This window comes from Leisingera sp. ANG-DT, from assembly GCF_000813785.1.
Taxonomy (GTDB): Bacteria; Pseudomonadota; Alphaproteobacteria; order Rhodobacterales; family Rhodobacteraceae; genus Leisingera.
Window position 1 is genome coordinate 279,570 of the sequence record NZ_JWLE01000011.1, and the last position, 54,753, is coordinate 334,322.

Annotated in this window: 60 protein-coding genes and 1 riboswitch (1 of these 61 cut by a window edge); of the genes, 19 read left to right on the plus strand and 41 right to left on the minus strand. The window is 62.2% G+C overall.

Translation table 11 applies throughout. From position 1 onward, the window contains the following. Positions 1-39 precede the first annotated feature (39 nt). Positions 40-909, plus strand: a complete 870-nt coding sequence (locus RA21_RS13215; RefSeq protein ID WP_039149562.1) for an EamA family transporter — start codon at positions 40-42, stop codon at positions 907-909. A 6-nt stretch (positions 910-915) separates the two neighbouring features. Here the strand turns inward: RA21_RS13215 and RA21_RS13220 are convergent, their stop codons facing one another. Both RA21_RS13220 and RA21_RS13225 read right to left on the minus strand, forming a co-directional pair. After that, positions 916-1,431, minus strand: coding sequence for a hypothetical protein (locus tag RA21_RS13220; RefSeq protein WP_237754587.1), 516 nt, complete (start codon positions 1,429-1,431; stop codon positions 916-918). A 7-nt stretch (positions 1,432-1,438) separates the two neighbouring features. After that, positions 1,439-1,921: an RNA pyrophosphohydrolase gene (locus tag RA21_RS13225; protein WP_019297275.1), complete on the minus strand. Its 483-nt coding sequence runs from the start codon at positions 1,919-1,921 to the stop codon at positions 1,439-1,441. A gap of 138 nt (positions 1,922-2,059) precedes the next feature. Here RA21_RS13225 and RA21_RS13230 point away from each other — a divergent pair, with 138 nt between their 5' ends. Further along, a complete protein-coding gene (locus RA21_RS13230) occupies positions 2,060-4,087 on the plus strand; it encodes an NADPH-dependent 2,4-dienoyl-CoA reductase (RefSeq protein WP_039149563.1) in 2,028 nt (675 codons plus the stop codon). Between the two features lie 112 nt (positions 4,088-4,199). Here RA21_RS13230 and RA21_RS13235 read toward each other — a convergent pair whose 3' ends face one another. The 3 genes from RA21_RS13235 to RA21_RS13245 form a co-directional block, all read right to left on the minus strand. Beyond that, positions 4,200-4,568: an antibiotic biosynthesis monooxygenase family protein gene (locus RA21_RS13235; RefSeq protein WP_039149565.1), complete on the minus strand. Its 369-nt coding sequence runs from the start codon at positions 4,566-4,568 to the stop codon at positions 4,200-4,202. Next, positions 4,565-4,900, minus strand: a complete 336-nt coding sequence (locus RA21_RS13240) for an NIPSNAP family protein (RefSeq protein WP_039149566.1) — start codon at positions 4,898-4,900, stop codon at positions 4,565-4,567. The genes RA21_RS13235 and RA21_RS13240 overlap by 4 nt, the downstream gene beginning before the upstream one ends. 76 nt (positions 4,901-4,976) lie before the next feature. After that, positions 4,977-5,420 (minus strand): DUF4399 domain-containing protein, encoded by a 444-nt coding sequence (locus tag RA21_RS13245; protein WP_039149569.1) that lies wholly within the window; start codon positions 5,418-5,420, stop codon positions 4,977-4,979. A 196-nt stretch (positions 5,421-5,616) separates the two neighbouring features. On the opposite strand from RA21_RS13245, the gene RA21_RS13250 reads away from it, so the two are divergent. Continuing rightward, positions 5,617-6,528: an AEC family transporter gene (locus RA21_RS13250; protein WP_241483504.1), complete on the plus strand. Its 912-nt coding sequence runs from the start codon at positions 5,617-5,619 to the stop codon at positions 6,526-6,528. Between the two features lie 163 nt (positions 6,529-6,691). After that, positions 6,692-7,603: a LysR family transcriptional regulator gene (locus RA21_RS13255; RefSeq protein WP_019297281.1), complete on the plus strand. Its 912-nt coding sequence runs from the start codon at positions 6,692-6,694 to the stop codon at positions 7,601-7,603. A 286-nt stretch (positions 7,604-7,889) separates the two neighbouring features. On the opposite strand, the gene RA21_RS13260 is transcribed toward RA21_RS13255, so the two are convergent. Then, entirely contained in the window at positions 7,890-8,681 is a 792-nt protein-coding gene (locus tag RA21_RS13260; RefSeq protein WP_039149573.1) for a class II aldolase/adducin family protein, read from the minus strand. A 95-nt stretch (positions 8,682-8,776) separates the two neighbouring features. Here RA21_RS13260 and RA21_RS13265 point away from each other — a divergent pair, with 95 nt between their 5' ends. Then, positions 8,777-9,700, plus strand: a complete 924-nt coding sequence (locus RA21_RS13265) for a GlxA family transcriptional regulator (RefSeq protein ID WP_039149576.1) — start codon at positions 8,777-8,779, stop codon at positions 9,698-9,700. Between the two features lie 147 nt (positions 9,701-9,847). On the opposite strand, the gene RA21_RS13270 is transcribed toward RA21_RS13265, so the two are convergent. The 5 genes from RA21_RS13270 to RA21_RS13290 all read right to left on the minus strand — a co-directional run bounded on the left by RA21_RS13270 (position 9,848) and on the right by RA21_RS13290 (position 13,394). Next, positions 9,848-10,720, minus strand: a complete 873-nt coding sequence (locus RA21_RS13270) for an OmpA family protein (protein ID WP_052257650.1) — start codon at positions 10,718-10,720, stop codon at positions 9,848-9,850. 41 nt (positions 10,721-10,761) lie between these two features. Beyond that, positions 10,762-11,334 (minus strand): peroxidase-related enzyme, encoded by a 573-nt coding sequence (locus RA21_RS13275; RefSeq protein WP_039149580.1) that lies wholly within the window; start codon positions 11,332-11,334, stop codon positions 10,762-10,764. A gap of 5 nt (positions 11,335-11,339) precedes the next feature. Next, the gene (locus RA21_RS13280; RefSeq protein ID WP_039149583.1) at positions 11,340-12,065 is read right to left on the minus strand and encodes a GNAT family N-acetyltransferase; all 726 of its coding nucleotides are present in this window, start codon (positions 12,063-12,065) and stop codon (positions 11,340-11,342) included. After that, positions 12,062-12,793, minus strand: a complete 732-nt coding sequence (locus tag RA21_RS13285) for a competence/damage-inducible protein A (RefSeq protein WP_039149695.1) — start codon at positions 12,791-12,793, stop codon at positions 12,062-12,064. Before RA21_RS13285 ends, RA21_RS13280 begins: the two co-directional genes overlap by 4 nt. 64 nt (positions 12,794-12,857) lie before the next feature. Then, the gene (locus tag RA21_RS13290) at positions 12,858-13,394 is read right to left on the minus strand and encodes a TetR/AcrR family transcriptional regulator (protein ID WP_039149699.1); all 537 of its coding nucleotides are present in this window, start codon (positions 13,392-13,394) and stop codon (positions 12,858-12,860) included. Positions 13,395-13,491: 97 nt separating this feature from the next. On the opposite strand from RA21_RS13290, the gene RA21_RS13295 reads away from it, so the two are divergent. Then, on the plus strand, positions 13,492-14,247 hold the full coding sequence (locus tag RA21_RS13295) for an SDR family NAD(P)-dependent oxidoreductase (RefSeq protein ID WP_039149584.1): 756 nt from the start codon (positions 13,492-13,494) through the stop codon (positions 14,245-14,247). A gap of 38 nt (positions 14,248-14,285) precedes the next feature. Then, positions 14,286-14,987, plus strand: a complete 702-nt coding sequence (gene sfsA / locus RA21_RS13300) for a DNA/RNA nuclease SfsA (RefSeq protein WP_039149585.1) — start codon at positions 14,286-14,288, stop codon at positions 14,985-14,987. Between the two features lie 21 nt (positions 14,988-15,008). Here sfsA and RA21_RS13305 read toward each other — a convergent pair whose 3' ends face one another. Continuing rightward, entirely contained in the window at positions 15,009-15,905 is an 897-nt protein-coding gene (locus RA21_RS13305; protein WP_039149587.1) for a mechanosensitive ion channel family protein, read from the minus strand. A 144-nt stretch (positions 15,906-16,049) separates the two neighbouring features. On the opposite strand from RA21_RS13305, the gene map reads away from it, so the two are divergent. Beyond that, on the plus strand, positions 16,050-16,859 hold the full coding sequence (gene map / locus RA21_RS13310; protein WP_029204923.1) for a type I methionyl aminopeptidase: 810 nt from the start codon (positions 16,050-16,052) through the stop codon (positions 16,857-16,859). Between the two features lie 71 nt (positions 16,860-16,930). Here map and RA21_RS23030 read toward each other — a convergent pair whose 3' ends face one another. From RA21_RS23030 to RA21_RS13335, 5 genes are all read right to left on the minus strand, one after another. Next, positions 16,931-17,122 (minus strand): hypothetical protein, encoded by a 192-nt coding sequence (locus tag RA21_RS23030; protein WP_039149590.1) that lies wholly within the window; start codon positions 17,120-17,122, stop codon positions 16,931-16,933. Between the two features lie 24 nt (positions 17,123-17,146). After that, on the minus strand, positions 17,147-17,809 hold the full coding sequence (locus RA21_RS13320; RefSeq protein WP_039149595.1) for an HAD family hydrolase: 663 nt from the start codon (positions 17,807-17,809) through the stop codon (positions 17,147-17,149). Between the two features lie 154 nt (positions 17,810-17,963). After that, positions 17,964-18,290: a hypothetical protein gene (locus tag RA21_RS13325; RefSeq protein ID WP_019297295.1), complete on the minus strand. Its 327-nt coding sequence runs from the start codon at positions 18,288-18,290 to the stop codon at positions 17,964-17,966. 117 nt (positions 18,291-18,407) lie between these two features. Beyond that, entirely contained in the window at positions 18,408-18,974 is a 567-nt protein-coding gene (rsmD, locus tag RA21_RS13330) for a 16S rRNA (guanine(966)-N(2))-methyltransferase RsmD (RefSeq protein ID WP_039149597.1), read from the minus strand. Further along, positions 18,971-20,182: an NAD(P)/FAD-dependent oxidoreductase gene (locus RA21_RS13335; RefSeq protein ID WP_019297297.1), complete on the minus strand. Its 1,212-nt coding sequence runs from the start codon at positions 20,180-20,182 to the stop codon at positions 18,971-18,973. Before RA21_RS13335 ends, rsmD begins: the two co-directional genes overlap by 4 nt. A 95-nt stretch (positions 20,183-20,277) precedes the next feature. Between RA21_RS13335 and RA21_RS13340 the strand changes: the two genes are divergently transcribed. Further along, positions 20,278-20,766, plus strand: a complete 489-nt coding sequence (locus tag RA21_RS13340) for a peroxiredoxin (RefSeq protein WP_019297298.1) — start codon at positions 20,278-20,280, stop codon at positions 20,764-20,766. A gap of 474 nt (positions 20,767-21,240) precedes the next feature. Here RA21_RS13340 and RA21_RS13345 read toward each other — a convergent pair whose 3' ends face one another. From RA21_RS13345 to RA21_RS13370, 6 genes are all read right to left on the minus strand, one after another. Next, positions 21,241-21,549, minus strand: coding sequence for a 4a-hydroxytetrahydrobiopterin dehydratase (locus tag RA21_RS13345; RefSeq protein WP_019297299.1), 309 nt, complete (start codon positions 21,547-21,549; stop codon positions 21,241-21,243). Continuing rightward, entirely contained in the window at positions 21,546-22,733 is a 1,188-nt protein-coding gene (locus RA21_RS13350; RefSeq protein ID WP_039149600.1) for a GNAT family N-acetyltransferase, read from the minus strand. The genes RA21_RS13345 and RA21_RS13350 overlap by 4 nt, the downstream gene beginning before the upstream one ends. A 48-nt stretch (positions 22,734-22,781) precedes the next feature. Further along, positions 22,782-23,564, minus strand: a complete 783-nt coding sequence (locus RA21_RS13355; protein ID WP_039149603.1) for a glycerophosphodiester phosphodiesterase family protein — start codon at positions 23,562-23,564, stop codon at positions 22,782-22,784. Next, entirely contained in the window at positions 23,561-24,019 is a 459-nt protein-coding gene (locus tag RA21_RS13360) for a RidA family protein (RefSeq protein ID WP_039149606.1), read from the minus strand. The genes RA21_RS13355 and RA21_RS13360 overlap by 4 nt, the downstream gene beginning before the upstream one ends. Before the next feature lie 103 nt (positions 24,020-24,122). Beyond that, positions 24,123-25,427, minus strand: coding sequence for an HlyD family type I secretion periplasmic adaptor subunit (locus tag RA21_RS13365; RefSeq protein WP_039149608.1), 1,305 nt, complete (start codon positions 25,425-25,427; stop codon positions 24,123-24,125). Then, positions 25,424-27,157 (minus strand): type I secretion system permease/ATPase, encoded by a 1,734-nt coding sequence (locus RA21_RS13370; protein WP_039149611.1) that lies wholly within the window; start codon positions 27,155-27,157, stop codon positions 25,424-25,426. Before RA21_RS13370 ends, RA21_RS13365 begins: the two co-directional genes overlap by 4 nt. Before the next feature lie 171 nt (positions 27,158-27,328). On the opposite strand from RA21_RS13370, the gene RA21_RS13375 reads away from it, so the two are divergent. Together RA21_RS13375 and RA21_RS13380 are read left to right on the plus strand one after the other, a co-directional pair. After that, positions 27,329-28,081 carry an MlaA family lipoprotein gene (locus tag RA21_RS13375; RefSeq protein ID WP_019297305.1) on the plus strand — a complete coding sequence of 251 codons (753 nt, stop codon included), beginning with the start codon at positions 27,329-27,331 and terminating at the stop codon, positions 28,079-28,081. Positions 28,082-28,083: 2 nt separating this feature from the next. Beyond that, positions 28,084-28,680, plus strand: coding sequence for an MlaC/ttg2D family ABC transporter substrate-binding protein (locus tag RA21_RS13380; RefSeq protein WP_019297306.1), 597 nt, complete (start codon positions 28,084-28,086; stop codon positions 28,678-28,680). A 259-nt stretch (positions 28,681-28,939) separates the two neighbouring features. Here RA21_RS13380 and RA21_RS13385 read toward each other — a convergent pair whose 3' ends face one another. Beyond that, a complete protein-coding gene (locus tag RA21_RS13385; protein ID WP_019297307.1) occupies positions 28,940-31,150 on the minus strand; it encodes a transglycosylase domain-containing protein in 2,211 nt (736 codons plus the stop codon). Positions 31,151-31,420: 270 nt separating this feature from the next. Here RA21_RS13385 and RA21_RS13390 point away from each other — a divergent pair, with 270 nt between their 5' ends. Further along, positions 31,421-31,759, plus strand: a complete 339-nt coding sequence (locus RA21_RS13390; protein WP_029204925.1) for a P-II family nitrogen regulator — start codon at positions 31,421-31,423, stop codon at positions 31,757-31,759. Between the two features lie 26 nt (positions 31,760-31,785). Beyond that, positions 31,786-33,120 (plus strand): ammonium transporter, encoded by a 1,335-nt coding sequence (locus tag RA21_RS13395; protein WP_019297309.1) that lies wholly within the window; start codon positions 31,786-31,788, stop codon positions 33,118-33,120. A gap of 145 nt (positions 33,121-33,265) precedes the next feature. Here RA21_RS13395 and RA21_RS13400 read toward each other — a convergent pair whose 3' ends face one another. The 3 genes from RA21_RS13400 to sseA all read right to left on the minus strand — a co-directional run bounded on the left by RA21_RS13400 (position 33,266) and on the right by sseA (position 35,796). Beyond that, on the minus strand, positions 33,266-33,523 hold the full coding sequence (locus RA21_RS13400; RefSeq protein ID WP_019297310.1) for a hypothetical protein: 258 nt from the start codon (positions 33,521-33,523) through the stop codon (positions 33,266-33,268). 230 nt (positions 33,524-33,753) lie between these two features. Then, on the minus strand, positions 33,754-34,938 hold the full coding sequence (locus tag RA21_RS13405) for an amino acid aminotransferase (protein ID WP_039149614.1): 1,185 nt from the start codon (positions 34,936-34,938) through the stop codon (positions 33,754-33,756). A gap of 3 nt (positions 34,939-34,941) precedes the next feature. Then, entirely contained in the window at positions 34,942-35,796 is an 855-nt protein-coding gene (gene sseA / locus RA21_RS13410) for a 3-mercaptopyruvate sulfurtransferase (protein ID WP_039149617.1), read from the minus strand. A 100-nt stretch (positions 35,797-35,896) separates the two neighbouring features. Here sseA and RA21_RS13415 point away from each other — a divergent pair, with 100 nt between their 5' ends. Continuing rightward, on the plus strand, positions 35,897-37,180 hold the full coding sequence (locus RA21_RS13415) for a leucine-rich repeat domain-containing protein (RefSeq protein WP_241483505.1): 1,284 nt from the start codon (positions 35,897-35,899) through the stop codon (positions 37,178-37,180). An 11-nt stretch (positions 37,181-37,191) separates the two neighbouring features. Here RA21_RS13415 and smpB read toward each other — a convergent pair whose 3' ends face one another. From smpB to RA21_RS13430, 3 genes are all read right to left on the minus strand, one after another. Continuing rightward, positions 37,192-37,674: an SsrA-binding protein SmpB gene (smpB, locus tag RA21_RS13420; protein ID WP_019297314.1), complete on the minus strand. Its 483-nt coding sequence runs from the start codon at positions 37,672-37,674 to the stop codon at positions 37,192-37,194. Between the two features lie 44 nt (positions 37,675-37,718). Beyond that, entirely contained in the window at positions 37,719-38,573 is an 855-nt protein-coding gene (locus tag RA21_RS13425) for a DMT family transporter (protein WP_039149623.1), read from the minus strand. Positions 38,574-38,651: 78 nt separating this feature from the next. After that, on the minus strand, positions 38,652-39,212 hold the full coding sequence (locus RA21_RS13430) for a helix-turn-helix domain-containing protein (RefSeq protein WP_039149625.1): 561 nt from the start codon (positions 39,210-39,212) through the stop codon (positions 38,652-38,654). 104 nt (positions 39,213-39,316) lie between these two features. On the opposite strand from RA21_RS13430, the gene RA21_RS13435 reads away from it, so the two are divergent. Together RA21_RS13435 and ilvD are read left to right on the plus strand one after the other, a co-directional pair. Next, the gene (locus tag RA21_RS13435; protein WP_039149628.1) at positions 39,317-40,495 is read left to right on the plus strand and encodes a benzoate/H(+) symporter BenE family transporter; all 1,179 of its coding nucleotides are present in this window, start codon (positions 39,317-39,319) and stop codon (positions 40,493-40,495) included. A 133-nt stretch (positions 40,496-40,628) separates the two neighbouring features. Further along, the gene (ilvD, locus tag RA21_RS13440; RefSeq protein ID WP_019297318.1) at positions 40,629-42,473 is read left to right on the plus strand and encodes a dihydroxy-acid dehydratase; all 1,845 of its coding nucleotides are present in this window, start codon (positions 40,629-40,631) and stop codon (positions 42,471-42,473) included. A gap of 457 nt (positions 42,474-42,930) precedes the next feature. Here ilvD and RA21_RS13445 read toward each other — a convergent pair whose 3' ends face one another. Further along, positions 42,931-43,278 carry a DUF6678 family protein gene (locus tag RA21_RS13445; RefSeq protein WP_152610544.1) on the minus strand — a complete coding sequence of 116 codons (348 nt, stop codon included), beginning with the start codon at positions 43,276-43,278 and terminating at the stop codon, positions 42,931-42,933. A 2-nt stretch (positions 43,279-43,280) separates the two neighbouring features. After that, positions 43,281-44,099: a sulfotransferase family protein gene (locus RA21_RS13450; RefSeq protein WP_019297320.1), complete on the minus strand. Its 819-nt coding sequence runs from the start codon at positions 44,097-44,099 to the stop codon at positions 43,281-43,283. Positions 44,100-44,241: 142 nt separating this feature from the next. Between RA21_RS13450 and RA21_RS13455 the strand changes: the two genes are divergently transcribed. Next, positions 44,242-45,819 carry a DUF5928 domain-containing protein gene (locus tag RA21_RS13455; protein ID WP_039149634.1) on the plus strand — a complete coding sequence of 526 codons (1,578 nt, stop codon included), beginning with the start codon at positions 44,242-44,244 and terminating at the stop codon, positions 45,817-45,819. A gap of 41 nt (positions 45,820-45,860) precedes the next feature. Here RA21_RS13455 and rpiB read toward each other — a convergent pair whose 3' ends face one another. From rpiB to RA21_RS13470, 3 genes are all read right to left on the minus strand, one after another. After that, positions 45,861-46,310, minus strand: coding sequence for a ribose 5-phosphate isomerase B (gene rpiB, locus RA21_RS13460; protein ID WP_019297322.1), 450 nt, complete (start codon positions 46,308-46,310; stop codon positions 45,861-45,863). A 140-nt stretch (positions 46,311-46,450) separates the two neighbouring features. Beyond that, entirely contained in the window at positions 46,451-47,536 is a 1,086-nt protein-coding gene (locus tag RA21_RS13465) for a hybrid-cluster NAD(P)-dependent oxidoreductase (RefSeq protein ID WP_039149637.1), read from the minus strand. A gap of 4 nt (positions 47,537-47,540) precedes the next feature. Then, positions 47,541-48,776, minus strand: a complete 1,236-nt coding sequence (locus RA21_RS13470; RefSeq protein WP_039149703.1) for an aromatic ring-hydroxylating oxygenase subunit alpha — start codon at positions 48,774-48,776, stop codon at positions 47,541-47,543. Between the two features lie 107 nt (positions 48,777-48,883). Further along, positions 48,884-49,082, minus strand: a riboswitch (cobalamin riboswitch). Between the two features lie 271 nt (positions 49,083-49,353). Here RA21_RS13470 and RA21_RS13475 point away from each other — a divergent pair. Both RA21_RS13475 and RA21_RS13480 read left to right on the plus strand, forming a co-directional pair. Further along, a complete protein-coding gene (locus RA21_RS13475; RefSeq protein ID WP_039149707.1) occupies positions 49,354-49,890 on the plus strand; it encodes a dihydrofolate reductase family protein in 537 nt (178 codons plus the stop codon). Between the two features lie 3 nt (positions 49,891-49,893). After that, entirely contained in the window at positions 49,894-50,445 is a 552-nt protein-coding gene (locus RA21_RS13480; protein WP_082008944.1) for a TetR/AcrR family transcriptional regulator, read from the plus strand. 73 nt (positions 50,446-50,518) lie between these two features. Here the strand turns inward: RA21_RS13480 and RA21_RS13485 are convergent, their stop codons facing one another. From RA21_RS13485 to RA21_RS13510, 6 genes are all read right to left on the minus strand, one after another. Beyond that, complete coding sequence (locus RA21_RS13485; protein WP_019297328.1) at positions 50,519-51,163, minus strand: DUF1523 family protein; 645 nt, start codon at positions 51,161-51,163, stop codon at positions 50,519-50,521. 11 nt (positions 51,164-51,174) lie between these two features. Next, positions 51,175-51,441, minus strand: a complete 267-nt coding sequence (locus tag RA21_RS13490; protein ID WP_019297329.1) for a hypothetical protein — start codon at positions 51,439-51,441, stop codon at positions 51,175-51,177. A gap of 174 nt (positions 51,442-51,615) precedes the next feature. After that, positions 51,616-52,977, minus strand: coding sequence for a DUF6638 family protein (locus RA21_RS13495; RefSeq protein WP_039149640.1), 1,362 nt, complete (start codon positions 52,975-52,977; stop codon positions 51,616-51,618). Then, positions 52,974-53,813, minus strand: coding sequence for a hypothetical protein (locus RA21_RS13500; RefSeq protein WP_152610545.1), 840 nt, complete (start codon positions 53,811-53,813; stop codon positions 52,974-52,976). The genes RA21_RS13495 and RA21_RS13500 overlap by 4 nt, the downstream gene beginning before the upstream one ends. 136 nt (positions 53,814-53,949) lie before the next feature. After that, on the minus strand, positions 53,950-54,309 hold the full coding sequence (locus RA21_RS13505; RefSeq protein WP_019297332.1) for a hypothetical protein: 360 nt from the start codon (positions 54,307-54,309) through the stop codon (positions 53,950-53,952). A gap of 3 nt (positions 54,310-54,312) precedes the next feature. Then, positions 54,313-54,753 carry part of the coding region annotated (locus RA21_RS13510; RefSeq protein ID WP_039149710.1) for an AAA family ATPase on the minus strand (this coding region is incomplete at its 5' end). 1,174 nt of the annotated region lie beyond the right edge of the window, so 441 of the 1,615 annotated nt are shown.

The window sequence follows — 54,753 nt, forward strand, 5'->3', positions numbered from 1 at the left end:
TAAAATCCATTATCTCGATATCAAGATAAGGAGAAACACATGCCGATCCGGACCCTTCTGCTGACAGCGCTGGCCCCTGCCATCTGGGGCAGCAGCTACATTGTGACGACAACTTTTCTGCCCGGCCACTCACCGCTGGTGGTGGCGCTTCTCAGGGCGCTGCCCGCGGGCCTGCTGCTGCTGCTGCTGGTGCGCCAGTTGCCACCGCTCAGCTGGCTGCCGCGGCTGATGGTGCTTGGAGCGCTGAATTTCTCGCTGTTCTGGGTGCTGTTGTTCCTCTCCGCCTACCGTCTGCCCGGCGGGGTCGCCGCGACGCTGGGCGCCGTGCAGCCGCTGATCGTGGTGTTCCTGTCCGCCTTGCTGCTGCAGACGCAGATCCGCCCTGCTGCCGTTGCCGCCGCGCTTCTAAGCATGGCAGGTGTTGCCTTGCTGGTGCTGACCCCGGCCGCCAAGCTGGACACGCTGGGTGTCCTGGCCGGTCTCGGCGGCGCCTTGTCGATGGCCGCCGGCGTTGTTCTGACCCGGAAGTGGCAGCCGCCGGTGCCGCCGCTCACCTTCACCGCCTGGCAGCTGACCGCGGGCGGGCTGCTGCTGGTGCCTCTTGCGCTGTGGATGGTGCCGGAGATGCCGGTCTTCACGGCTGTCAATATCATGGGCCTTGCCTACATGAGCCTCATCGGCGGTGCGCTGACTTATATCCTGTGGTTCCGCGGCCTCGCCCGGATCGACCCGTCGCAAGTCTCGCTGCTCGGCGTCCTGAGCCCGCTGTCTGCCGTGATCCTGGGCTGGCTTCTGCTGGGGGAAACCCTGACGCCCAACCAGATGCTGGGCGCCACACTGGCCCTGTTCAGCCTCTGGCTCGGCCAGGTGCGGCTGCGGTCCCGGCCCTCCGCAACGGCAGCTGAATAACCAGTATCACCGCGGCACGGCCGGTTCACAGGCCTTGCCGCGGTGGCAACCCAGAACCTGCCGCCGCACGTTGGAGGTGTCGTCAAACGCAAACCCGCCGCAGGCGTTGGCCCGGACCACCAGCTCCTGCCCGCGCTGCTCGGCAAAGACTACATAGCCTGCACCGGACTTCATGCCGCCGCACCAGGGTCCGAGGCACTCCACCTCAATAACCGCAGGCACACTAACCCGGGTTGAGAAATACTTTCCGTCCAGCAGCTTGCCTGAGAGCTGTGCCGGGATGCGGGTCAGCGGCGGGGTGTCATTGGGATTGCCCGAATGGGACTTAGGCAGCTGGCTTTCGTCAAACCGCAGTTCACCCGCAATGACATTAAAGACGCTGTCCGAATTCGCGGCATGCAAATAGGCGTCCGCAGGGCCCCAGGGCAGGCAGCTGAGGGCAGCAGCGGGGCCGACGGCAACAGCCAGAATACACGCGGTCAGGGCAGCACCGGTTCCGGCAGGTCGAAAACAGGCTCGCATATCCATCTCACAGATACTCCCGGAACTCTGCCACCACCCGCGCATAGACCTCGCGCTTGAACGGCACGATCTTCTCCACAAGGCTCTCCACCGGCTGCCAGCACCAGGCCGAGAACTCCGGATCATCCGTCTCGATATTGACCTGATCATCCGTGCCGAGAAATCGCATCAGATACCATTTCTGCTCCTGCCCGCGGTATTTACCGCCCCAGAAGCTGGGCACCACATCATGCGGCAGGTCATAGGGCAGCCAGCCGTTGCTTTCGGCGATGATCTCTACCAGATCAGGCGCCACACCGGTTTCTTCCTCCAGCTCGCGCAGCGCCGCAATCCGCGGGTCCTCGCCCGCGTCAATCCCGCCCTGCGGCATCTGCCAGGCATCCTTGTAGCGGTCCTTGCGCTGGCCGACGAACACCGCGCCCTCGGCATTGATCAGCATCACTCCGACGTTGGGGCGGTAGGGCAGCTTGGCAATCTCTTCCGGCGTCATCAGGCTCTCCTCAACATGGGTTTTCTCAACCTTAGACCGCTTGCCGCCGGGGCACGCAAGGGGGTGACGCGGCGTTTGGCCGTGACAAGGCGGCCCGCGCCCTTGATCCTAGGGCCAATTGCCAGGGAGAGTTTCAAGATGACTGCGTACCCCAACCTGCTTGCCCCGCTGGATCTGGGCTTTACCACGCTGAAGAACCGGGTGCTGATGGGCTCGATGCACACGGGGCTGGAGGAAACCGGCGACTGGAACCGCGTTGCTGAATTCTATGCCGCGCGCGCCCGCGGCGGCGTGGCGCTGATGGTGACTGGCGGGATCGGCCCGAACCTGGAGGGCTCAGTGCTGCCGGGCGCCTCGATGATGACCTCACCCAAAGACGTCGAAAACCACCGCGTGGTGACCGACCGTGTGCATGAGGCCGGCGGCCGGATCGCCATGCAGATCCTGCACGCAGGGCGCTATGCCTACGGCCCCAAATGCGTGGCCCCCAGCCCGGTGAAATCGCCGATCTCCCCCTTCCCCCCGCATGAACTGGAAGAGGACGGCATCGAAAAGCAGATTGCCGACATCGTGAACGCCGCCCGGCTGGCACAGGAGGCAGGCTATGACGGCGTCGAGATCATGGGCAGCGAGGGTTACTTCCTCAACCAGTTCCTAGTCACCCACACCAACAAGCGCTCCGACCGCTGGGGCGGTTCCTATGAAAACCGGATGCGGCTGCCGATTGAGGTGGTGCGCCGCACGCGCGAGGCCGTGGGCCGCGATTTCATCATCATCTACCGCCTGTCGATGATCGACCTGGTGCCCAATGGCTCCACCCACGAGGAGGTGGTGCAGCTGGCGCAGGAGATAGAGAAGGCCGGCGCCACAATTCTCAACACCGGCATCGGCTGGCACGAGGCACGCATTCCCACCATCGCTACCTCGGTTCCCCGCGCGGCTTTTGCTTGGGTGACCAAGAAGCTGATGGGCAAGGTCGGCATCCCGGTGATCACCTCCAACCGTATCAACACGCCTGAAGTGGCCGAGCAGGTGCTCTCCGACGGCTGCGCCGACATGGTGTCGATGGCCCGGCCGATGCTGGCAGACGCGGATTTCGTCGCCAAGGCCGAAGCAGGACAGGCGGACCAAATTGCCCCCTGCATCGCCTGCAACCAGGCTTGTCTCGACCATACCTTCAGCGGCAAGCTCACCACCTGTCTGGTCAACCCGCGCGCCTGCCACGAAACCGAACTGGTGATCGAACCTGCCTCAACTTCCAAGACTGTCGCCATCGTCGGCGCCGGTCCGGCGGGCCTTGCCACTGCCCTCACGGCTGCCCAGCGTGGCCACCAAGTGACGCTGTTTGACCGTGCCGATGAAATTGGCGGCCAGCTCAACATGGCCAAACAGGTGCCGGGCAAAGAGGAATTCTGGGGGCTGGTCGACTGGTACAGGACCATGGTTGCAGACGCCGGTGTAACCCTGGAGCTGGGTCGCGAAGTTGCAGCAGAGGATTTGACCGCCTTCGACGAGGTGGTGATTGCCACCGGCGTCACCCCGCGCGATCCCGCCATTCCCGGCCAGGACCAGGACAATGTGCTCAGCTACATCGACGTGCTGCGCCACAAGAAACCGGTGGGTCAGCGGGTCGCCGTGGTCGGTGCCGGCGGCATCGGCTTTGACGTCTCCGAATACCTGCTGGAAGAGGGCCACAGCCCCACCACCGATCTGCCCGCCTGGATGAAGGAATGGGGCGTCGCCGACCCGGCAGAGCACCGCGCGGGCCTTGCCCCCGAAGGCCCGCAGCCCGCCGCCCCTGCCCGGCAGGTTACCCTGCTGCAGCGCAAGGCCGAACGCCACGGCAAGCGGCTGGGCAAGACCACCGGCTGGATCCACCGGGCAACGCTCAAGATGAAGGAGGTGGAATTCGTCGGTGGCGTCAATTACGAGTGCATCGACGCGGAAGGCCTGCATGTGAGCTTTGGTGAGGCCCGCGAAAACCCGCGGTTGATCCCGGCGGACACCATCGTGCTCTGCGCGGGCCAGGTCTCTGAGCGGTCGCTGGCAGATCAGCTTGCGGAACGCGGTATCACCGCCCATGTGATCGGCGGTGCAGATGTGGCCGCGGAACTGGATGCCAAGCGTGCCATCAATCAGGGCACCCGGCTGGCCGCCAGCCTTTGAGAAGACATAGGCCTCCCGCCTGCGGCAGCCGGACTAGTCAGGCCCAGCCCGCTGTTGGACCCGGCGCACTTTCAAGGCGCCGAAGCCGGGCTGCAGTGTCCCCGCGCGCCCTTCAGGCGCCGGGCCCGCAAAGCGCTCGGCCGTGGGCCGCAATACTGTCTGCCGGGGCCTCATGCCGCGCCATCATGCCATAATCCCGGATCACCCCAGCAACCCTCAGCCTGTAGTCGGCAAAGATTCCTGCCCGGCCCTTACCTTGTGCCACGCGGTGCTCCGCCAGATGACGCCAGCGCTGCACCGCCGCCTCATCCTGCCAAAAGGACAACGACAACAGCTTGTCCGGTGCGCTCAGGCTTTGAAACCGCTCAACGGAGATAAACCCCTCCATCTCCTCAAGCAGCCCCCGCAGCTCCGCTGCAATTTCCAGATAGGCATCCTTCCGCCCTGCGGCGATCTCCACCTCAAAAATAACGGCAATCATCTGCGCTCCCCTCCTCCGTTCCCATGCGGCGACGAAGCCAGCTTGAGCCATGTCCGGTCCTCGCGCAGCAGGAACCGCTCCTTCTGGGCGAACTCGTAATTTTCGCGCCCCAAGGGGTCTGCCGCCAGCCGCGTCCGGTAGGCCTCATACGCCGCCAGGCTGTCCACGTTGTAGATTCCGTAGGCCAGGGTCGAGGAGCCTTCATGCGGCGCATAGTAGCCGATCAGTTCAGCCCCGCAACGTGGGATCGCCTGGCCCCAATTGCGGGCGTATTGTTCGAACTGCGCCTTTTTGGCGGGATCAATGTGATAACGGATAATGCAGGTCAGCATGAGAGGCCCTTCGTTGGTTCAAGGCCTCCTGCCTAGCTTGCGCCAGCCAGCAAATGCTTCGCCGCAGACCGAACTGTCACTCGACGTTGATGGTGATTACTTCAGACACCACAGGCGATTCGTGCGGCACATGGCTGGCGTCGCCCAGCACCAGCTGAAGGGTGTGGCGGCCCGGAGGCAGCTCAATTGATGTCTCGGTTTGCCCGCCGCCAAAATGCACATGGTGCTCATCCGCAGGCAATCCGTACAGCAGCTCATCCGCGCCGTCTTCACCCTCGCCGATTGCTGGGCGGTCAATCAGCAGATGGTGATGGCCGGTGTGCTCCTTCTCCGTACCCGCCGGGGCAACCCCCATCGCCGAAAGGCCAAAGACCACAGTCACCGGAGACGTGACAGTATCGCCATCCTTCAGGTTGACAAAATAGACCTTGGCATCCGGGTGCGACGGCGTGCGCTCCTGAGCCCCAAGCGGAGCAGCCAGGCACAGGGCGGCGGCAGTGGCGGCAAGCAAAACTTTCATAGCGGGTCCTCCAGCAATTTGTTCAACAAACAAAGTAAAGCTAGGCGTCCGGCAAGCAGCAACAAACCCTTCGGCCGCAGCAAACGCACAATTTTGCGTCATCTTCACAGAAGCCCACTGTGCCGGCCCCCATTCCTCTTGCCCGCGCTATCCGAGGGCGGCAGTGTCACACCTGAACCGCAAGACGAGGGCATACGTGGTATTTGCAGTTATCCTGATGGGCCTGACCCCCAGCTTCCTGATGGTGGCTCTTGGCGGGCTGGTTCGCAGGCGGCTGTCACCGCAAGCTTGGCAAGGCCTGGACAAGTTGAACTTCGAGGTACTGTTTCCAGCGCTGCTGTTCTTTGCCGCCAGTGGCCGCCCCATTGCCATTGCAGACCTCGGCCGGATCGGGCCCGCAGTCTGGAGCATCCTCGCTCTGGCACTCGCCTTTGGTCTTCTGGCGCGCAGGCCCGGGCCGGAAAAATTCCTCGACTTTGCAGGCGCCTGGCAAACTGCCTGGCGTTTCAATACGGCCATTGCCTTTGTCGCCCTGCCTTCGATCGGCACGGAACTGACCGGCCAGATGGCGGTTGCCATCGGCATGGCCGTGCCAGTGGCCAATGTAATGGCTGTCTGCGCGCTGTCACGCGGCGGCAGCCTTTCGTTGCGCGAGACGGCAGTGAAAATCGCACTCAATCCCTTTCTGCTGGCCTCCGTTGCAGGTGTTTCTGTGGGACTTTCGGGTTACAAGATTCCTGCACCGATCCTGGCCCCAGCCGAGATGCTGGCCCATGCAGCGATCCCGATTGCGCTTCTGTCCATCGGCGCCACCATGAATTGGCGGGCGCTGGCGCGGCTCGACCTGTTCAACGGCTATCTCTGCCTGGTGCGTCTGGTGCTGGTGCCCGCCATTGTCCTGGCGGCTTGCCTGCTGCTGGGCAGCGATCCCGGCTTTGCCGCCGTGCTGGTGCTGTTTGCTGCCCTGCCCACCGCATCAGCGGCGCATGTGCTGGCCTCGGCCTTTGGTGCTGACCGCACACTGGCTGCCACACTTATTGCGCAATCCACCTTGCTCAGTGCGGTGACCCTGCCGCTATGGATTCTGACGATCAGGCTTGCCCTTTAAGGTTTCATTAACCCTCAGCCTTCGCCGCCCGCCGGCCAAGGGCAGCCGTTTCCACAGCGCAAACGATCCCGGCGAAACCTCGCAATTATCCCACCTCCGCCCCGATCTTGCCCGATTTCCCCGTCAGCTTCGGGGCAACACGGCTTTACGAGGATGGGTGAATATGGACCGACTGATGGAAATGGAGGCCTTTGCCAATGTGGTGGACCAAGGCGGCTTCACCGATGCGGCACGGAAAATGGGGATTTCCAAATCGGCCGTCTCCAAACATGTCTCCAGCCTGGAAGCCCGTCTCGGCGCGCGCCTGCTGAACCGCACCACGCGCCGGGTGTCGCCGACCGAGATCGGCCTTGCCTATTATGACCGCGCCCGCCGGGTTCTCAACGATGCAGGCGAGGCGGACGCGCTGGTCACCTCGATGCAATCGGCCCCCTCCGGTTTGCTGCGGATTTCCGTTGCCACCGACTTCGGCGTCAACCACCTGTCGCCGGTGCTGTCGGATTTCCTGCGCGACTTCCCGGATATCACTGTCAACATGGTTCTAAACAACCGCTATGTGGAGCTGATCTCCGAAGGCTTCGACATGGCCGTGCGGATCGGCGAGCTGGAGGACAGCTCTCTGCGAGCCCGCAAGCTGACAGAGACCACCAAGCGGATGATTGCCTCGCCGGAATACCTGGAAAAATACGGCCGCCCGCAGAAGATCGACGAGCTGAACAACCACAAACTACTGCACTACTCCAGCCAGTCCAGCGGCAATGTCTGGAAAATCACCGCACCTTCCGGCGAAAAACGCCAGGTACGCACTTCCGGCTGGCTGTCGGTGAATGATGGGCAATCGCTGCTGAATGCCGCCATCTCCGGCCTCGGCATCGCCTATCTGCCCAGCTACCTTTACTCCGAGGCGCTGGAAGAAGGGCTGGTTGAGGACGTGATGCCCAGCCTGCCGGTTGAGACCCAGGGTATCTACGCGGTCTACCCGCCCGGTAAATTCACCCAGCCCAAGGTGCGGGCCTTCATCGATTTCCTGGTGGCAGCCTTTGCCGACCGCGACCCGTCCGAATGGAAAACCTGAACCGGTTCTAAGGAAAACCGGAACAAGACATCCCTCGAAGACCTGCCCCCGCGCCACTCGCGGGGGCTTTTTTAAGACCTGCACCTCAGGTCGGCCTGGCAGGATCAATCAGGCAGGCTCCCGCCCTTCCCGGATCAATCAAAGATTGATCTGCTCCCGTTGGGTCCAGCGCCGCTGCGCGTCGCACGCCGGACTCCAGCACGGCGCCGGACCGAAGGCTTGCTGAGGCATCTCTGATGTCGTGGCCAAGGCCCGGGAATCTCCGGACTGCAGCCCGTCGGCCCGTTCAGCCTTTGTAATGCGGCGCCTCCGCATCCAGGCGGCGCCGGATGGCATGCCATTCCAATTCTCCCTCGTAACCGTACCAGTCGCTGGCCGCCATGTCACTCAGGTGGCGCTTCTGCTCGCTTTCCGGAATGGTGCGGATCTCAACCCCGGGGCAGGCTGCCGCCTGCTGCACCTCCAGCTGAACCGCACAGGCCTGATCCAGGTAAAAGGACCGGAAAAACGCCTCCCCTGCCGTCCCCCCGAACACAAAGGCACCGTGCCATGCCTCGACCACGGCCTTCTTGCCGCGGCCCGCATCCAGCAGCCCGGCCAGGAAATCATCAGTGCATTCGAATTCATAGTCGGTGTATCCCAGCACATCGCCGCCACCGATCATCAGATAGGCCTGGCTGTAAGGGCCGACGCCATCCCTCTGCGCCGACACACCCATAATCGCCTTGGTGTGGATGTGCATGATGCAGTTCCTTTCCGGCTCTGCCTCAAAAAACAGCTTGCCGATCTCTGTGGCCGAGGGGTTCGGCTCGCCATTTTCAGGATTATGGTTTTTCCGGTCAAAGCCGACCTTGATCAGATTGGAGGCGGTCACCTCCTCATGCATCCAGCCGTAATGGTGGGTGATCAGCGCGTCCTCGCCGGGAACCCGGATCGCGTGCCACTGATTGGTCTGATCCGTCAGCCGGTATTTCACCAGCGCATTGTAAATCGCAGCCAGCTCGCAACGGGCCTCCCATTCGGCATCCGAGCAATTGGCCGGACGGCCCTGCAACGGGGTCGGGGTCATGACGGTCATTGGCGTTTCCTTTCCTGTGACTGCAAGAACCCTAGCGGCCTGGACCTCGTCAAAATTGCATGGAAACGCCCGGTACTTGCATATAACTTCCTGATATGCCGAAGGTGAGCTTCATCCTGTTTCCTGAATTTCAGATGCTGGCCTATGTGCTGGCTTCCGAAACTCTGCGCATTGCCAACAAGAATGCCGGCCGCCGACTATACACATGGGAGACGCTCAGCGCCACTCAGACACCGGTGCCAGCCTCCAGCGGACGGCTGGCCGCGCCGGACCGCAGTGGATGGGACCTCGGCGATACGCCCGATCTTGTGCTGCTTTGCGCCGGCTACGATCCGTTGCGCCACCTGCCGCAGGGGCTGCGTGCCTATCTGGCACGGGCCGCGCGCGCCGGCGCCGTGCTGGGCGGCATCGATACCGGCACCGTTGTACTGGCCCAGCTGGGCTATCTGGACGGCCATGAGGCGGTGCTGCACCACGAGGCCGAAGCGGGGTTCCGCGAGCGCTGGCCCGAAATCGAGGTCAGCGACCGTATTTACTGCTACGGCCGCCGCAGGCTGAGCGCCGTGGGCGGAACCGCTACCGGCGACGCAATGCTTGCCTGGATCTCGGCCACCGCCCCGGAAGGGCTGGCGGCGGCGACAGCCGAAGACATGGCCCATGGCTCTATCCGCCCCCCGGATGTGCGCCAGCGGCTGCAGCCTTCAGCCGACCCGGTTCTGGGGCAGATGCATCAGATAATGCTGGAAAGTCTGCAAGCTCCTTTGGCATTGACTGAGATTGCAGGGCGGCTCGGGCTCAGCCTGAAAGCGATGCGCCTGCGCTGCAAACGCGGGCTGGGCATGACACCGCAACAGGCCTATCTTCAGATTCGCCTGCAGCGGGGGCGCGAGCTGCTTCTAAGCACCGCAATGCCAGTCACAGAAGTGGCTCTGGCGACGGGGTTTGTCTCGCTGCCGGGGTTCTCGCGCCAGTTCAAGGCCATGTACCAGCGCAGCCCGCGCGGTATGCGCCGCTGCTGAGGCCCACCTGGACAATCCTCATTGCAACCGTTCTGCCAGCCGCCGGTGCAGAAAATCTGCGCCAAGCCTGCCCCCTCCAAGAAGGCTTGCAATCACTAAGACACCTGCGGGGGCGGGAGTGAATAGCAGCGTTCAGGGTACCGGCGCTCAATTGGCGAGAAGGACAGCCTCCACCCGCCGGTTGGCCTCTCGGCCCTCCGGGACCAGATTGCTGGCGATGGGGGCCAGATATCCGGCACCAGCCACGTCAATGCGCGTTCCATCAGCCTCATAGGCCTCAACCAGCCGCTCTTTCACAGACTGCGCCCGGCGTTCGGAAATGCCGGTGTTTTGCGCCAGCGAGCCCACCGAGTCAGTATGGCCCACCAGCAGCAGCCGATGCTGCGGATTCGCGGCCAGATAGCCAGCCAATTCCTTCAGGCTGCCATACTGCCCCTCGCGCAGACGGGTAGAACCGCTCTCGAATACCAGATCGGTCAGCACCGCATGGCCGCGCACTTCCAGCACCTTGGCCAATTCTACCGGCCGCACCGGATCCGGCTCCGCCGGCGCTTGGACCACGGGTTTCGACAGGACTGGCACTGCGTCCGGCGGCCGCACACTGATCATTTGAACAAAGGCCGCACCGCCTGCCCGCGACACGAGAACAGAAACAGCTTCTCTTCCCTTGGCGGCCGACAGGAAGTGAAAACGGGAAATATCCACCATCATATCCGGCGTTGGCACCACTTCGATCCCGAACCGGAAGCCAAAACCGCCGCAATCACGCGCCGCGCAGTCTAGCCGCACTTCATAACCCTGCTCCACCAGCTGCTCCCGCAGCGGCGCCAGGATCTGCAGCACCGTGCCGCTGCCTTCCACGCGCCAGGTCCGGCGGGTAATCTGCCCCTCGAACCGCTCCGAAGGCACCTTGTCCGCGTCTTCCGGGCCAATGGGCAGCTGATAGACGCCAAGCGCAGTCGCCCGTTCGGAAATGGCAGTTGCATCAGCGGGCAAGGCAAGTTCCGCCGCATACAGCATTCCGGGCAGGAACGCTGCTGCCACCGCTGCAATCAGACGTCTTAACGGCACTGGCTGTGATATTCCGGATTGGGCACCATCGCGGTTGCGCTGGCCACCCGGTTCGACATGTTGAAGAAGCCTGCGACATTGGCGATATCCCAGATATCCCGGTCGCTAAATCCCGCATCCCGCAGGGTCTGGCGGTCCGCCTCCTCGATCTCCGCGCTCGCCGTCGTCATCCTGGCCGCAAAATCCAGCATCGCCCGCTGGCGCGCATCCAGCGGCGCCACCCGGTAGTTCATCACCAGCATCTCGCCCAGCTGCGGATCGCCGGACAACTGCCGCACGGCAGCGCCATGGGCCACTAGGCAATAGAAGCAGCGGTTGATCGCAGAGACCACCACCGCAATCATCTCCCGCTCCAGCTTGCTCAGGCCGCTGTCCGCCAGCATCAAATCGTTGTACATGGCGGTGAAGGCGTTGAGCTTGGCGATATCAAAGGCATTTGCCTTCAGCACATTCGGCACAAAGCCCAGTTTTTCGACGCAGATATCGAAATATTTCTGCGTCTCCGGCGGCAGCGGGTCCATTATCGGCAGGTCGAGGGCTGTGGGCTGGGTCTGGTCACTCATCGCGGTCAATCGCCTTGTTGCAAAATCCGGTAGTGGTACTGTCCAACACAGTCCATGCCGAGGGAAGCGTAAAGCCCGTTTGCACCCTCGTTACGTTTCGTACAGAGCACCGCCAGTTCGCTGGCGCCGTTTTCAAGAGCCCAGAAGGCGGCCTGACGCATCATCCAGGCGCCCATGCCGGCGCGGCGTTGATGCGGCAGGATTTCCAGCGCGTGAACCATCGCCACCCCGTTGTGAATGGCAACGAACCCTGCGCCCGCCGGTTTGTCCTTGTGGCGCCCCAGCAGCCCGGTTTTCGGACCTTGCACCCGCTGCATCACCGCCAGCCGCTCCGGCCCGATGCCCCCTTGCACCCAGATCTCGCGCTGGATCGCCAGCGGTTCCCAGACGCAAAAGGCGGTAACACGGGGCACCGGGATATCTGTCAGCCGCTCCGCCGGGCAGGCCCACAGGTTAACCGGATCCTTCACCGCATAGCCGCGCGCCTCCAGCTGCGCGTCCAGCTCTGTCTCACCGTCGCGGATCATGAACAGGCAGTCCTGACCCATAGCGCGCATCGCGTCCTCAGCCGCTGCAATCTCCACGTCAGACGCTGCACCGTTCACCGTCGCTGCCGACACACGGCTGCCGCCACCCTGCCCTTCGCGCAGGGTGACAGGCCCAAGTTCGCGCAGCGATGCCGGCGGCCATGTCGCCTCGGTCACGCCATAGTAACGGGGTTCGGTGGTCACTGCTCCAGCTCCTTTGCCAGTTCGGTCATCGCCGCATCGACACGTGCACCGTCAGTGCCGCGGATCACGACATTGGCGCCGAACGCGCCGTCCTTCTGGAACGGGTAGCAGCCCACCGACAGATCACCATAGGCCTCTGCCAGAGCGCGCAGCGGAGCCGCGATTTCGCCCTCTCCCCGCAGCACCCGCAAGGTCTGCGACAGCATCGGGCGGCCGCCGGTCAGGGTCGGCATCACGCTTGCCACCATTGCCTGAAAGATCATCGGCACACCGGCCATCACATGCACATTGCCGATGGTGAACCCGGGCGCCGCCGAGACAGGGTTGTCAATCAGCACCGCACCGTCCGGAATGCGGGCCATCCGCAGCCGCGCCGCGTTCATCTCCAGCCCTTGGGTATCGTAATGCGCCTGCAGGATCGCGCGGGCATCGTCGCGCACATCCAGATGCGCTTCAAACGCCTTGGCAATGCAATCGGCGGTAATGTCATCATGGGTCGGCCCGATACCGCCGCTGGTGAACACATGGTCAAAAGCGCGTGACAGCGCCCGGACCGCGGCAATGATCGCCGCCTCATCGTCGCTCACCACCCGCACTTCCTTCAGATCGATGCCATGTTTGGTCAGCTCTCCCGCCAGGTAATGCATATTGGCATCGCGGGTGCGGCCGGACAGGATCTCATCGCCGATAACCAGCATGGCGGCAGTTGGGTTCGGCGTTGCAGGCATGAGCATCTCCCTTGGCTGAGTGCAAAAATACTCCGCCAGCAGAGCGGCACAAGGGCCAAAGCGACTAGGAAAGCCTCGCAACCGCAGCGTCGAACAGCGCCGCATCCTCCATGGCACGGGCCAGAATCATCGCGCCTTCCAGCGTGGCAATCATATGTGCCGCAGCCCGGTCCGCTGCATCCCGCTGCAACCCTTGTCGCTGGTAGACCTGCCGCAGCCATTCCAGGTTGCGGGCGAAAAATGCCCGGGTCGCGCTTGCGACCGGCCGCGGCAAATCGGCAATCTCGGCCCCGAAAACGCCGCACAGGCACATCAGCCCGTCCTGTTTCAGAGCCGTGCCATACGCTGCAACATAGCGCTTGAGCAACTCCGCAGGTTCCGCCCCCTGGGGATCACCCAAGGCTATGAAAAAATTGTCAGAATAGCGTTCAGCCAGAGCCTCCCCCAAGGCTTCCTTGGTTGGAAAATGATAGTGGACAGAGGCTGATTTGATACCGATTTCCGCAGCGATTTCACGGAAGCTGAAGGCGTTGTAGCCACCTGTGCGCGCGGCCTTCTCCGCAATGTCCAGGATGCGTTCCGCTGTGTCCGGCTTTGCCATGCTCAACCCCTCGCCCATCTACCTACCTACAGATAGGTCTTGACGGAATAGACCACAATCCACATTTATCTACCTACTGATAGATAGGAGAATCACAATGAGCACTGAGACCGCATTGATCATCGGCGGATCGTCGGGAATGGGTCTGGAAACTGCCCGCCAGCTGGTAGAGGCGGGACATCATGTCACCCTCTTGGGTTCGTCTGCTGCCAAGTTAGAAGCTGCCAAAGCAGAACTTGGCTCCCTCGCAGAAGTCCGGAAAGTTGATCTGATGGACTTCGCAGCCGTTCAGACGCTGGCAGACGAGCTTAAGGCCGGCAGCAACCATATCAGCAAACTGGTCAACGCCGCCGGTGTCTTTGCCCCAAAACCATTTTTGGAGCATGGCCCCGAAGATTATGACCGTTACATGGGCCTGAACCGCGCCACCTTCTTTCTGACACAAGCCGCCGCAGCCAACATGTCACGCAACGGCGGCGGCGCCATTGTCAACATCGGCTCGATGTGGGCAAAACAAGCGATCAAGGCGACCCCCAGCTCAGCCTACTCCATGGCCAAGGCGGGCTTGCACGCCCTGACTCAGCACCTGGCGATGGAGCTGGCAGACCATGGCATCCGGGTGAACGCGGTGGCCCCCGCGGTGGTGGTCACTCCGATCTACGGCGCATTCATACCCCCCGCACAGATCGAGGACGCACTGACCAGCGGCTTTGACACCTTCCACCCGATTGGACGCGTTGGCCGCCCGGCTGACATAGCCGCAACCGTGGTGCACCTGCTGTCAAATCAGACTGCATGGGTGACCGGCGCCATCTGGGATGTCGACGGCGGCGTCATGGCCGGCCGCAACTAGGGCTTTGCCGCCGGGCGGGGCTGGGATAGTCATCTGGCATGAACTTTGCCCAGCCCCTGATCCCCGCCACCCTGATCCGCCGCTACAAACGCTTCCTCGCCGATTGCCGGCTGGTGGACGGGCAGGAAATCACCGCCCATTGCGCCAACCCCGGCAGCATGATGGGGCTGGCGGATCCGGGCATGAAGGTCTGGCTGGAGCCCAACGACGATCCGAAGAAGAAGCTGAAATACGGCTGGCGGCTGGTGGAACACGCAGACGGCCATTTCACCGGCGTCGACACCTCGGTTCCCAACCGCGCCCTGCGGGCCGCGCTGGAGGCTGGGGAGGTTGCGGAGCTCGCCGCTTACAAGACTGTCCGCCCCGAGGTGAAATACGGCGCAAACAGCCGCATCGATTTCCTGCTGCAACAGGACGGCCTGCCCGACTGCTATGTCGAGGTGAAAAGCGTGACCTTGTCGCGCCAGCCCGGCCTTGCTGAGTTTCCCGATAGCGTAACCGCCCGCGGCACCAAGCATCTGGGGGAGCTGGCAAACATTGTGGAACAGGGCCACCGGGCAGTTATGCTCTACCTGGTGCAGCGCACCGACTGCGAACGCTTCCAGCTGGCCGCCGATATCGACCCTGCCTACGCAGATGCCTTTGCCAGTGCCTATGCCGCCGGGGTGGAGAAGCTGGTTCTGGGTACCCGGATTACCCCGCAGGGTGTTGAGGTCGCCGGACCGCTCTCAAGAGAGTAACGGCCCGGACCGGGCGGCCGCTCAGGCTGCCTGATCCACTTGCTTCGCGTTCCCGCCTTCCTGTTCCGCTTCGGCCTGAACGATGGTCCTTGTCGGAAACGGAATGTCTACTCCAGCCGCATCCAGTGCTTCCTTCACCTTGCGTTTCATGTCGGCCTGGTACTGGAAGTATTCCTCTGCATCGACCCAGACCCGCACCAGAAAGTCGACCGAACTGCTGTTCAGTGCATTCACCTGGATGAAGGGCTCAGGATCGCTGTGCGACCGGCTGTCACCCATGATGGCATCCCTGATTGCCTTTTCGGCGGTTGCCAGGTTCGCCCCGTAGCCAACCCCAAAAACCCATTCAGCCCGGCGTGTGTCGAAGGACGAGTAATTGGTGATCGTGTTACCCCAGACTTCCGAATTGGGAATGATCACCTTGAGGTTGGACAGGCTGGCAATCACGGTGTTGTTCAGAGTGATTTCATGCACCGTGCCCATTTCGCCGTCCACTTCGATGAAATCACCCAGTTTGAACGGGCGGAAAAGGATGATCATGACGCCGGCCGCCACATTGGACAGTGCGCCCTGCATGGCCAGACCGATTGCAAGGCCAGCCGCACCGATCGCTGCAACGATGGACGTGGTCTTGACGCCGAAGGTGTTCAGAACAAACAGCACGGCAAAGGCAAGGATGACGTAGCGGGCCAGGTTGCCCAGGAAATGGAACAAAGTCACATCCAGCTTGGCATTGCTGTCACCCAGCTGCACGATCCGCCGCTTGACCCAGCCCGCAACGATGAAGCCGGCCAGCAAAATGACCACTGCTGCCACCACACTACCCAAAGCCTGCGCCAGAAATTCCAGCGTGACCAGATCCGCCAGCGACTTCCCGTCGTAAATTTCAGTTTGCATAAGGCTATTGACGCTGTCCATTCTGCTGCATTCCCCTCGTTGTCCAAGTAAAGGTTCAACTGAGAAAACGCATAGCTGCTGAAAAAGTTCCCGCACCCCCGGTCTGGCCCTTTCGCCCGGAACCCCTTACATAGCTACGCAACAAACGTGATGGAGCTCTGCGCGATGAGATCGAAAGACGGCCGCACCACCAAGGACGGCATCCGCATTCATGAACCCGGCGACTATGCCGGCATGCACAAAGCGGGGGCGCTTGCCGCGCGCATTCTGGACGATATCGCAGCCCATGTGTTCCCCGGCCAGAGCACCGGCGAAATCGACCGTCTCATTACCCAAATGGTCGAAGACGCAGGCGCCAAGTCCGCTACCATCGGCTACAAGGGCTATCAGCACGCCAGCTGCATCTCGGTGAACCATGTGGTCTGCCACGGCATCCCCGGCGACAAGAAGCTGAAGGACGGCGATATCCTGAACATCGACGTGACCGTGATCGTCGACGGCTGGTTCGGCGACACCTCGCGGATGTTCGTTGCAGGCAAGCTCAGCCGTAAGGCAGAGCGGCTGATTCAGGTCACCCATGATTCGCTGATGAAAGGGATAGAGGCGGTGAAACCGGGTAACACCTTCGGCGACATCGGCCATGCGATCCAGACCTATGCAGAGGCGCAGCGTATGAGCGTGGTGCGCGACTTCTGCGGCCATGGCCTGGGCACCGTGTTCCACGCGCCGCCCAATGTGCTGCACTACGGCCGCCCCGGCACCGGACCGGTGCTGGAGGAAGGCATGTTCTTCACCATCGAGCCAATGATCAACCTGGGCCGCCCGGAAACCAAGATCCTGGCGGATGAATGGACTGCAGTAACCCGCGACAAGTCTCTGTCGGCGCAGTTCGAGCATTCGATCGGCGTAACCGCAGACGGAGCCGAAATTTTCACCCTGTCGCCGGCCGGAAAATTTCACCCGACCTACGGCTGACCTGCCAAGACGCACCGGGGGCCGCCCCCGGTGCTCCGGAATACCTTCAGCCAGGTGAAGGACGGATACGGTCAAGACTTTGCGTCGTCCTGCCCCTCAGCTTCCTGAAACCGCCAGAGCGCCAGCAATAGCGTACCATCGCCAAACGGTGTCACCGCATCCTGAATGAACAGCGGTGCCCGCAGCGGTTTTGACGCAGGCAGTTTCTGCGTTTCCGCTTCTTTTGAATACCGCAGGAACGGTAGGCGCAAGGTCTGTTCCATGCGCGGAACAGTACCACAACGGCCTCAGATCGACAAAAGCGCAGGCACCTCTGCCATGTCGCGGAACACCTCTGCACCCAATGCTGCCAGTTTCCTGCCACTGTCCTGCGGCGCATATCCAAGACAGCGCATGCCTGCACGCACGGCTGCGGTCACACCGTTGCAGCTGTCCTCGATCACCAGGCAGTCGCGCGCTTGCACTCCGAAATGGCTGGCTGCCGCCAGAAACAGCCCCGGTTCGGGCTTGGCGACCCTCAAAGCATGCGCCGAGAATATTGCGTGCGGATGGAAGCGCCCCCAAAGACCGTTCTGGCCCAAGGTAACGCGCATTTTCTCCTCGCTGCCGTTGGAAGCCACACAGACTGGTATCTCCTGCGCATCCAGCCGCGCCAGCAATTCTGGAACGCCTGGCGTCAGCGGCACGCCCTGCCTCAGACGGGCAATGGTTTCCGCGTAGACTTCATCAATCCACCTGTCTGGCAGATCTGCACCCAGTCCGCGGGCCTTCTCCATAACTCCGGCCATGGTGCAGCCAACGAAGTGCGCCATCGACTGTTCCATCGTCAGTGCCAGCCCGTGGCACGCCAAATTGTCGATCAGCGCCTGGTTCGACGCCGGCTCGCTGTCCACCAGCACTCCGTCGCAATCAAAAATCACCAGTTTTGGGGTTGGAAATGTCTTGGGCATTTGTGCCGCCAATCGAGGGATGCATCCGGGTTACCCCGCAAGAGTTAGACAGCTTTCTCTGCCACCGCAATTACGCAGCGGCCAAGCACCTGCTCTCAAATGCAAAAATGCAGGGGATCCCCCCTGCATTATCCAATCAAAAATCTGGCAAGGCTCAGAACTTGCAGCGCTTCTTCTTTGCCAAAGCAACCAGAACCTCGTGGCGCTTGTTGGCCGCTTCCAGCGCCTCGTTGGCGTTGGCGTAGTTGCCGATCACCGCCGGCCAGAACAGGATCGCCGCGGCCACATTCGTGCCAGAGGCGGTCTTGCCTTTCTTGGCTTCAGCGCGAATCTCATCCAATTGACCCAACTGGGTTTTAATTTCCTCGCAAGTCAGCGAAGCGTCATCAACGTTGTTGGTGGTCACGACTTCCGGCGAAACACAACCGGACAGAAACAGAGAGCCTGCTGCCAGCAGGCCAAGAAACTTTGCAGTTTTCATATTGGGTCCTTTGAAACCGCCGGAATGGGCGGATATTTGTCTAAATCACAGGCTGGCTACGCTCCTAAAGTTGAGTTTGCAAATAGAAATTCAAACATTCGAAGAGCGGAGCGGAACTTACGCTGGACTGTTCTCCTGACGCCACAACAAGGTGACGTGGGTATCGCCATACTTCCGGCTGCCTTCCAGCTCAAACCCGTTTGGTGCGCTCATAGGTGCGCTTTCCTCCCAGACCACCAGCGCATCTTCCGCCAACCAGCCGCCAGCCACGGCAGCAGCCAGCGCCTTCTCTCCCAGCGCCTTTCCATAAGGCGGGTCGAGGAAGATCAGATCAAAAGGCGCATCCGGGTTCTGTCCCAGCTTCAGCGCGTCACGGCGCGCAAGGGTGCAGCGGTCTTCGGCCTTGCAGATCGTCATGTTCTTTTTAATCAGGCCGCCGGACACACGCCCATCATCGACAAACAAAACCTCCGCCGCACCGCGCGACAGCGCCTCCAGCCCCAGCGCGCCGGTGCCTGCAAACAGGTCAAGCACACGGGCACCGGGAATGGCGCCCGTGTGGGTCAGTACACTGAACAGGCTTTCCCGCACCCGGTCGGTGGTTGGGCGCAGATGGGCACCTGCATCCCCCTTTCCCACCGCGGCCAGTGCCCGGCCGCGGAAGTCTCCGGCGATGATCCTCACGCTTTCAGCAGCGGTTTCAGATCGGCAGCAGGGTCGGCGGCAACTGCCTTGTCCGCTGTCTTGCCTGCATCAATGAGCCGCTTGGCCACCATATAGGCGCGCGGGTCGTTCATCGCGTCCACCGCCACCAGCTGGTCCCCCTTGTAGTACCAGAAGGAAACCTGACTGCCCTCACCCTGGCGGGTGACCACATTGTCATAGCCGGTGTTGAGGCCCGCAATCTGCAGTTTGACGTCGTACTGATCCGACCAGAACCAAGGGGTCGCGATGTAGTCCTTGTCCGCGCCCAGCATGTTCTGCGCCACAACTTCGGCTTGGTCGATGGCATTGGGCACGCTTTCCAGGCGGATGCGGTTGCCCTGGAACGGGAAGGAGGCGCAATCGCCTGCCGCCCAGACCGACGCATCGGAGGTCCGGCCCTTGGCATCCACCTTAATGCCGTTGTCCAGCTCCAGCCCGGCCATCTCCGCCAGTTGCGACGACGGGGTGATGCCCACGCCTACCACGACGAAATCCACGTCCAGCACCTCTCCGCCGCTCAGCACAGCGCGGGTGACCTTGCCGTCTTCGCCTTCCAGACGCTCCAGCCCAACGCCCTCGCGGATGTCCACGCCGTGGCCGCTGTGCAGATTGCGGAAGAAATCAGAGGTTTCCGGCGCCGCTACCCGCTGAAGGATACGATCAGCCATTTCCACCAGCTTCACCTGCACACCGCGCTTGGCGCAGACTGCAGCAGCCTCCAGCCCGATGTAGCCGCCGCCGACAATCAGCGCCCGCTTGCCCTCGGTCACGTTGGGCGCCATAGCGTCCACGTCGGTCAGCCCTCGCACCACATAAACGCCGTCCAGATCACCGCCAATGGCGGCAGGCAGGCGGCGCGGGTCGGACCCAGTGGTCAGCGCCAGCTGGTCGTAGCTGATCACCTCATCCTCCAGCGACACCGTTTTGGCGGCCGGATCAATCGCGGTGACGCGCTGTCCCAGCTTCAGGGTGATGTTGTTTTCGGAGTAAAAACTCTCGGGCCGCAAGAACAGCCGTTCCAGCTCCATTTCCCCCAGCAGATAGGCCTTTGACAGCGGCGGCCGCTGATAGGGCAGCGCTGCTTCTGCGCCGATCAGGGTGATCTCCCCGTCAAACCCGTCCTTGCGCAGCTTTGCCACCAGCGAGGACCCCGCCTGCCCTGCTCCAATCACGACGATGTGGGACATATCCCCTTGCCTCCCGCAATAGTTCCCGTCACGCTTTCACCGGACCCTATATACCCGGGGCCCCAAAACGCAATCAGGAGAAAGAGGAACGTGCAATGATTTCTGTTGGAGACCAACTGCCGGACGCGACACTGACACGGATTGGGGACAACGGCCCAGAACAAGTGCAACTGTCGGACAAGCTGAAAGGGCGCAAAGTGGTGATCTTCGCGGTTCCGGGTGCCTTTACCAGCACCTGCCATTCCGCGCATGTGCCCAGCTTTATCCGCACCAAGGACCAATTCGTCGCCAAAGGTGTCGATGAAATCATCTGTCTGGCCGGCAACGACCCTTTCGTGATGTCGATCTGGGGTGACAACACCGGTGCAACCGAGGCGGGGATCACCATGCTGTCGGATGCAGAGTGCACTTTCACCTCGGCGATCGAGATGCGGCTGGATGTGCCCTCCGCCGGGCTGATCGGCCGCTCGCTGCGCTATGCCATGCTGGTGGAAGACGGCGAGGTGAAGATCCTCAACAAGGAAGAGAACCCGGGCCAGTGTGAGCTGTCGGCCGGCGAGGGCCTGCTGGAAGCGATGGGCTGATTCTGGAACTGCAGTGGCCGCCAAGGCAGGCGGCCACCCTTCAACCTCTTAATAATTCGTAAAAAATTGGGTCAGAGTTTCTGTCCGAATGTTTCGCGCGCGAAACATTTAGACAACATTGCTGACCTATTCAGGTCAAGCTGAAAGACACAGTCCGCCAAGGCTGCAGGACAAGGAAAAAGCAATAACTTTCAAAATTTTAGAACTTTCGAGCGGCCGTCTCTCGCTAGAATTCAGCGCGTCTGACCTGACGGCTGTCAGAGAAGCTATCGAAAGCATCTACGGTGTACCGGAGATAACCGCGTATCCGGCCTGCGCGAGTGTAAAGTTTGCAGGCTGCATGTTCGTCTTTCAGAATGAGTGGAATGACCCTTGCCTCATTTCTCAGTCAGAGGAAGGCAATCGGATTCTGAAAGACCTTTTTGAATCCCTAAGGGCGGAAACCGGCTAGAGCCCGCCCGAATTTGCCTCTTGTCACTCCTGCGGTTCGCCAAACAGCCCGTCCATTTTACGCGCCAGCTTGGCGTCCTGGGCGCTGATCCCATCGACATCATGGGTGGTCAGAACCACCGTCACCCGGTTGTAGACATTGCTCCATTCCGGGTGGTGGTTCCACTTCTCGGCCCAGATCGCGGCGCGGGTCATCCAGCCGAAGGCATCAGCGAAATTGTTGAACTTGAAGGTCTTGGTGATGGCATCACGCCCATCCACCATCTCCCAGCCGGTGGCGAACAGCGGCTCCAGCAGCGGGCCGCGGGTGGCGTCGGACAGTTTCTCCGTCATTCTTGCTCCTCCACATGGGCTTTGCGGAACGGGCCGTAATCGGTCAGGATTTCAATCTCTTCCTCGGTGGCAGCCCGCTCAGCCTCGAGGTAGCGTCCGACGGCCCCGGCAAACCCGGGATCGCCGATCCAGTGCAAGCTGTGTGTCTGGCATGGCATGTAGCCACGCGCAAGCTTGTGTTCACCCTGTGCGCCGGCTTCCGCCCGGTCAAGCCCCAGGGCAATCGCCAGCTCTATAGCCTGATAATAGCACAGCTCGAAATGCAGGCAGGGGTGCTGTTCGACACAGCCCCAGTACCGGCCGTAAAGTGTTTCACGGCCAATGAAATTCAGCGCGCCCGCCACATAGCGCCCGTTGCGTTCCGCCAGAATCAGCGCCATGTCGTCCGCCATCGTGCGGTGCGCGATATCAAAGAACTGCCGGGTCAGATAAGGCGACCCCCACTTGCGCGCGCCAGTGTCCTGATAGAATTCCCAGAAGGCATCCCAATGCTCCGGGCGCAGGTCATCGCCCTGAACGACACGGATATCGCCGCCAAAGCATTGCGCCTGCATCCGTTCCTTGCGGATGTTCTTGCGCTTGCGCGATGACAGCGCCCGCATGAAAGCCTCGAAATCGGCGTAACCATCGTTCTGCCAGTGGAACTGCTGCGTTGTGCGCAGCATCAGCCCCATCTCCTCACCCAGCCGCGCCTCGTCCTGGGTGCAAAACGTCACATGCAGGGATGACAGATTGTTGTCCGCCGCCAGCTGCACAGCACCCTGCAACAACGCCGAGTGGCCAATGCCGTCAAAACCCGGGCGAACCAGAAACCGGCGCCCGGTGGCCGGGGTAAAGGGCACTGCAATCTGCAGCTTGGGGTAATAATGCCCGCCCGCCTGCTCATAGGCGTGCGCCCAATTGTGGTCGAAGATGTATTCGCCCTGGCTGTGCCCCTTGGCATAAAGCGGCGCGCAGGCGATCAGGCGCCCCTCCTGATAGGCGGTCAGATACTGCGGCTGCCAGCCGGTACCCGGCCCGACAGAACCGCTGTCCTCCAGCGCGCTCAGGAACCTGTGGGTGGTGAAAGGATCGAGCGCACGGCCGCCTGCCGCAGCCTCCGGGCAGGCGCAGGCGTCCCACTCGCCTGCCGTGATCTGCGACAGCGACGCCAGCACCCGGATTTCGATTCGCGCCTGAGACATGCAATTCCTCCGCACCGCTTCAAAGATGTGGGGTGCGGTCCAGAGCGATCAAGATGTTAGCGGCGAAAGGTACTGCTCAAATGTGACATTGTCAGCGATCGCCCGCGCAGCTTCTTCCTGGGCAAGCGATTTGATTGTCCAGCACAGCACCGGGACGCCTGCCTCTTTCAAACGGGCAACAGCAGGGTTGCCCAGATTGTGCGCCCCGTGGCTGATGAAGCTGGCGGCCACCCTGTCAAAATCTGCGATCTTCCGCAGGTGTTTGCGCTCTTCCGGCGTCAGCTCCGGCCAATTTTTAGGTTTAAAGGCGCCCGTTACCAGGCCAAGCGCCAAGTCGCTGCGGTGCTTGGCGAATTCCGCAACGGCATCCGGATTGAAGGACATCACCGCAACATCGCCTGAGTATCCTTCCAGGCACTGCGCAGCCGCTGCTTCGAGCCTGCCGCATCCGGTGCCATCTGGCCGCCGGCTCCAAACCTGATCCTTGATCTCAACCAGCAGAGGCACCTTCCCCCCCACCAGCTCCAATACTTCCGCAAAGTCCGGAATGCCCTCCCCGTCGCCGCCTTTCAGCGGGATGGCGCGCAGTTCTTCGCGGGTCCGGTCCCTGACCAGACCGGAGCCTTCGGCCAGCCGGTCCAGGTCATAATCGTGAAACACCATGGCGCAGCCATCCTTCGACAGCTGCAAATCAATCTCGATCCCGTAGCCTGCCGCAATTGCTGCGCGGATGGCAGCGCGGCTGTTCTCCGGGCGCCCGTCCTCAACATCATGCAATGCGCGGTGGGCCAGAGGGACAGTCAGAAAGGCGGCAGGCAGGGACGGCGTCATTTGATCTGGAACACACCGTCGATTTCAACTGCGACGCCCAGCGGCAGCGAGGGCGAGCTGACTGCGGAACGCGCGTGGCGGCCAATGTCGCCCAGCGCTTCAACCAGGAAGTCGGAGGCGCCGTTCACCACCTGCGGCTGCTGGATAAAATCCGCGGTCGAGTTGACAAAGGCGCCCAGTTTCACAACGCGGACCAGACGCTCCAGATCGCCGCCGCAGGCTGCCTTGAGCTGAGCCAGCAGCGCAATCGCGCAGCGCTTGGCCGCTGCCTGGCCTGCGTCGACATCCATGTCCGCACCCAAGGTGCCGGTGATCAAGCCGTTTTCATCCGCCGAAATCTGGCCGGAAATATAGACCATGTCGCCTGCAACGACATAAGGCACATAGTTGGCCGCAGGTGCCGGCGCGTCAGGCAGGGTCACACCCAGCTCTTTCAGTTTTGCTTCGATGCTCATGGCGCATTCCTTCCGAGTCTTTGCTGGCCGGGACGCTACCCGCAGCAGCAGGTTTCGGAAAGAGAAAATGCGAAACCCCGGCGCGGGAATCCGCCCTCCGCAGTCAGCTTTCGCGGAAAGCCTTGTTGAAGTAGTCCGCCAGCGGCTTGACCAGATAGGCCAGCGGCGAACGGTCGGCGGTACGGATGTAGCTTTCCACCGGCATTCCTGGGATCAGCACCGTGCCCGCCGGCAGGCGGCCCTGCTCGCCCGGGTTCAGCTCGATCTCCGCCCGGTAATAGGATATGCCGCTGCCCTGGTCCTCAAACGCATCAGCCGAGACCTGGGTGACATGGCCGAAAAGTTCCGGCGTCGAGCGCTGATCCAGAGCCGAGAACCGCAGGGTGACCTCCTGACCGGTATAAAGCTGGTCAATGTCGGTCGGCGCCACTTGTGCCGCGATCACCAGCGGCCGGTCCTGCGGCACCAGATACAACACCGGGTCGGCCGGCCGGATCACCGAGCGCGGGGTCTGCACCTGCAGCCCGTAGACAATGCCCGAGACCGGCGCGGTGATATCCAGCCGCGCCAGCCGCCCCTGCACGGACCGGCGGGTCTCAGCCAGCTCCAGCTCTTGATAGCGCAGATCGCGCAGGCGGGTAATCGCCTCTTCTCGCTGGCCGCTGCCCAGTTTCAGGATTTCGATATCAATCTCGGTGATGCGGCCCTCAGCCTGCGCCTCCGACGCCACCAGCTCACCCAGCTGGCCGTCCAGGCTGGCCTGGGTGCGCCGCAAATTCAGCACCGTTGCCGCCTGCGCCAGGCCGCGGTCCAGCAGCGACTGCTGGTTGCCCAGTTCCTCACCGATCAAGTCCAGTTGCACCGACATGGATTTCTGCTGCGCCTGAATACCGCGAATCTGCTCCTCGATTTGCGCCCGGCGCTTCTCGAGCTGTTCGATCTCGCGCGCGGTGGAATCTCTCCGGGCCAAGAACAGGCGCCGCTGGCCCTCGACCAGATCCATGACATCCGGCTGGGCTTCCGCGGCCTGCAGCAATTCCGGGTCAAAGGTGACATCAGCCGCCTCGTCCCGTTCCGCCTCCAGCCGGCCGCGCCGCGCCATCAGCTCGAACAGCTGGCCTTCGGTGATCACCAACTGGGAGTTCAGCTCATTGGCGTCAAGCCGGATCAGCGTCGCGCCCTCAGCCACGGTGTCGCCTTCATCGACCAGAATCTCTGCAACGATGCCGCCGTCCAGATGCTGCACCACCTGCCGGTTGCGGTCGACCTCAATACGGCCCGTGGCCACCACCGCACCGGAAATCGAGGACAGCACCGACCAGGAGCCGAAGCCCCCCACCAGCACTGCAAGAGCAATCAGGCCAATAATCAGCGGGCGGCGCGCGGGCCAGTTGTTCTCCACACTCATCGCACACCTCCCGCGCCGGTCGCCTGGCGGATGTTCTGATGGTTGGCAACCATTTCCTGCAGCACCTTGTCCTTGGGGCCAAAGGCGGTCTGGGTGCCCTTGTCAATCACCAGCAGCGTGTCGCATTCCTGGATCGCCGCCGGGCGGTGCGCCATGATCAGCACCGAGCGGCCCTCAGCCTTGATCTGCTTGATCGCCTGGTTCAGTGCCATCGAGCCTTCATTATCGAGGTTCGAGTTCGGCTCATCCAGGATCACGATCACCGGATCGTCGAACAGTGCCCGGGCCAGCCCGACCCGCTGCATCTGCCCGCCCGACAGCCGTCCGCCGGTGGCGTTGACGCGCGTGTCATAGCCGTCGGGCAGTTTCAGGATCATCTCATGCGCTGCAGCCTTACGGGCGGCCTCAACCACCTTTTCGGCGTCGGGCTGCTGATTAAGGCGGGCGATGTTCTGGGCAATGGTGCCATCAAACACCTGCACCCGCTGCGGCAAGTAACCTATGTGGCCGCCCAGCACATCCGGTGCGTACTGATCCAGTGACGCACCGTCGAGCCGGACGGAACCGGCCGCAGGCCGCCAAACACCTGTCAGCGCCCGCGCGAGGGTTGACTTGCCGGATCCCGAAGGCCCGATCACGCCGATTGCCTGTCCCGGCTGCACCTTGAAGTTCACATTGCGCAAGAGCGGCGTATTGCTGCCAGGCGGCACCACCGCCAGCCCCTGGACCTCCAGCAGCGCCTTCGGCTTGGGCAGGGCGGTGCGTGTCTCTTCCTCCGGAACCTTGTCCAGCAGCTCCGCCAGATTGTGCCAGCCCTTCATCGCCCGCTGCACCAGCGCCCACTGCCCCAGCCCCAGTTCGATCGGCGCCAGGGCGCGGCCCATCAGGATGGAACCTGCGATCATCGCGCCTGGCGTCACCTCGTTTTGCAGCACCAGATATGCGCCCAAACCCAGCATCGCCGATTGCAGGAAAAGACGCAGCGTCTTGGTCAGCGTGGTGAACCCGCCGCCGGTGTCATTGGCCGTGACACTGTCGGTCAAGGCCGCGTCCCGGGCCTGTTTCCAGCGCTCGAAAGATGCCCCGCGCATGCCCATTGACTGGATCATTTCCGCTTCGTTGCGGATTTCCTCGGACATCAGATTGGCCTTGTGGCCGGTCATGCTTGCCTTCTGCTGCGGCAACCGGGTGAACATCTGGTTCAAGAACGCAATCAGCACCAATACCGCACCGCCGCCAAGGGCCAGCAGGCCCAGCCAGGGGTGGAACAGCGCAATGCCCGCCAGAAACACTGGCGTCCAGGGCAAGTCGAAAGCCGCAGTCAGCACCGGCGAGGCGATCAGCCGCTGCACCGACTCCAGGTCTGAGAGACCGGTCTGCGCTACCGGGTCCTGTGCCACCGCAGAACGGCGGATCATCGCATCGAACACCCTCTTATCCAGCGCCGCCTGCAGCCGGGCCCCAACCCGCGCCATGATCCGGCCGCGGGCATAGTCCAAGAGCCCCATCATCCCGTAAAGGAACACCACCAGCAGCGACAGCGCCAAAAGGGTCGCCTCTGACCGGCTGCCCAGCACCCGGTCGTAGACCTGCATCATGTATAAGGGACCGGTCAGCATTAGCAGGTTCACGAAAAAGCTGAAGATCCCGGTGAACCAGTACAGGCCGCAGCTCTGCCGCCGCACCTGACGCAGTTCATCATACCCGTTTTTGTAAAGGCTTTTATTCATGGTCAGACTGCAATAGTGGTTCGTTGGCTTCAGGTCAGGGCTGGAATTGTACCAGTTGTGGCACAAGCCGGTAAAAAAATGTAATCAGACTGGAAATTGGCAAGAGAACACTTATTTGCCCCCCGACGCGCCCATTCCAGTACCAATTGGACACTTATCCGAATGCCCTTGATGTTGCGACCGCTTAAATTTGTACCTGCGCTGATTTTGGCCGCTTTTGCCGCTGGCTGCGCCACTCAGGACCCGGTTGCGCGCGCCTCCGGCGAGGTGTTCGACCCCTATGAGCGGACCAACCGCACCATTCACGCCTTCAACCGCGGCGTTGACCGGCTGGCCTTCCGCCCCGCCTCCAAAGGCTACGTGGCAATCGTTCCGGCACCGATGGTGACCAGTTTCTCCTATTTTGCTGAGAACCTGTCGATGCCCGGCCAGATGGTCAATGCACTGCTGCAGGGCGACCTGAAGACGGCCGGCAATGCGTTTTCGCGCTTCGTGATCAACTCGACCGTGGGATTTGCGGGCCTCGCAGACCCCGCAACTGAGTTCAAAGTGCCGCAGGTCGATACCGACTTCGGCGAGACATTGCATAAATGGGGCGTCGGCGAAGGCGCCTATGTCGAACTGCCGCTGCTCGGCCCTTCCACCAGCCGTGACGCGGTGGGGGTTGCCGTCGACTTCTTCACCAACCCGCTGGGATATGCCGAGCAGAATACTGCCGACAACATCACCATCTACGCCGAGATCGTGCGCCGCATGGGTGATCGTGGCAACTATTCCGACACGATCGACTCGATTCTCTACGAGAGCGCCGACAGCTATGCGCAGTCGCGGCTGATCTACCTGCAGAACCGCCGGTTCGAGCTGGGGGATGGCGAAGAGATCCAGGAAATCGACCCGTTCGAACTGAACACTGAAGGATTTTGAATATGGACCGCCGCAATTTCGTGACTGGCCTGTGCGCCGGCGCCGCTGCTTTGGTTGCAGCTCCGCAAACCCTTTGGGCGCTGACCGAAAACAGCGCCAGCAAGCTGATCAACAGCCTGGTTGCCGACATCAACCGTGTGATCGACTCTGGCAAGGGTGAAAGCGCCATGTTCCGCGAGTTCGAGCGGATCTTCCAGCGCTACAGCGACACCTCGTATATCGCGGCCTATGCGCTCGGGGTGGATGGGCGCCGCGCCTCGGCCAGCCAGAAGAAGGCCTTCTCCAAGGCATTTCAGGGCTACATCTCGCGCAAGTACGGCAAACGCTTTCGCGAGTTCATCGGCGGCAAGCTGGAGGTGAAGGGCGTCAAGAAAGTCAAGAAATGGTATGAGGTGAGCACTATTGCCTACCTCAAGGGCCAGTCGCCGTTTGAAGTGACCTTCCTGGTGTCGGACCGCTCCGGCCGCGACCTGTTTTTCAACATGTTCATCGAAGGCGTGAACCTGCTGCTGACCGAGCGCACCGAAATCGGCGCGATCCTGGACAGCAAGAAAGGTGACATCGACGCGCTGATTGCCGAGCTGGACCGGCTGAGCTGATCCGGTTTTTCCTGACGGACACGAGCAAGGCTCCCTGCGGGGAGCCTTTTTCTTTGCCTGCTTCAGGCCACCCGCTTGCGGGGCAGAAGCCTCCCGCCCGTCGCCGCAGCATCCTGGATGCCGTGCGCCCGTTGGGCGTGGCGCCCCAGGCCCTGTGGGACAGGCGCGCGCCGCACCTTCAAGGTGCGGCGCCGGGCCCAACTGGCGATGCCTCCGCATGGAGGCCAGAGACGGGCGGGAGCACCGCCTATCCGTATTTTCAGTTGCCCAGAATATCCCGCAGGATGTTGTCCACCGCGCGGCCCAGTTCCTGGCCCAGTTTTGGCCCCTGACGGCGGCGCTCGCGGCGGGTTGGCTGCGGCGGCGGTGCGATCGGTGCCGGTTCCAGCATCGGCAGTGGCTTCGGTTCCAGCCCCTCATGAACCCGCACCATGGTCTCGCGCCAGATCTCGGCGGGCAGACCGCCGCCGGTCACACCGGACAGGGGCGTATTGTCGTCATATCCCATCCAGACGCCGGCCACGTAGTCAGCCGTGAAGCCGATAAACCAGGCATCCTTGGCGGCTGATGTGGTGCCGGATTTGCCCGCCGCCTGCCAGCCCGGGATCTGCGCCCGCTGGCCGGTGCCGCCGGCAATCACCTTTTCCATCATCCAGACCAGCTGCTGCGCGGCCTCCGGGCGGATCACCCGCTCGCCCATGCCGCCGCTGGCCCCCATCAGCGCCTCATTGTCCTCCACCAGCTTCAGCTCCGTTACACCATAAGGTGTCACTGAGGAGCCGCCGTTGAGGATACCCGCATAAGCGCCGGTCATTTCCAGCAGAGTGCTTTCCGACGCCCCCAGCGCCAGCGCAGGGCCCGCGGCCAGATCGCTGTCGATGCCAAAGTCCTTGGCCACAAGGCTCACCTTGTCGCGGCCCACGGCCTCGGACACTTTCACCGCCGGCACGTTCAGCGAGTCGCGCAGCGCCCGCGCCAATGTCACTTCACCATAGAACTTGCGGGTGTAGTTATCCGGGCACCACTGGCCGGATCCTGGAATGTTCAGGCAGTATTTTGCATCCAGCACCCGGTCATAGGGCGAATAACCCAGCTCCAGCGCGGTGGCATAGACAAAGGGTTTGAACGCAGAACCGGTCTGCCGCTTGGCCTGGGTCGCCCGGTTGAAAACGCCCGAGACCTTGGTCTTGCGCCCGCCCACCATGGCGCGCACTGCGCCGTCGGCGCTCATCACCACAATGGCGGCCTGCGCCTTGGAGCCCTGACGCACCTTGTTTTCGAAGATGTATTTCAGCGCTTCCTCAGCCGCGCGCTGCAAGCGCTGGTCCATTGTGGAGCGGATCACCACGTCCTCTGTGGTCTGGTCGCCCAGGAAGTCTGGAATGCTGTCCATCACCCAATCGGCGAAATAGCCGCCGGCCCGCGCTGCCGCAGCCTCGCTCAGCTCTGCCGGGCTGTTCTGGTACTTCTGCATCTCCGCCGTGGTCAGGTAGCCCTGCTCCTGCATCAGCCGCAGCACGGTAGCCGCCCGGTCCTGCGAGCGCTGCAGGTTGTTTGTGGGGGCCAGCGTCGACGGCGCGGTCAGCAACCCTGCCAGCATTGCACCCTCCGCCGGGTTCAGCTGGTTTGCGGATTTACCAAAATAGCGCTGCGCCGCGGCCTCTGCGCCATAGGCGCCGCCGCCCATATAGGCGCGGTTCATGTAGATCGAAAGGATCTCGTCCTTGGTGTACTTGGCCTCCATCGCCAGGGCAAAGATCGCCTCGGTCCCTTTGCGCCAGAGCGATCCCTTGCGGCAGTCGGCCTCATAGGCGCTTTCACTCTTCCATTCGGTGGGATCATAGACCTTGCCCAAGCACAGGAGTTTCGCCGCCTGCTGGGTGATGGTGGAGCCGCCATGGCCCGACAGCGGCCCGCGCCCTTCGCTCAGGTTGATGCGCACGGCGCTGGCTATACCGCGCGGCGACAGGCCAAGGTGGCGGTAAAACCGCTTGTCTTCTGTCGCAACGATGGCGTTTTTCAGATGCGGCGACACCGTGTCCGCGGTCACCACGCCGCCGAACTGGTCGCCGCGCCAGGCAAAGACCTCACCCTCGCGGTCCAGAATGGTGACGGAGCCACGGGCGCGCCCGTCCAGGTAGGCAGAAACCTCCGGCAGTTTTGCATATTGGAACGCCACCGCCAGGCCGACCAGCCCGCAGACCACCATGCCAACCCGCCAGGTGAACCCCCAAGCCAGCCGGAACACAAAGGCAAACGGCGCCAGCAGCCAGCCGATGAGGCCGCGTTTCTTGCGTACCGGCCTGGCGCGGGACTTCTTGCGGCCAAACAGCCGTGCCAGCAGTCCAGGCTTTTTGGCCTTGGGCGCCGGCTTCCTGCGCGCAGGCTTCTTAGCGGGTGGTTTGCCCTTGCCGCCCGCGGAATAGCGTTTCTCCGCCACCAGAGGCTTGCGCCCGGATCCTTGTGCCATCGTCTGTTCCTGCCCGGTTTGCCCGTTGTCCGGCGACAATACCCTGCCGGCGCCGGATTGTAGAGGGGGCAGAATCCGGACCTTTCCCCTTTTCCAGATGGCCGGTTTTTAAGCGAAGCGATCAAAAGGCGCAAAATTATTGTGCGCTCGCAGAAAGACGCGCGGAAACTTGCTGCCCTTGGCTTTGCACGACTCGGGGCGGCGGCTTTGCTGCAGGTGCACAATGCATCGGCATGGGGCCGGGGCAGCGCGAAACAAAGGGATGCAAAGATGAAAATGATCGTTGCCGCCATCAAGCCCTTCAAGCTGGACGAGGTCCGCGAGGCGCTGACCGGTCTTGGCGTGAGCGGGCTGATGGTCACCGAAATCAAGGGCTTTGGCGCCCAGGCGGGCCACACCGAGATTTACCGCGGCGCCGAGTACGAAGTGAATTTCGTGCCCAAGTTGAAGCTGGAATTGGTTGTGCCTGCCGATCAGGCCGAACAGGCCGTCAGCGCAATTTCCGAGACCGCCCGCACCGGCAAGATCGGCGACGGCAAGATTTTTGTTTTGGATGTGGAACAGGCCCTGCGGGTGCGCACCGGCGAAACCAATCTCGAGGCGCTGTAAGCGCGCCCGGCATGGAGGAAAGACTTATGAAGACCCTGAAACTCCCCCTTGCGGCTCTGGCGCTGAGCGCGCTGCCGGGCCTGGCGCTGGCCCAGGACGGCCCGGCCCCGGGCGTGAACCCCGCAACCGACACCGTGTTCATCCTGAACTCGCTGCTGTTCCTGATCGGCGGCTGCCTGGTGTTCTGGATGGCAGCGGGTTTTGCCATGCTCGAGGCGGGCCTGGTCCGCTCCAAAAACGTTACTATGCAGCTGACCAAGAACATGGCGCTGTTCTCATTGGCTGCCGTGTTCTACTGGCTGATCGGCTACAACCTGATGTATCCGCTGGGTAACTGGGCCGTCGACGGCGTCCTGTCCGGCGTCTTTGGCCCCGGCGTGCTGGAGGCGGTTGGGATCACCGCGGAAGGCGCGGATGATTATTCCTATGCCGCCACCGGCTCGGACTTCTTCTTTCAGCTGATGTTCTGCGCCGCCACTGCCTCGATCGTGTCGGGTACACTGGCCGAGCGCATCAAGCTGTGGCCCTTCCTGATCTTCACTATCATTCTGACTGCCGTGATCTACCCGTTCCAGGCCAGCTGGAAATGGGGCGGCGGCTTCCTCGAGGAGATGGGCTTCCTGGACTTCGCCGGCTCCACCGTGGTGCACTCCGTGGGCGGCTGGGCCGCACTGACCGGCGCGCTGATCCTCGGGCCCCGCATTGGCAAGTATAAGGACGGCAAGACCATTCCGATGCCCGGCTCCAACCTGGCGCTGGCAACCCTCGGCACCTTCATCCTGTGGATGGGCTGGTTCGGCTTCAACGGCGGCTCGCAGCTGGCGATGGGCTCGATCGGCGACGTGGCTGACATCAGCCGCATCTTCTCCAACACCAATGCTGCCGCGGCTGGCGGCGCGGTGGCAGCTCTGATCCTGACGCAGCTCCTGTTCAAGAAACCGGACCTGACCATGATCCTGAACGGCGCGCTGGCCGGCCTGGTGGCTATCACTGCCGAGCCGCTGACCCCGGGCTTGGGCCTGGCCACCCTGATCGGTGCCATCGGCGGTGTGATCGTGGTCTTCGCCGTGCCGTTCCTGGACAAGCTGCAGATCGACGACGTGGTTGGCGCCATCCCGGTGCACCTGCTCTGCGGCATCTGGGGCACTGTGGCCGTGGTGCTGTCGAACCCTGAAGCCAGCCTGCTGACTCAGCTGACCGGCATCGCCGTGGTGGGTGTGTTCACCGTTGCAGCCTCTGCCGTGGTCTGGATCATCCTGCGTGCCACCACTGGCATCCGGGTGGAGGAAGAGGATGAGGTCAACGGGCTCGACATGGCGGAGCTAGGCATGGAGGCGTACCCGGAGTTCTCGCCGAGCTAAGTCCAGCCCTGCTGACAAAATTACGCGGCGCCTGTTTCAGGCGCCGCGTTTGTGTTTCGGCGGAGGGCTCCCGCCAGTTGCAGGATCATCAAGAAATGACCCTTCGCTTTTGGGCCGGGCGCCGCTGGCGCGGGGCGGAACGGGGTCAGCCCTGCGGGACAACAATCACTTTGGGCGCCTTCTGGTCGCGGTAGTCGCGGCGGTCTTCGGCGCGGTCAAGATGATCCTCCACCACGTCCCAGACACCCGTGTCGACGGCTTCATCCCGGCGGTTCTCGCGGCGGTCGGCACGGTTTTCCACCCGGTCGATAACTTCGCCGTTTGCAGCAAAAGCCGGGGCGGCCAGCGGCAGAGCAACGGCCGCGGACAGGATCACGGCGAGGGCGGATTTTGCGAGGGTCATTTCGGTCTCCTAGGCTGTGTTGCGTATGACTTCCGCAAGCACAAACGCGAAGCCTTGGTGCTTCCGTCGCCCAACTGCAAATGACCTAACGTCAAGCGTCGTCCTGTCTTCGCATAGCCGCCAATCACAGCCCCTGCGCGCAAAATTTTTCTGAAAAGTCTTAGGCGCCACTCCAAGAAAAACGCGCCCCGCAAAAGGGCGCGTTTCTTAAATTTCAAAGTGCCTCTGGCTCAGACGCCGGCGTCAACAATCGCCTTGGCCAGCACCGGTACGGTCTGCGCGTTAAGGCCCGCGATATTCAGGCGGCTGTCGCCAACCATGTAAATGCCGTTGTCGACCCGCATTTTCTCGACCAGCTCCGGCGTGGTTCCCAAGAGCGAGAACATGCCGCGGTGCTGGGCGATGAAGCTGAACCGGTCGGAGCCGGTCAGGCGCTGCAGTTCATCCGCGAGGCTCTGGCGCAGGCCCAGCATGCCAAGACGCACCTCTTCCAGCTCGGCCGCCCAGTCGGCGCGCAGAGCATCGTCGTTGAGGATCATGGTCACCAGACGCGCGCCGTGATCCGGCGGGAAGGAGTAGTTCTGCCGGTTCAAAAACGCCAGGGTGCCCTGGTTCAGCGCTTGTGCGCCCGCGTCGTTGGAGACAGCCATCAGCAGGCCGGTGCGCTCGCGGTAGATGCCGAAGTTCTTGGAGCAGCTGGCGGCAATCAGCGTCTCTGGGCAGCTGGAGGCCACAAGGCGCACGCCCAGCGCGTCCTCTTCCAGGCCGTCGCCAAAGCCCTGATAGGCAATGTCGATCATCGGGATCAGGCCGCGCTCGTTCAGCAGCGCAATGACCTCTTTCCACTGCACCTCGTTGAGGTTGGCGCCGGTCGGGTTGTGACAGCAGCCGTGCAGCAGCACCACGTCGCCCTTCTGCGCGCCTTTCAGGTCTTCCATCATGCCGTCAAAGTTCACACCGCGAGTGTCGCGGTCGAAATAGCGGTAAACGACGGTTTCGATGCCGACATAGTTCAGGATCGACACGTGGTTCGGCCAGGTCGGATCCGACACAAAGACGCGCGCCTTGGGGTTGGCCATCTTGATCAGCTCAAACGCCTGGCGCACCGCGCCGGTGCCGCCGGGCGTGGCCGCTGCCGCGATGTTCTCACGCGCAACCGCATCGCCCAGGATCAGCTTGATCATCGCATCCGAGTAAGCCGGATCGCCGGCCAGACCGACATAGGACTTGCTGGTCTGCTCTTCCCACAGCTTGTGCTCCGCCGCCTTGATCGCGCGCATCACCGGGGTGACGCCCTCGGCGTTCTTGTAGACGCCGACGCCAAGGTCGATCTTGTCCGCACGCGGGTCGTCGCGGTACATCTGCATCAGCGCCAGGATCTTGTCGGCGGGCTGGGGTTTCAGGGTTTCGAACATTGCTCAGTTCTCTCCGGTAGCAACGGGAAGGGTCGGGAAGGCACCCCATTCCACCCAAGACCCGTCATAGAGCGAATGATCGGTCTTGCCGATGCGCTCCAGAGCGAGGCTGAGGATGGCAGCGGTAACGCCCGATCCGCAGGAAGTAATCGCAGGTTTGTTCAGGTCGACGCCAGCGGCCTCAAAGGCAGCGCGGATGCCATCGGCGTCTTTCATGGTGCCATCGGCCTTCAGCACCTGGCCAAAGGGCACATTGCGCGAGCCGGGAATGTGGCCCGCGCGCAGACCCTCGCGCGGCTCCGGCGCATCGCCGCGATAGCGCTCGGCGGAGCGGGCGTCGATGATTTCATGATCGCCCAGCTTGGCGGCGGCAGAGACCTGGGTCACATCGCGCACCATATGGTTCTGCACCCGCACGGTCATATGGCGGTCGCGGATCACCGGCGGCAGGTCCTCCACCGGATGGCCCTCGGCCTGCCATTTCGGAAAGCCGCCGTCCAGCACCGCAACATTGGTCTGCCCCATCAGCCGGAACAGCCACCAGACGCGGGCTGCCGAGAACAGGCCGGCGCCGTCGTAGACCACCACCTGGTGGCCGTCGCCGACGCCCATGGCGCGCAGCTTGGACATGAATTTTTCCACCGGCGGCACCATATGCGGCAGGTCGGAGCGGTTGTCGGAAATCTCGTCAATATCAAAGAACCGCGCGCCGGGGATATGGGCGGCGTCATACTCCGCCTTGGCGTCCCGCCCCTGCTGCGGCAGATACCAGGACGCGTCCAAAACCCGCAGATCCGGGTCCTTCAGATGGGCGGCAAGCCAGTCCGTGGAAACCAGCGTCTTCGGATCGTCCTGCATCAAAGCGTCTCCCTATCTGCATTTAGCGCCATGGGTACATCCCGTGGCAGGGCGGTGCAAGCTGTCCTGTCCCCCTCACAAGCCTTTACGGGCCTTATGCGTGTGTTTTACGGAGCAGAAACATCTTGCCTGCATTATTGCGGCAGGTGTCGGAAAAGGTAATCACATGCCCGGTTTGCGCAGCTTTTTTGCATTCATCCTTCTGGCCGCCTGGCTGTCCCTGCCGTTTCCTGCGCAGGCCAGCTGTGCGGCCTTTGGAAGTACATGCATAAAAGACAATAACTTAGAGGCGAGCATCAGGCTTGGCGCAAGGCAGTCGGACTTGCAGGAACTGGTACAGTTTCAGCAATTGACCAGCCTGTCGCTGATAGCAGAACCAGGATTTGAAGACCCCGTAGACCTGTCACCGCTGGCTCAGCTTCCCAATCTGGAGAAACTGGCGCTAGTGGGGCTGGGCGTTTCCGGCCTGGAGCCTTTGACGCGGCTGCCGGAACTGCGGCGGCTGAGCCTTGATTCTGTCCGGACCCGCGATTTCACTCCGCTGGCGCAATTGACCCGGCTTGAGCATCTTTCCGTCTGGGGCATCAGGGAGCTGACAGATCTCTCCTTTTTGCGCGGTTACAACCGTCTGCAAAGCCTCAATATTGCCGATTCAGGCGTCACGGACCTGGAACCGCTGGCGGGAATGGCCACGCTGGAAAATCTGCTGGCCTTCAACACCGGCATCTCCGATTTGGCACCGCTGGCCGCGGCGAACCTGCGCGTGGTCTGGATCTCCGGTTGCCCGGTCCAAAGCCTGGCACCGCTGGCGGCCTCCAGCAGTCTGGAAATGCTGCGCGCAGACGGAAGCCGCCTGCAAAGCCTGGAAGGGCTGCAGAATAAACCCGCCCTTCATACCGTGGTCCTGACAGGCAGCAGCGTTGCCGACCTGTCGCCCTTGGCAAGCGCAGGCAGACTGGCAGAACTGAACCTGGCACACACGCGTGTCCAAGACCTCGCGCCCCTGTCAAACCTTTCCGCGCTTCAAACTGTGGTATTGGACGGCACCACTGTCAGCAGTCTTAAGCCGCTTGCAGGGCCAAGCCTCCGTGAGCTTTCAGCAATTGGCACTGCGGTGATCAGTCTGGCGCCTGTCCGGCAGATGCCAGGTCTGAAGGAACTTGGAATATCCGGCACAGCCGTCCGGGATCTGCAACCGCTCGAAGGCCTGAAAAATCTGTCTATCCTGCGGGCCATCGGCTTGCCTCAGGAAACTCTCCTGCCGTTGCTCAGAACCGAAAACCTCAAGATCCTCTACGCCGGCCCGGAAGGCGGGCCGCACAGGCGCCTGCTGGGGCGGAAGCAGATTGCCAGATACGTTACCGGCGCAAGCCAGAAAGACTGATAGGCCGAAACCTACCGCGCGTCCTTCAGCAGGCGCTGTTTCTGGCGGCCCCAATCCCGTTTGGCCTGGGTTTCGCGCTTGTCGTGCAGTTTTTTGCCCTTGGCGATGCCCAGCTTGATCTTGGCGCGGCCCTTGTGGTTGAAATAGATCACCAGCGGCACCAGGGTCATGCCCTTGCGCTGGGTGAGGTTCCACAGGTCCGACAATTCCTTGCGCGACACCAGCAGCTTGCGGCGGCGGCGTTCCTCATGCTTGAACACCTTGGCCTGCGCATACGGCGGAATGTAGGAGTTCACCAGCCACAGCTCGCCCTCCTCCACCGCGGCGTAGCTGTCCGCGATATTGGTGCCGTTGCCGCGCAGCGCCTTGACCTCGGACCCCTCCAGCACGATGCCGCATTCGATATCGTCCTCGATTGCATAATCGAAACGTGCCCGCCGGTTCTCGGCGATCACCTTGTAGTTCGGGTCTGATGTCTGCTTCTTCTTGGCCATGGGCGGCAGATGTAAGGCCGCACCGCGGCGGGCGCAAGATACGGTTACGCTTTGCGGCTGCGCAGCAGCGTGAAAACACCACTGACGACGATCACCGCGCTGCCAATGAGGGTCAGCGTGTCGGGGCGCTCGCCGAACACCAGCACCCCCAGCACCATGGCAAAGACCAGCCTTGTGTAGCGGAACGGCGCAATGACCGAAATTTCCCCTGCCCGCATCGCGCCCGACAAAGCATTATAGGCAATCACTCCGATCACCGTGGCCGCAGCGATGTCCAGCCAATTACGCGGGGCAGGCCAGACCGCACCGCCAGTCCAGCCCAGCGCAATGATCCCGGCAACCACCAGCATGGCAAAGCCCAGGAACCCCAACTGGTTGTTGCTCATATCCTTGGGCGCCGCGCGGGTGGCCAGATCGCGGCCCGCGAACCCCAGCGTGCCTGCCACCGCAAACAGCGAGGCCGGTTCGAAACCGCTCAGCCCCGGCCGCAGGATCATGAGCACCCCGGCAAACCCCAGCCCGATCGCCAGCCAGCGCCGCCAGCCGACGGTCTCGCCAAAGAACACAACCGCCCCTGCAGCCACCACCAGCGGTGTCGCCTGCAAAATGGCCGAGGCCGAGGACAAAGGCGTCAGCGCAATTGCCAGGGTGAAGCACAGCCGCCCGACAACTTCCGCCAAGGAGCGCCACAGCATCGGGCGCGTGCCAAAGCCCGGGTGCCAGGGGGCGTGACCCTGCGAACGCGCCATCGCGGCAAAGACCGCCATGCCGCCCAGCCCGAACAGGATCAGGATCTGCCCCACCGGCAGCGCAAGAGCCGCGGATTTGATGAACATGTCCTCCAGCGCAAAGGCGGCCATGGCCAGCACCATCAGAAGGCTTCCGCGCAGCGTGTCCATTCCCGGCTCCAAATCCTGAAAACTCAATCACTTGCGCAAGTGGTAGGCAGCCCCGAAAAAATACACAAGTGAAGCAGATCAATCCCGCTGCGTCAGAACCGCCTGCCGGTAGTGATGCATGTTGAGAAACGCCGCGCCGGTTTCAAGGCTGCGGTAGCCATGCGGCTGGTCGGCGGCAAAGCGCAGCCCCTGCCCCGGCTCCAGCGCCACCCATTCGCCATCCCGCAGCACCTCCATGGAGCCGTGCAGCACATAAACCTCCTCGGTCACACCGGTGTCATGGGGCTGCGACTGGTGGCTCTGCCCCGGCTGCAGCGTCACCTGAAAGGTCTCCGCCCCCAGCAGCGGATCAAACGGAAAGACGATTTTCACCCCGATGCTGCCGGGAAACTGCACCGTTTCATAAACCCCGGTGGCGGCGCTCACTGGCCGTGCGGCCTCTCCCAAAAGGGCGGTCAGCGGCAGGTGGAACCCCTTGGCGATCTTCCAAAGGGTGGCAATTGTCGGGCTTGATTCGCCGCGCTCGATCTGTCCCAGCATCGCCTTGCTGACACCTGTGGCCTCCGCCGCCTTGCTGAGGCTTAGCCCCGCTGCCGCACGGATTTCACGCAGGTTCAGGGTGATGCCGTCATCGCTCATTGTCTCTGCCCGTCAAAAAAGTCTTGTGCGTTATAACGCACGGACTGTATTGTGCGCTATAACGCACGCCACCCTACCCTGCCCGGCCGCCAAGGAAAAGCCGCATGCTCAAAGATCTGAAGCTTTCGCATCTCGTTTCTGGCGCTGTTGCCGTGCTGGTCGGCTACACCGGATCAGTCGCCATTATCTTTCAGGCAATTGAGGCCGTGGGCGCCACACAGGCACAGGCCAACAGCTGGATGCTGGTGCTGGGGCTCGGCATGGGGATCACCTGCCTGATCCTTTCTCTGATGTACCGGATGCCGGTCCTGACGGCCTGGTCGACACCGGGCGCGGCGCTGCTGGCGGTCAGCCTCAATGGCGTGCCGCTGGCAGAGGCGGTGGGCGCCTTCCTCCTCTGCGCGGCGCTCCTGACGCTCACGGGTATTACCGGCTGGTTCGCCGCCCTCTCCCGTCTGATCCCGGAAAGCCTGGCCAGCGCGATGCTGGCGGGCATCCTGTTCCAGTTCGGTCTCTCTGCCTTCACCTCGCTGCAGACCGACACAGCGCTGGTGGCGGTGATGGGCCTGACCTTTCTGGCCGGGCGCAAGCTGTTCCCCCGCTACACCATTCCCGCGGTGCTGGCCGCAGGTGTGGCATGGTGCGCGAGTACAGGTGCCTTCGGCAGCCTGGAGGCGCTGGACCTGACACTGGCCCGCCCCGAGTTCGTGATGCCCGCCTTCTCGCTGCCGGTGCTGATCGGCATCGGCCTGCCGCTCTACATCGTCACCATGTCCTCGCAAAACATGCCCGGCGTAGTGGCGCTGAAGGCCTGCGGCTATGAGCCGCCGGTTTCCGCCAGCCTGACCATCACCGGCCTGGCCTCGCTGATCCTCGCCCCCTTCGGCGGCTTTGCCTTCAACCTTGCCGCCATTACCGCCGCCATCTGCGCCGGCCCGGAAGCGGACGAGAACCCCGACACCCGCTATCTGGCAGGTGTGATGACGGGTCTGGTCTACATCCTGGTGGGGCTTGGCGGCGCCACCGTCATCAGTCTGTTCCTGATCGCCCCCAAGGCACTGGTTGCCACCGTCGCAGGGCTTGCGCTGCTGGCCACCATCGGCAACAGCCTCTCCGCCGCGTTGGCAGGACCGCAAGGGCGCGAGGCTGCGCTGATCACCTTCATGACCACCGTCTCCGGCATCAGCTTTTATGGAATCGGTGCGCCGTTCTGGGCGCTGGTGCTGGGCCTTCTGGTGAATCACTGGCTGAAAAGCCCGGAACCGGCCCCCACCCGCGCCTGAGAACCACCGCCAGAGACATTTCGCCACTGAATTCCGGCGCAAACTGCGCCAAAATTACCGAACAGCCCCCCGGCCGGTTGCCTTTATTGCGCAAATCGTGTCCCTGAGGGCAAAGACTAAGGGAACCAGCCTGATGCCAAAGTACCGATCCAGAACCTCCACCCATGGCCGCAACATGGCGGGCGCCCGCGGACTGTGGCGCGCCACCGGCATGAAAGACGATGATTTCGGCAAGCCGATCATCGCCATCGTCAACTCCTTCACCCAGTTCGTGCCCGGCCACGTCCACCTCAAGGACCTGGGCCAGATGGTCGCCCGCGAGGTCGAGGCGGCAGGCGGCGTCGCCAAGGAATTCAACACCATCGCGGTGGATGACGGCATCGCCATGGGCCATGACGGGATGCTCTATTCGCTGCCCTCGCGCGAGGTGATTGCCGACAGCGTCGAATACATGGTCAACGCGCACTGTGCGGATGCCATGGTTTGCATCTCCAACTGCGACAAGATCACGCCCGGCATGCTGATGGCCGCCATGCGCCTCAACATCCCGGCGATCTTTGTCTCCGGCGGCCCGATGGAAGCGGGCAAGATCGACATCGCCGATCTGGACATGAAAAAGATCGACCTGGTGGATGCCATGGTCGCGGCGGCGGATGACAAGTTCACCGACGACCAGGTGAAGCATATCGAGGAAAACGCCTGCCCGACCTGCGGGTCGTGCTCGGGCATGTTCACCGCCAACTCGATGAACTGCCTGGCCGAGGCCCTGGGCCTGGCGCTGCCGGGCAACGGCTCGACGCTGGCGACGCACGCCGACCGCAAGGGCCTCTTCCTGGAGGCCGGGCGCAAGATCGTCGAGATCACCAAACGCCACTATCAGGACGAGGAAAAGGGCCTGCTGCCGCGCGAGATCGCAACTTTCGAGGCCTTTGAGAACGCGATGAGCCTCGATATCGCCATGGGCGGCTCCACCAACACCGTGCTGCACCTCTTGGCCATCGCCAACGAGGGCAAGGTGGATTTCAACATGTCACACATGGACCAGTTGAGCCGCAAAGTGCCCTGCCTGTGCAAGGTCGCGCCGAACATCCACAACGTCCACATGGAGGACGTGCACCGCGCCGGCGGCATCTTCTCGATCCTGGGCGAGCTGAGCCGCGCAGGCCTTCTGCACAACGATTGCCACACCGTGCATTCCTCATCCATGGGCGAGGCGATTGCCAAATGGGACATCAAGGTCGCCAACAACCCGGAGGCCGAGGAGCTGTTCAAGGCCGCCCCTGGCGGCGTCCGCACCACCCAGGCCTTTTCCCAGGCCAACCGCTACAAGGAACTGGACACCGACCGTGAAAACGGCGTGATCCGCGCCAAGGAGCACGCCTTCAGCCAGGACGGCGGCCTTGCGGTGCTCTTCGGCAACATCGCTCTGGACGGCTGCATCGTGAAGACCGCGGGCGTGGATGAAAACATCCTGAAATTCACCGGCTCGGCCTATGTCTGCGAAAGCCAGGACGCGGCGGTGAACGACATCCTGACCGGCAAGGTCAAGGAAGGCGACGTGGTGGTGATCCGCTACGAGGGCCCGCGCGGCGGCCCGGGGATGCAGGAAATGCTTTACCCGACCTCCTACCTCAAGTCGAAGGGCCTCGGCAAAGCCTGCGCGCTTCTGACCGACGGCCGCTTCTCCGGCGGCACCTCCGGCCTGTCGATTGGCCATGTCTCGCCCGAGGCAGCCGAGGGCGGCACCATCGGCCTGGTGCGCCAGGGCGACAGGATCGAGATCGACATCCCCAACCGCTCGATCCATCTGGCTGTCTCCGACGAGGACCTGGCCGCGCGCCGCGAGGAACAGGACACCAAGGGCTGGAAACCCGCCGAACCGCGCAAGCGCAAGGTCTCCAAGGCGCTGAAGGCATACGCGCTGCTGGCAACCTCCGCCGCCAAAGGCGCGGTGCGTGCGCTGCCCGACGAGGACTGATACCGCTCAGACTTGGAGCACACAGAACCCGCCGCCTCTACGCGGCGGGTTTTCTTTTGGCTCCCGCGCCTGAAGCCGGGTCAAGGGCCGCGCGAACGCGCGGCGGCGCAGCCGCTTGCCCTTGAGGCGGTTTCAGGTGCTTTACCATGGGGAAAGCGCGTTCAGGGCAGTCCTGTCCCTGAACCGCTTCTCAGAAAATTTTCTGCATCCGCCAATCTCTCCCGCCCCCGCTGCGGCCCTCTGGCTCACGCCAGTGCACCGAGCGGCGTTGGGCGTTGCGCCGTGCGGGCGCACGGCGCGCCTCCGGCGGGGGGTATTTTGAACCAGAAAGAAGCGGGACCACCGCGCTTTGAACGCAACCGCGCCGCGCCAGCGGCGCCCGGCCCAAGTCTTATGCTGCTGCATCTATGATGCGGCGGCATGGCGCGGGAGCCCCTCGCTTCGGCACTCAAGAAATCTAGGCGAAGGACAGTTTCTCTGCTGTCTCGCCGCATGTCACAAAGCCAAAAATGAGCACTGCATTTCCTTCGGCTTTCCCAGCCAATCCAATCTGCGCAAGCCGTTTTTGAAATTCGGCATCAGCCAGGCAGCTGCCACGCAATTCCACCCATTCCAGATCCGCAAAACCGCCGTCGCAGAAATGGTAAAACCACTCGCGTTCCCAACCACTCACGTTTCCGCTAGCAATACAACGGGACCGGAAGTCAGGCCTTTCATCCGCGCCCAGAGACAGAACCAGGGCCCTGAGCTCCATCCATTTGGTATGGTTGCAAACCGCATAGAAACCCTCATAGGCCCGCGCCACGGTCACTCCCCCAGCTTGGCGTGCACCTCGTCCAGGTCGATCTCGCCCACCGGCATCTTGTTGGCCGGGTTTTCGAAATCGTATTTGAACAGCTCGAAATCGCGCTTGTAGATCTCGTAAACCAGGTGCATCGACAGGTCGTCGAAGTAATCCTCCACCGGATGGGCGCGCTTGGGGCCGTGGCCCTCGCTTTCGTTGAAGCGCGGGATTGCGGTCAGGTCCACGGGATGCGGCGTCTCGATGGCGTCCAGCACCCCCTGCATCCCGTCATTGAACGCCTCGGTCCAGAAGATCTGGTTGTAGCGCCCGCCGTTCAGGATGAAGGTCGACACATGCCCCGACATTGCCGACCAGTGGATGTCCGGGTCCATCGGGCGGCGCCAGCGGATGGTGTCGCGGGCAAACAGCAGAAACCGGCGGAAGCTGGCGATCTGGTCGAACTCCTGCTTGCCGTCGTCGCCACCGACCTCGATCCCGTATTCATAGGCCAGCTTGGGCACCAGGTTGCCGCGGTAGCGCTTGCCGTTGCGCTGGATGCCGCAGATCTTGTCGAAGAACGATGACAGGATCCGGGTATAGGGGTTGCGCACACAGGTGAAAGCATAGGACCGCTGCCCCTGCACATTTCGCGTGATCGGCCCCTGGCTGTGCTCCAGCGCCCATTTGTGCAGACCGTCCTTGGCGTCGTGAATGTCACCGTCAAAGAACCGTCCGTGGTCCGAGTAATAGAGGATCTGCCCAATCGTAGAGCAGGCGCATTTCGGCACCACCCGGTAGACCACACTCTCACTTTCCGTCATCCAGGTGCCGGGAAACCCCATTTTCCGCCCTCTTGTCCGTCTTTGCCTGTTCCTAGCAGTAATCGCATATGTTTACCGAAACGGGAACTATCTGGTTTATTCGTGCGTACAGCGCGCTTATCAAGGTAAACAATCAGGCAGAACAAGGCAGTCCGTCCCCCCAATGGCAAAAATCGCATATATTCTGCTCTGCCATAAAGACCCCGAGGCGATCATCCAGCAGGCTGAGCGGCTGACGGCGGCCGGCGACTGCATGGCGATCCACTTTGACGGGCGGGCAGCGCCGGAGGATTACCAGCTGATCCGGTCAGAACTGGCCGACAACCCCAACGTCACCTTTGCCAAGAGGCGCATCAAATGCGGCTGGGGCGAGTGGTCGCTGGTCGAGGCGACACTGCATGCGCTGCGCAGCGCCGTGGAGGAGTTTCCGCGCGCCACCCATTTCTACATGCTATCGGGCGATTGCATGGCGGTGAAAACGGCGGAATACGCCCACCAGTTCCTGGATGCGCACGACAAGGATTTCATCGAGAGCTTCGACTTCTTCGAAAGCGACTGGATCAAGACCGGCATGAAGGAGGAGCGGCTGATCTACCGGCACTTCTTCAACGAGCGCAAGCACAAGCAGCTGTTTTACTGGAGCCACGGCCTGCAGAAGCGGCTGGGGCTGCAGCGGGAGATTCCCGCCGATATTCAGGTGCAGATCGGCAGCCAGTGGTGGTGCCTGCGCCGCCGCACGGTCGAATGGATCCTGGGTTTCATCCGCAAGCGCCGCGACGTGATGCGCTTTTTCCGCACCACATGGATTCCGGACGAGACCTTCTTTCAAACCCTGGTGCGCCACTTGATCCCGGAAGCGGAGATCGAAACCCGCACCCTCACCTTCCTGATGTTCACCGACTACGGGATGCCGGTGAACTTCTACAATGATCACTATGACCTGCTGCTCAGCCAGGACTTTCTGTTTGCCCGCAAAATCAGCCCCGAGGCCAAGGAGCTGAAGTCGCGGCTCGGGCGGCTCTATGCGGCGCAGGGGGTGGACTTCCAGATCTCCAACGAGGGCAGAAGCCTCTACAAGTTCCTGGCCCAGCGCGGGCGCGACGGTCGCCGCTTTGCGCCCAGGTTCTGGGAAACCGAAAGCACCCTGGGCCGTGAACGCGAGCTGCTGATCGTGGTCTGCAAGAAATGGCATGTAGCCAAGCGGCTGCTGGAACAGATCCGGCAGGTCACCAACATCCCGGCAATCGAATACCTGTTCAACGAGGAAGACACCCCGCTGCCCGACCTCGGCGGCATTCAGGCGGCGCTGATGAAACGCACCCGTCACCGCCGGGCGCTGATGCGGATGCTGTTTGAATACTATGAATCCGATCAGCTGATCATCTGCCTGGATCCCGGCGCCATCGACCTGATGAACGATTTCCATTCAGACCGGTCATCGACCCGCTTTCTGCACATCGAATGCGATTTCAGCGACGACTACCTGATCGGCCATGCCCGCCGGGTCGGACTGGCAGGCGAACGCACGCCGCAGCTGACGCTCGAACGGCTGCTGCCAACGATCCGCAACGACATCCTGCATGAAAACGACCGCATCCGCGATGCGGGCTTCGGCCAGCTCTACGAAATACGGGAGAGCAGCAGCGTGGAGGAAAACGCGGACCAGCTCAGCGGCTTTCTGAACCTGTCCGGCGATCAGTCCCGGCAAATTGCCGGGACCAGTTATCTTTTTGCAGACTGAGCGGGACGCGGCCCTGCGCTGCCGGGCCAGAGGGCCAGGTCTCAGTCTTCCAGCGCGTTGATCATGTCGACGCGGGTGCCGTGGCGGCCGCCTTCGAATTCCGTGCCCAGGAAGGCATCGACGATTTCCAGCGCCAGCCCTTCACCAACCACGCGGGCGCCGATCGACAGCATGTTGGCATTGTTATGGGCACGGATCATCTTGGCTGAAAACGTGTCGGAGCAGACACCGCAGCGGATGCCCTTCACCTTGTTCGCCGCCATCATGATGCCCTGGCCGGTGCCGCACAGGACAATGCCCAGAGTGCAGTCGCCAGAGGCCACCAGCTGTGCCGCGGCGGCGCCGTGCTTGGGATAATGGGTGCTCTCAGGGGTTTGCGGGCCGATGTCCTCGACCTCCCAGCCCTGCGCTTCGATATGGGCGGCAACGGCCTTGCGCAGCTCGATGGCGGCGTGGTCGCTGGAAAGGGCAATGCGTTTGCTGGCAGTCATGGTCTGATGGTCCTGTGTCGCAACGGGGGTATGAGGCTTGGCCCCGTGTTGACCAAGGGACGGGCGCGGCGTCAATCCCTTTATCGCCGCAGGCCCGGACCAGAAGGGAGCGGAGGGCCCGCGGGAGGCCCTCCGACAGATCAGATTTCCACTTCGACCCGGCCAATCGGGTTGGAGCAGCAGGCCAGGATATACCCTGCCTCCACGTCCTCTTCCGAGATGCCGCCGTTGTGGACCATATGCACGTCGCCTGCGGTCTTCTTGACCTTGCAGGTGCCGCAAATGCCGAAGGTGCATCCCGACGGGATGTTGAGGCCCGACGCCTTGGCCACTGCCAGCACGGTGTCGGTCTCGGTGCAGGTTGCGGTGACGCCCGACGCTGCAAAAGTGATCTCGGCGGCGGCGGTTTCTGCCGGAACAACATCGTCCAGTTCCGGCGCATCTGCCTCTGTCTCCACCGGCGCGCCAAAGCTTTCCTGGTTGTAGTTCTCCATGTCGAAGCCCAGACCGTTCAGCATGTCGCGCACCGCCTGCATGAAGGGCTCCGGCCCGCAGCAATAGACCTCGCGCTCCAGGTAGTCACCGGCGATCAGGCCCAGCATGATCTGGTTCAGCTGCCCGCGGTAGCCGGTCCAGACCTGATAGGGGTCGTCCTCCTCCACAACGAAGTGCAGCTTGATGCCCGGCACCCGCGCCGCCATGCCCTCAAGCTGGCGCCGGGCGATGATCTCGCTGGGGCGCTTGGCGCAGTTGATGAAACAGACGTCCGGCGATTGGCCGCGGTCGAACAGGTACTGGGTCATCGACAGGCTGGGTGTGATCCCGGAGCCTGCGGAGATGAACAGGAACTTGCCGTTCGGGCGCTTGGGCAGGGTGAACACGCCCGCCGGGCCGGAGGCCTTGAGGAACATGCCCGGTTTCAGGCTGTCCAGCATCCAGCGGGTGCCGATGCTGTCTCCTTGCGCCTTCACCGTCACTGAGATCGACAAGGGCCGCGACGGCGAGGAGCTGATCGTATAGGTCCGCCAGACTGTCTCCCCCGGCACCGGCAGCTCCAGGGTCAGGAACTGGCCCGGCTGGTATTTGAACCACGCGCCCGAAGGCGCGCGGAAGCTGAAGGTGGCGGTGTTCGGCGCTTCCGGCACGACAGAGACGCATTCCAGCATCTCGTCGTCCTTCCACGCCAGGGTTTCGTCCAGCGTCTCGAAGTTGGCCTGCAGTCCCATACGCTTACTCCGCCGCGATCAGGTGGCGGCCGGTCAGCGCGCGGGTCAGATGGTCGGCGTACCAGTTGGAGAACTGGATGACGCCGCTCTCCTGCACTTCCGAATAGGGACCGGGCTCATAAGCGGGCGAGTTGATGCCGCGCTGGTTGTCCTCTACCACGATGCGGTCCTCGTCGTTGGTGGCGACCCAGACCTCGGTCAGCCGCTTCAGGTCATAGTCCTGACCTTCCACCGCGTCCTTGTGCACCAGCCACTTGGTGGTGACTTCTGTCTCGGTCGGGCTGATCGGGGTCACCCGGAACACGATGGAATGATCTGGCAGGAAGTGGTTCCAGGTGGTCGGGTAGTGGAACTTCAAGAGCGTGCCGGCATCGGCAAAGGGCACCCGGCCGAGTTTCTTGGCCACTGCCGCCTTGCCGTCCATGGTATAGCTCTCGGCGCCCTCGTTCAGTGGCATCCGCGCCACCCGGTACTGGCCGCGCGCATCGATCTGGAACTGCGCCGGCACGCCCGCCGCTTCGATCCGGTCGAAATGCTTTTGCAGATGCGGCGGGGTCTCACCGCCCTCGACGCCGGTCACCGACGGATCTTCCGGGAAGGTCCGGCACAGTGACGGGTGGTTGCCGCCGCAGTGATAGCACTCGCGGTTGTTCTCCCAGACCAGCTTCCAGTTGCCGTTCTCGATGATCGAGCTTTCATAGGCGACCTTAGCGTTACCCAGGTCATGCGGCTCCAGATAGGGGCGCGCAACTGCGGCAAAAGCGTCGAAGTCCGGCGCCTCATCCGCCAGGCAGATGTAGATCAGGCCGGCCAGGTCACGGCAATGCACCGGCTTCAGCCCGTGCTTGGAGGCATCGAAGTCCGGCCCCATGTCGCGTGCCCACAACAGCGAGCCGTCCAGCTCGTAGGTCCACTGGTGGTAGGGGCAGACCAGCTTGGGCGAGTTGCCCTTCTTGGCCTTGCACACAACAGAACCGCGGTGGCGGCAGGCGTTGTGGAAGGCACACACCTCGCCATCGGTGCCGCGCACGATGATGACGTTGTAGGCGCCGACCTGATGGGTCACGAAGTTGCCCGCCTTCGGGATCTCGCAGGCGGGAATGGCAAACAGCCATTCGCGGTAGAAGATCTGGCGCATGTCCAGATCCAGCACGCCCGGGTCGGTGTAAAACGCCTGCTCCAGGGAATAGTTTTTCTGACGGGCGACCAGTTTGGCCAGAATTTCGCTGTCGTGAAGCATCTGCTTCTCTCCTTTGCCGCATCCCCGCGGCAGGTTGGCTTGGCTGCGGGCATGGATAGAGAGATTGCAGGCCACGCGCCTGCAACCGCCCCGCCGCCGCCCGCGGTTGACGTTTTCGGGGCAAGGCTGGTTTCCGGACTGTCCCGGGGCCATTCGGCGGCGGGGCCTGGCACCTTCCCGAAGCCGTTGCTTCAGTGGTTATTGCCATGCCTTGCCCGGGGTCACCGTTGCGGGGGCAGTGCCGGAATTTCACCAGCTTCCCAATTCTCCGCCCCTAGGGGCGGCACCTTGCTGAAGCGGAAAATGCCCGAATCCCGCGCCGCCGGCGGAGACAAATCCGACCCGCCAAAACCGGAAAAAGACATGCATGTTTGCCGCTTTCGGCGGGACAGGGATGTCCAGAATCTCAAACCGGCATCCGCCGGTCCGTTTGCGGCAAGCGCTTATCTTTCATGCGGTTAGGCGCTGCCAGCCGCTGCAGATCGATTCGCACGCAGAGAATCTTACGCTGGCCCCTTGGAACACGAATTGCATTTAACTATATGACGTATAGTTAAATGCAATGCAGGAGAATCCGATGACCACCGGCCACGTCTTCATCGCCACCAGCCTCGACGGCTTCGTGGCCCGGCAGGACCATTCGCTGGACTGGCTGCTCAAACAGCCCGACGCCGAAGATGACGATGGCGGTTTTGCCGCCTTCATGGACAGTGTCGACGGGCTGGTCATGGGGACGGGCTCATTCCGCACCGTGCTGGGGTTCGGCCAATGGCCCTACACCGAACCGGTTGTGGTCCTCAGCAACAGCCTGAGTGAACAGGACATTCCCGAAGAGCTGAAGGACAAGGTGCGCCTCAGCACCGCCGCGCCCGCAGACCTTATGCAGGAACTGCAAGAGGAGGGCTGGACCCGCGCCTATGTCGACGGCGGCCGGATGGTGCAGTCCTTCCTGCGCCAGGGGCTGATCGCCGATCTGACCATCACAACGGTTCCGATCCTGATCGGCAGCGGCATCCCGCTGTTCGGCAGCCTGGACCAGGACATAGACCTCCAGGTGGCAAGCTCCCGCATCCTGCCCACCGGCATGGTCCAGACCACGTTCCAGGTGGCCTGACCAATGCCCCCGCGCATGGGTCGCCCGCCCAGAGGAAGCCGCACCCTCAGCAAGGATGATGTGCTGCAGAAAGCCTTGGAGCTGCTTGACGAAGGTGGCAGCAAGGCCCTCACGTTCAAGGCACTGGCTGCGGCGCTTGGCGTCACCCCTATGGCCGTTGCCCATCACGCCGGAACCAGGGACGAGATGATCGCATCCCTCGTCGCCATTGCGTTTGAAGGTGCGGATGCACCGTCAGAAGCGGCAACGCCCAAATTGCGGCTGCGTGACCTGATGACCCGCTATTGCACCCAGGTGACCCGGCACCCGGAACTTGCGAAATGCATCCTGGAGGACCCGTCCCTGATCGGTCCTGCCCTGACCGGGCTGACCCGGCTGATCGAGGCGGAAATCACCGCCGCAGGCGTATCCGGCTCAGAGGCCCGCACCCTTCTCTGCCTGCTGGTGGATTACACACACGGCTTCGCCTTTGCCGCCGCCGCGGCACCACGCGGAGCGCTGTCACCTGACGGCTTCACCCCCGCGCTGGACTGGGTGCTGGACCGGATCGAATAAACAAACGCGGGCCGCTTCAGGCCCGCGCATCCGTTTGTGTCTTTCAGAGCCGCCCATCCGGCGGCCCCTCCCGTCACTTCGATTTCCAGGTATCCAGCCAGCGCCGGAACCGGCCCTTGCGCTCAGCAATGGCATCGCCTGCCGCATAGAGGCTGTCCTCGGCGCTTTCGATCATCGGGTCGATCCGCGCCTGCCGGAACCGGCGCCAACGCACATATATGGCCCACAACAGCGCCGCGAGCAGCACCAGGAAGATGATCGAGAACCAGTTGGTTGGCTTGTCCTCCGGCCCCGCCACCGGCTTGATCGTCACCGCATTGGGGAAGATCGACAGGAACTCGTTGCGCCAGCCGTAATGCATCACCGCCACCCATTCCGGGTTCGCCTTGGTCGAGATGCTGTCATTTGCATCCGTATAGAGGTTCGCGGTGTCGAACTTGAAATAGGGCGGCCAGTTCCAGCCGGTGTCCTCGTTCCGGTAGACCATATTGCGGCCGTTGGCGCGCACTGCCTGGATGAACTGCACATCGCGGTTGATCAGCTGCGCCGACTGGTCGTCGGGCTTGGACCAGAAAACCCGCGTCCAGTCGTTCAGCTCCTGCCGTTCCTCGTAGGTGTTGACGATCCGCACCACGTCATACTGCGGCAGCGTGTAATGCAGAAAGGCGCCGAACAGCACCCAGAAGGTAATCAGGAAAGCCCATTTGATGAAACGCATGGGGGTGGACCTCACATAAAGTTAATGACGTAGATCAGGAGCGCCAGCGCCCCCAGCGGAATGATATAGACCAGAAGGATCAGCTTGCGCCGGAACGAGTTGTCGTATTGTTTCAGCCCCCGCTGGATGAAGGCCGCGCGGTCGCCGGTCAACCCCTTCTCTTTCCAGCGCCGCTTAAGCTTCAGCCGCCGCATCTCGCGCGAATAGAGCGACACCGCGGCGTAGACCACGGTCAGCACCACCAAGAGGATCAGGATCAGGCGGATAAAGCCGAACATCACTGTTGCTCCTGGGTTTTCACATCCAACACAGGTTCGCGCCCCGTCCCGAGGGTGGGCGTTTCACGCCCGCCGTCGTGCTGAAAGCACGCCTCCGGCATGACGGGGGCGGGTCGGGCGCGAACCGGATCGCAAGCGATCCGGGAAGAACTAAGTTGCTCCAATAGGACCATCCTATCGCCCCCTCACCCGGTTCACAGCCCCCCAGGGGCCGACCCGGTCAACCATCCCCTTGCGCTGCACCCGCGGCAGCTTGGGCATCCGCCCCTCCATATCCGGCTCATGCCCGAACAGCGCCTCCCGCGCGCCAGCCTTGTCCACCGCATACTCCCGCGCCAGGAACTCCGCCGCATAGGCTTTCTTGGTCTCTGGCCAGCCACGGTACTGGCGGTAGAATTCCTCCTTGTGGCAGATGAACATCTGGCGGAAGTCATGCGGGCACAGCTCTGCCAGCAGCATGTTGACCAGATCGCGGCAGGGCGTGTCCGACGCCCTGAGGCTATAGAAATAGGCCGGATGGTCCGAGGTGATCTTTGGCCACTTGCCGCCGCCCTCGGCCCAGCGCACCAGCGCCGCCAGCCCCTCAAACTCTTCCGGCAGCTCCTCCGCATGCCGCGCCGCCAGCCGCCGCAGATCCGACCGTGACAGGCCGGTCAGATCCCGCCCCTTCTCTGTCAAAACCGAAACCGCCAGGAACCCCATCTTCTGCCGCAGGATCGCCGCGCCATCGACACCGCGCGCCCGGATCACCGGCTCTGCCAGCCCGTTCAGCTCCAGAAACTTGGCAATGGCATTACGCTGGCTCAGGTCAAAAACGCGATCCAGCGGCACGCCCTCGGGCTTTGCCCCGCTGGCAATCACCGCCGGGTGCTGCACGTCCTGAAACAGGTACAGCCCGCCGAAATGCGCGGTCCAGAAGTTGCCCTGCTCAAAGACCTCATGCTCCAGATGCACCGGATTGCGGGTCACATCGCCGGTCTGCTCTGCCGTTGCGATCATCTTAGCAATCAGACCGTCATCAAACCAGGCATCCTCCCCGGTCTTGAACCGCTCCACCAGCTCCGCCAGACGGTCCGCATGGCGCAGCGTACCCTTGGTAGTATCCGCCTCGATCCGCACCTGCCGGATGTCGAACAGCTTGGCCGGAGAGGACACCTCAAACACCGAATTCACCAGTTCGCCCGCAACCGCATCCGTCGCCGTCAGCGCAAACAGCTGGCGTTCATTCACCTCGATGAACCGGCGCAGGATGTCCCGGCTGGTGGAGAATTTCACGTGAAGCAGCGGGCAGCGCTTCTGCTCGGTCGACAGCAGAATGAACTGCCGGTTCACGCCCGCATGGTTCAGATAGTGATCATCCCCCAGCTCATCGCCTATTTCGGGCGAAAAGCCCGAGATATCGACGTGGAAATCCGTGAGGGCGGTGGTCTTGCCGGTCAAATGCTTCAGCGCGCGATTGTACCGCTCCACCAGCGCGGGCGAGGCCACATGGAAGAGATTGCCGAACATCAGGCCATGCTGGATGAGGCGTTTCATGTTGCTTCACTTTCCAACCAGATGTTCATTTCAAGTAGCGCTCTCAAGTTTTCACTTAGTTGCGTCAAACCTAGAAAATCGAAGCGCAATTTCTGATCTGGGCCCAGATCATCATACAGGCCCATCACATCCTTTACGAACGCAAGACAGGCAATATAGGCATCCATTTTACCAGACTTCGAGAACGGCGTTTGAGAAGCAAAGTACCCATCTAGTGTTTCGTGACAGTGTTGAGAGGACGAAACTGCCTGTTTTATCGCTTCATCGACACTTTGAGGATCCTTCAAATTGAAAACGCTAGTTCCAAGATTCAGCATATGAGGACGCGTGGTGCTTGGAACCCATGGTTCGCCCCACTCCCTTTCATTTCCCACCAAGTCTGCAAGGGCTCTTAGCATTTGATCAAATTGATCCTTCGCGCGTTTTTCAGCTCTATCCTTCTGTTCAATTTCGTAGATAGAAGCCTGTTTCTCCAAGATGTTGACCTGCTTTTGGTGAGCTTCTCGTGTCAGCTTCAGCTCATCTCTTGTAGCTGACAGCTCTTTCCGTTGTTCTGCCAATTCCTGACTCTGCAACCATACGGTTACGATAATCCAGAGAAAGGCGAGAACACCGGCAACCCCAGCAAAGGTGTCGCCAATTTCATTCGGGGGCGAAGTGATAAGAGCATAGGCTCGAAGCTGCCATCCGCCATCGGCTGTGTGTTGTGGCAAGATAGCCAGAGCAGCGACGATTGCCAGAAAGGCTTTAGTAAGAGCTCTTCCCACTTCCATAGGCCGGTCGCTTTTCAAACCGGTTCGAATAGAACGCCAGTGGTTCGTAGCCCAGTCAATCAAACTAGGCCCTCCTGATTACTATGGAAAGCGTTCCCGCCCGAGACGCTTGCGGCTCGGGCAGCGCCCGTCCGCCCCCCCGGGCGGGCGCTCCGCTTCCGCCCCGCGCCGCCCCCGCCNNTGTTGTGCGAGACAGTCATCATAGCCCCCTTTGAGAGTTTTGCCGGCGCAGCCTTGCGACAATCAAGGCAATCGAAAAAACAGCGGCTGTAAGCGGCATCAGAAAGGACATTGAGAGCCGCTCCATAAAGAAGGCCGCGCCAAGAATACCGGAAAGGGTGACTACGCCCTGCCCCATTTCGCCAACGTGGAAAGCTGCAACGATCAGATAAATCACCATTGGCACCAGAAGAACGGGAAGGAAGGTCACGGAGAGCGCCGACTTCAACGGCACCTCATTCTTCCCAAGCCTGTGTCCCATCACGATCCCGGCAATAACAGCGTAGATCGCAGTGAAGCCCGAAACCACAAGGGCAACATATCCAAAGACGATCCCCAACGGTCACTTCCCCTCCAGATACCGCCGCTTGGCCTCTTCCTGCCGCCCGAAATCGCGCACCATGTTCTCTATCGCCACCTCATCCGACTTGTCGGCATAGCGGAACTCGCTGTCGGCGTAGCGGTTGATCTCCTGCACCACCATGTCGACCGTGATGGGCACCCGCAGCTCCGCAATCATCGCCGATTTGGTCTCGTAATCCTTGAACAGGAACAGCTCCGGGTTCTCCATCCATTCGTCCGGCAGCTCGAAATCCATCGCCCGCACTTTGACCGCATCGGTGATGTTCTTGATGGCTCGGCCGGTGAACCGCTCATCCGCGGCTTGGATCGCCTTGAGGTACGTCCCCAGCTTGGCCAAATCATCTAGTTCCCCGATCTGGTCGTGCACCCGGCCAAAGACCTCCATCAGCCCCGGCTCCTGCGGGCGGTTGTGCGCCTCAAA

Bases quoted from the DNA above. Each gene is read 5' to 3' on its own strand.
- RA21_RS13215 (WP_039149562.1), top strand. From the start codon at position 40: ATGCCGATCCGGACCCTTCTGCTGACAGCGCTGGCCCCTGCCATCTGG.
- RA21_RS13220 (WP_237754587.1), bottom strand. From the start codon at position 1,431: ATGCGAGCCTGTTTTCGACCTGCCGGAACCGGTGCTGCCCTGACCGCG.
- RA21_RS13225 (WP_019297275.1), bottom strand. From the start codon at position 1,921: ATGACGCCGGAAGAGATTGCCAAGCTGCCCTACCGCCCCAACGTCGGA.
- RA21_RS13230 (WP_039149563.1), top strand. From the start codon at position 2,060: ATGACTGCGTACCCCAACCTGCTTGCCCCGCTGGATCTGGGCTTTACC.
- RA21_RS13235 (WP_039149565.1), bottom strand. From the start codon at position 4,568: ATGATTGCCGTTATTTTTGAGGTGGAGATCGCCGCAGGGCGGAAGGAT.
- RA21_RS13240 (WP_039149566.1), bottom strand. From the start codon at position 4,900: ATGCTGACCTGCATTATCCGTTATCACATTGATCCCGCCAAAAAGGCG.
- RA21_RS13245 (WP_039149569.1), bottom strand. From the start codon at position 5,420: ATGAAAGTTTTGCTTGCCGCCACTGCCGCCGCCCTGTGCCTGGCTGCT.
- RA21_RS13255 (WP_019297281.1), top strand. From the start codon at position 6,692: ATGGACCGACTGATGGAAATGGAGGCCTTTGCCAATGTGGTGGACCAA.
- RA21_RS13260 (WP_039149573.1), bottom strand. From the start codon at position 8,681: ATGACCGTCATGACCCCGACCCCGTTGCAGGGCCGTCCGGCCAATTGC.
- RA21_RS13265 (WP_039149576.1), top strand. From the start codon at position 8,777: ATGCCGAAGGTGAGCTTCATCCTGTTTCCTGAATTTCAGATGCTGGCC.
- RA21_RS13270 (WP_052257650.1), bottom strand. From the start codon at position 10,720: ATGCTGTATGCGGCGGAACTTGCCTTGCCCGCTGATGCAACTGCCATT.
- RA21_RS13275 (WP_039149580.1), bottom strand. From the start codon at position 11,334: ATGAGTGACCAGACCCAGCCCACAGCCCTCGACCTGCCGATAATGGAC.
- RA21_RS13285 (WP_039149695.1), bottom strand. From the start codon at position 12,793: ATGCCTGCAACGCCGAACCCAACTGCCGCCATGCTGGTTATCGGCGAT.
- RA21_RS13290 (WP_039149699.1), bottom strand. From the start codon at position 13,394: ATGGCAAAGCCGGACACAGCGGAACGCATCCTGGACATTGCGGAGAAG.
- RA21_RS13295 (WP_039149584.1), top strand. From the start codon at position 13,492: ATGAGCACTGAGACCGCATTGATCATCGGCGGATCGTCGGGAATGGGT.
- sfsA (WP_039149585.1), top strand. From the start codon at position 14,286: ATGAACTTTGCCCAGCCCCTGATCCCCGCCACCCTGATCCGCCGCTAC.
- RA21_RS13305 (WP_039149587.1), bottom strand. From the start codon at position 15,905: ATGGACAGCGTCAATAGCCTTATGCAAACTGAAATTTACGACGGGAAG.
- map (WP_029204923.1), top strand. From the start codon at position 16,050: ATGAGATCGAAAGACGGCCGCACCACCAAGGACGGCATCCGCATTCAT.
- RA21_RS23030 (WP_039149590.1), bottom strand. From the start codon at position 17,122: ATGGAACAGACCTTGCGCCTACCGTTCCTGCGGTATTCAAAAGAAGCG.
- RA21_RS13320 (WP_039149595.1), bottom strand. From the start codon at position 17,809: ATGCCCAAGACATTTCCAACCCCAAAACTGGTGATTTTTGATTGCGAC.
- RA21_RS13325 (WP_019297295.1), bottom strand. From the start codon at position 18,290: ATGAAAACTGCAAAGTTTCTTGGCCTGCTGGCAGCAGGCTCTCTGTTT.
- RA21_RS13335 (WP_019297297.1), bottom strand. From the start codon at position 20,182: ATGTCCCACATCGTCGTGATTGGAGCAGGGCAGGCGGGGTCCTCGCTG.
- RA21_RS13340 (WP_019297298.1), top strand. From the start codon at position 20,278: ATGATTTCTGTTGGAGACCAACTGCCGGACGCGACACTGACACGGATT.
- RA21_RS13345 (WP_019297299.1), bottom strand. From the start codon at position 21,549: ATGACGGAGAAACTGTCCGACGCCACCCGCGGCCCGCTGCTGGAGCCG.
- RA21_RS13350 (WP_039149600.1), bottom strand. From the start codon at position 22,733: ATGTCTCAGGCGCGAATCGAAATCCGGGTGCTGGCGTCGCTGTCGCAG.
- RA21_RS13355 (WP_039149603.1), bottom strand. From the start codon at position 23,564: ATGACGCCGTCCCTGCCTGCCGCCTTTCTGACTGTCCCTCTGGCCCAC.
- RA21_RS13360 (WP_039149606.1), bottom strand. From the start codon at position 24,019: ATGAGCATCGAAGCAAAACTGAAAGAGCTGGGTGTGACCCTGCCTGAC.
- RA21_RS13365 (WP_039149608.1), bottom strand. From the start codon at position 25,427: ATGAGTGTGGAGAACAACTGGCCCGCGCGCCGCCCGCTGATTATTGGC.
- RA21_RS13370 (WP_039149611.1), bottom strand. From the start codon at position 27,157: ATGAATAAAAGCCTTTACAAAAACGGGTATGATGAACTGCGTCAGGTG.
- RA21_RS13375 (WP_019297305.1), top strand. From the start codon at position 27,329: ATGTTGCGACCGCTTAAATTTGTACCTGCGCTGATTTTGGCCGCTTTT.
- RA21_RS13380 (WP_019297306.1), top strand. From the start codon at position 28,084: ATGGACCGCCGCAATTTCGTGACTGGCCTGTGCGCCGGCGCCGCTGCT.
- RA21_RS13385 (WP_019297307.1), bottom strand. From the start codon at position 31,150: ATGGCACAAGGATCCGGGCGCAAGCCTCTGGTGGCGGAGAAACGCTAT.
- RA21_RS13390 (WP_029204925.1), top strand. From the start codon at position 31,421: ATGAAAATGATCGTTGCCGCCATCAAGCCCTTCAAGCTGGACGAGGTC.
- RA21_RS13395 (WP_019297309.1), top strand. From the start codon at position 31,786: ATGAAGACCCTGAAACTCCCCCTTGCGGCTCTGGCGCTGAGCGCGCTG.
- RA21_RS13400 (WP_019297310.1), bottom strand. From the start codon at position 33,523: ATGACCCTCGCAAAATCCGCCCTCGCCGTGATCCTGTCCGCGGCCGTT.
- RA21_RS13405 (WP_039149614.1), bottom strand. From the start codon at position 34,938: ATGTTCGAAACCCTGAAACCCCAGCCCGCCGACAAGATCCTGGCGCTG.
- sseA (WP_039149617.1), bottom strand. From the start codon at position 35,796: ATGCAGGACGATCCGAAGACGCTGGTTTCCACGGACTGGCTTGCCGCC.
- smpB (WP_019297314.1), bottom strand. From the start codon at position 37,674: ATGGCCAAGAAGAAGCAGACATCAGACCCGAACTACAAGGTGATCGCC.
- RA21_RS13425 (WP_039149623.1), bottom strand. From the start codon at position 38,573: ATGGACACGCTGCGCGGAAGCCTTCTGATGGTGCTGGCCATGGCCGCC.
- RA21_RS13430 (WP_039149625.1), bottom strand. From the start codon at position 39,212: ATGAGCGATGACGGCATCACCCTGAACCTGCGTGAAATCCGTGCGGCA.
- RA21_RS13435 (WP_039149628.1), top strand. From the start codon at position 39,317: ATGCTCAAAGATCTGAAGCTTTCGCATCTCGTTTCTGGCGCTGTTGCC.
- ilvD (WP_019297318.1), top strand. From the start codon at position 40,629: ATGCCAAAGTACCGATCCAGAACCTCCACCCATGGCCGCAACATGGCG.
- RA21_RS13450 (WP_019297320.1), bottom strand. From the start codon at position 44,099: ATGGGGTTTCCCGGCACCTGGATGACGGAAAGTGAGAGTGTGGTCTAC.
- RA21_RS13455 (WP_039149634.1), top strand. From the start codon at position 44,242: ATGGCAAAAATCGCATATATTCTGCTCTGCCATAAAGACCCCGAGGCG.
- rpiB (WP_019297322.1), bottom strand. From the start codon at position 46,310: ATGACTGCCAGCAAACGCATTGCCCTTTCCAGCGACCACGCCGCCATC.
- RA21_RS13465 (WP_039149637.1), bottom strand. From the start codon at position 47,536: ATGGGACTGCAGGCCAACTTCGAGACGCTGGACGAAACCCTGGCGTGG.
- RA21_RS13470 (WP_039149703.1), bottom strand. From the start codon at position 48,776: ATGCTTCACGACAGCGAAATTCTGGCCAAACTGGTCGCCCGTCAGAAA.
- RA21_RS13475 (WP_039149707.1), top strand. From the start codon at position 49,354: ATGACCACCGGCCACGTCTTCATCGCCACCAGCCTCGACGGCTTCGTG.
- RA21_RS13480 (WP_082008944.1), top strand. From the start codon at position 49,894: ATGCCCCCGCGCATGGGTCGCCCGCCCAGAGGAAGCCGCACCCTCAGC.
- RA21_RS13485 (WP_019297328.1), bottom strand. From the start codon at position 51,163: ATGCGTTTCATCAAATGGGCTTTCCTGATTACCTTCTGGGTGCTGTTC.
- RA21_RS13490 (WP_019297329.1), bottom strand. From the start codon at position 51,441: ATGTTCGGCTTTATCCGCCTGATCCTGATCCTCTTGGTGGTGCTGACC.
- RA21_RS13495 (WP_039149640.1), bottom strand. From the start codon at position 52,977: ATGAAACGCCTCATCCAGCATGGCCTGATGTTCGGCAATCTCTTCCAT.